The sequence below is a fragment of the Bradyrhizobium sp. T-1 genome, from assembly GCF_053592855.1.
Genome location: NZ_CM132115.1, coordinates 4,722,314 through 4,779,682, shown reverse-complemented (window position 1 = coordinate 4,779,682; position 57,369 = coordinate 4,722,314). Strand labels below are relative to the sequence as shown.

General features: G+C 63.9%; 52 protein-coding genes (3 of these 52 cut by a window edge). 23 read left to right on the top strand and 29 right to left on the bottom strand.

The window, feature by feature from the left end; translation table 11 throughout:
* Window positions 1-56 carry the end of a guanylate kinase gene (gmk, locus tag ACWAT4_RS23225; protein WP_212299376.1) on the top strand. The gene continues 604 nt to the left of window position 1, outside the view, so the window shows 56 of its 660 coding nt (coding positions 605-660); its start codon lies beyond the left edge, outside the window; its stop codon occupies window positions 54-56.
* Here gmk and ACWAT4_RS23220 read toward each other — a convergent pair.
* From ACWAT4_RS23220 to ACWAT4_RS23210, 3 genes are all read right to left on the bottom strand, one after another.
* Window positions 1-1,224, bottom strand: partial view of a hypothetical protein gene (locus tag ACWAT4_RS23220; protein WP_212427999.1) — the 5' portion only. It extends 12 nt beyond the left edge of the window; the window shows 1,224 of its 1,236 coding nt (coding positions 1-1,224); the start codon lies at window positions 1,222-1,224; its stop codon lies off the left edge, out of view. The genes gmk and ACWAT4_RS23220 overlap by 68 nt on opposite strands.
* A 152-nt stretch (window positions 1,225-1,376) precedes the next feature.
* Entirely contained in the window at window positions 1,377-1,883 is a 507-nt protein-coding gene (locus ACWAT4_RS23215) for a hypothetical protein (protein ID WP_212428000.1), read from the bottom strand.
* A 40-nt stretch (window positions 1,884-1,923) separates the two neighbouring features.
* Complete coding sequence (locus tag ACWAT4_RS23210) at window positions 1,924-3,267, bottom strand: caspase family protein (protein WP_212428001.1); 1,344 nt, start codon at window positions 3,265-3,267, stop codon at window positions 1,924-1,926.
* A 485-nt stretch (window positions 3,268-3,752) separates the two neighbouring features.
* On the opposite strand from ACWAT4_RS23210, the gene ACWAT4_RS23205 reads away from it, so the two are divergent.
* Complete coding sequence (locus ACWAT4_RS23205) at window positions 3,753-4,493, top strand: class I SAM-dependent methyltransferase (protein WP_449728149.1); 741 nt, start codon at window positions 3,753-3,755, stop codon at window positions 4,491-4,493.
* A gap of 158 nt (window positions 4,494-4,651) precedes the next feature.
* Window positions 4,652-6,097: a DUF535 family protein gene (locus ACWAT4_RS23200; RefSeq protein ID WP_449728148.1), complete on the top strand. Its 1,446-nt coding sequence runs from the start codon at window positions 4,652-4,654 to the stop codon at window positions 6,095-6,097.
* Here the strand turns inward: ACWAT4_RS23200 and ACWAT4_RS23195 are convergent.
* The 11 genes from ACWAT4_RS23195 to lptF form a co-directional block, all read right to left on the bottom strand.
* Entirely contained in the window at window positions 6,089-6,352 is a 264-nt protein-coding gene (locus ACWAT4_RS23195; RefSeq protein WP_449728147.1) for a hypothetical protein, read from the bottom strand. The two genes, ACWAT4_RS23200 and ACWAT4_RS23195, sit on opposite strands and share 9 nt — an antisense overlap.
* A 275-nt stretch (window positions 6,353-6,627) precedes the next feature.
* Window positions 6,628-6,819, bottom strand: a complete 192-nt coding sequence (locus ACWAT4_RS23190) for a hypothetical protein (protein ID WP_200299952.1) — start codon at window positions 6,817-6,819, stop codon at window positions 6,628-6,630.
* A gap of 206 nt (window positions 6,820-7,025) precedes the next feature.
* Entirely contained in the window at window positions 7,026-7,454 is a 429-nt protein-coding gene (locus tag ACWAT4_RS23185) for a hypothetical protein (RefSeq protein ID WP_449728146.1), read from the bottom strand.
* Between the two features lie 482 nt (window positions 7,455-7,936).
* The gene (locus ACWAT4_RS23180; protein WP_212299392.1) at window positions 7,937-8,164 is read right to left on the bottom strand and encodes a hypothetical protein; all 228 of its coding nucleotides are present in this window, start codon (window positions 8,162-8,164) and stop codon (window positions 7,937-7,939) included.
* Between the two features lie 74 nt (window positions 8,165-8,238).
* Window positions 8,239-9,297, bottom strand: a complete 1,059-nt coding sequence (locus tag ACWAT4_RS23175) for an alcohol dehydrogenase (protein WP_449728145.1) — start codon at window positions 9,295-9,297, stop codon at window positions 8,239-8,241.
* A 25-nt stretch (window positions 9,298-9,322) separates the two neighbouring features.
* Window positions 9,323-10,177, bottom strand: a complete 855-nt coding sequence (rsmA, locus tag ACWAT4_RS23170; RefSeq protein ID WP_212428005.1) for a 16S rRNA (adenine(1518)-N(6)/adenine(1519)-N(6))-dimethyltransferase RsmA — start codon at window positions 10,175-10,177, stop codon at window positions 9,323-9,325.
* Window positions 10,177-11,187, bottom strand: a complete 1,011-nt coding sequence (pdxA, locus tag ACWAT4_RS23165; protein ID WP_212428006.1) for a 4-hydroxythreonine-4-phosphate dehydrogenase PdxA — start codon at window positions 11,185-11,187, stop codon at window positions 10,177-10,179. The genes rsmA and pdxA overlap by 1 nt, the downstream gene beginning before the upstream one ends.
* A complete protein-coding gene (locus tag ACWAT4_RS23160; protein WP_212299400.1) occupies window positions 11,187-12,119 on the bottom strand; it encodes a peptidylprolyl isomerase family protein in 933 nt (310 codons plus the stop codon). The genes pdxA and ACWAT4_RS23160 overlap by 1 nt, the downstream gene beginning before the upstream one ends.
* A 42-nt stretch (window positions 12,120-12,161) precedes the next feature.
* The gene (locus tag ACWAT4_RS23155; RefSeq protein ID WP_212299402.1) at window positions 12,162-14,648 is read right to left on the bottom strand and encodes an LPS-assembly protein LptD; all 2,487 of its coding nucleotides are present in this window, start codon (window positions 14,646-14,648) and stop codon (window positions 12,162-12,164) included.
* Complete coding sequence (gene lptG / locus ACWAT4_RS23150) at window positions 14,648-15,745, bottom strand: LPS export ABC transporter permease LptG (protein WP_212299404.1); 1,098 nt, start codon at window positions 15,743-15,745, stop codon at window positions 14,648-14,650. The genes ACWAT4_RS23155 and lptG overlap by 1 nt, the downstream gene beginning before the upstream one ends.
* Window positions 15,742-16,911, bottom strand: coding sequence for an LPS export ABC transporter permease LptF (gene lptF, locus ACWAT4_RS23145; RefSeq protein WP_212299405.1), 1,170 nt, complete (start codon window positions 16,909-16,911; stop codon window positions 15,742-15,744). Before lptF ends, lptG begins: the two co-directional genes overlap by 4 nt.
* Window positions 16,912-17,253: 342 nt before the next feature.
* Between lptF and ACWAT4_RS23140 the strand changes: the two genes are divergently transcribed.
* From ACWAT4_RS23140 to ACWAT4_RS23130, 3 genes are all read left to right on the top strand, one after another.
* Window positions 17,254-18,753 carry a leucyl aminopeptidase gene (locus ACWAT4_RS23140; protein ID WP_212299407.1) on the top strand — a complete coding sequence of 500 codons (1,500 nt, stop codon included), beginning with the start codon at window positions 17,254-17,256 and terminating at the stop codon, window positions 18,751-18,753.
* Entirely contained in the window at window positions 18,750-19,202 is a 453-nt protein-coding gene (locus ACWAT4_RS23135) for a DNA polymerase III subunit chi (RefSeq protein ID WP_212299409.1), read from the top strand. Before ACWAT4_RS23140 ends, ACWAT4_RS23135 begins: the two co-directional genes overlap by 4 nt.
* Window positions 19,203-19,368: 166 nt before the next feature.
* Window positions 19,369-19,869, top strand: coding sequence for a hypothetical protein (locus tag ACWAT4_RS23130; protein WP_212299819.1), 501 nt, complete (start codon window positions 19,369-19,371; stop codon window positions 19,867-19,869).
* A 28-nt stretch (window positions 19,870-19,897) separates the two neighbouring features.
* Here the strand turns inward: ACWAT4_RS23130 and ACWAT4_RS23125 are convergent, their stop codons facing one another.
* Window positions 19,898-20,107, bottom strand: a complete 210-nt coding sequence (locus ACWAT4_RS23125) for a hypothetical protein (protein WP_249148754.1) — start codon at window positions 20,105-20,107, stop codon at window positions 19,898-19,900.
* Window positions 20,108-20,505: 398 nt separating this feature from the next.
* Between ACWAT4_RS23125 and ACWAT4_RS23120 the strand changes: the two genes are divergently transcribed.
* From ACWAT4_RS23120 to ACWAT4_RS23090, 7 genes are all read left to right on the top strand, one after another.
* Window positions 20,506-20,808: a DUF485 domain-containing protein gene (locus ACWAT4_RS23120; protein WP_212299412.1), complete on the top strand. Its 303-nt coding sequence runs from the start codon at window positions 20,506-20,508 to the stop codon at window positions 20,806-20,808.
* The gene (locus tag ACWAT4_RS23115; protein WP_212428012.1) at window positions 20,805-22,496 is read left to right on the top strand and encodes a cation acetate symporter; all 1,692 of its coding nucleotides are present in this window, start codon (window positions 20,805-20,807) and stop codon (window positions 22,494-22,496) included. The genes ACWAT4_RS23120 and ACWAT4_RS23115 overlap by 4 nt, the downstream gene beginning before the upstream one ends.
* 116 nt (window positions 22,497-22,612) lie before the next feature.
* The gene (locus ACWAT4_RS23110) at window positions 22,613-24,415 is read left to right on the top strand and encodes a putative nucleotidyltransferase substrate binding domain-containing protein (RefSeq protein ID WP_449728144.1); all 1,803 of its coding nucleotides are present in this window, start codon (window positions 22,613-22,615) and stop codon (window positions 24,413-24,415) included.
* A gap of 1 nt (window position 24,416) precedes the next feature.
* Window positions 24,417-25,088 (top strand): 3'-5' exonuclease, encoded by a 672-nt coding sequence (locus ACWAT4_RS23105; protein ID WP_212428014.1) that lies wholly within the window; start codon window positions 24,417-24,419, stop codon window positions 25,086-25,088.
* Window positions 25,089-25,406: 318 nt separating this feature from the next.
* Entirely contained in the window at window positions 25,407-28,256 is a 2,850-nt protein-coding gene (locus ACWAT4_RS23100; protein WP_449728143.1) for a beta strand repeat-containing protein, read from the top strand.
* Window positions 28,257-28,488: 232 nt separating this feature from the next.
* Window positions 28,489-30,621, top strand: coding sequence for a type I secretion system permease/ATPase (locus ACWAT4_RS23095; RefSeq protein WP_449728142.1), 2,133 nt, complete (start codon window positions 28,489-28,491; stop codon window positions 30,619-30,621).
* Window positions 30,608-32,062: an HlyD family type I secretion periplasmic adaptor subunit gene (locus ACWAT4_RS23090; protein ID WP_449728141.1), complete on the top strand. Its 1,455-nt coding sequence runs from the start codon at window positions 30,608-30,610 to the stop codon at window positions 32,060-32,062. Before ACWAT4_RS23095 ends, ACWAT4_RS23090 begins: the two co-directional genes overlap by 14 nt.
* A 105-nt stretch (window positions 32,063-32,167) precedes the next feature.
* On the opposite strand, the gene ACWAT4_RS23085 is transcribed toward ACWAT4_RS23090, so the two are convergent.
* From ACWAT4_RS23085 to ACWAT4_RS23075, 3 genes are all read right to left on the bottom strand, one after another.
* On the bottom strand, window positions 32,168-34,030 hold the full coding sequence (locus ACWAT4_RS23085) for an ABC-F family ATP-binding cassette domain-containing protein (protein WP_449728140.1): 1,863 nt from the start codon (window positions 34,028-34,030) through the stop codon (window positions 32,168-32,170).
* A gap of 45 nt (window positions 34,031-34,075) precedes the next feature.
* Entirely contained in the window at window positions 34,076-34,249 is a 174-nt protein-coding gene (locus ACWAT4_RS23080) for a hypothetical protein (protein WP_212299427.1), read from the bottom strand.
* 212 nt (window positions 34,250-34,461) lie between these two features.
* A complete protein-coding gene (locus ACWAT4_RS23075; RefSeq protein ID WP_212299428.1) occupies window positions 34,462-34,722 on the bottom strand; it encodes a sulfur globule protein precursor in 261 nt (86 codons plus the stop codon).
* 313 nt (window positions 34,723-35,035) lie between these two features.
* Between ACWAT4_RS23075 and ndk the strand changes: the two genes are divergently transcribed.
* A complete protein-coding gene (gene ndk / locus ACWAT4_RS23070) occupies window positions 35,036-35,458 on the top strand; it encodes a nucleoside-diphosphate kinase (protein ID WP_212027602.1) in 423 nt (140 codons plus the stop codon).
* Window positions 35,459-35,496: 38 nt separating this feature from the next.
* Window positions 35,497-36,360: a TerC family protein gene (locus ACWAT4_RS23065; protein ID WP_449728139.1), complete on the top strand. Its 864-nt coding sequence runs from the start codon at window positions 35,497-35,499 to the stop codon at window positions 36,358-36,360.
* Between the two features lie 8 nt (window positions 36,361-36,368).
* Here ACWAT4_RS23065 and ACWAT4_RS23060 read toward each other — a convergent pair whose 3' ends face one another.
* The 7 genes from ACWAT4_RS23060 to ACWAT4_RS23030 all read right to left on the bottom strand — a co-directional run bounded on the left by ACWAT4_RS23060 (window position 36,369) and on the right by ACWAT4_RS23030 (window position 46,171).
* A complete protein-coding gene (locus ACWAT4_RS23060; protein WP_212299430.1) occupies window positions 36,369-36,680 on the bottom strand; it encodes a DUF3240 family protein in 312 nt (103 codons plus the stop codon).
* Window positions 36,677-39,751: an efflux RND transporter permease subunit gene (locus ACWAT4_RS23055; protein WP_449728138.1), complete on the bottom strand. Its 3,075-nt coding sequence runs from the start codon at window positions 39,749-39,751 to the stop codon at window positions 36,677-36,679. Before ACWAT4_RS23055 ends, ACWAT4_RS23060 begins: the two co-directional genes overlap by 4 nt.
* A complete protein-coding gene (locus tag ACWAT4_RS23050; RefSeq protein ID WP_449728137.1) occupies window positions 39,752-40,885 on the bottom strand; it encodes an efflux RND transporter periplasmic adaptor subunit in 1,134 nt (377 codons plus the stop codon).
* A 104-nt stretch (window positions 40,886-40,989) separates the two neighbouring features.
* Window positions 40,990-42,492, bottom strand: coding sequence for an exopolyphosphatase (gene ppx, locus ACWAT4_RS23045; RefSeq protein ID WP_212299435.1), 1,503 nt, complete (start codon window positions 42,490-42,492; stop codon window positions 40,990-40,992).
* 15 nt (window positions 42,493-42,507) lie between these two features.
* Window positions 42,508-44,700 (bottom strand): RNA degradosome polyphosphate kinase, encoded by a 2,193-nt coding sequence (locus tag ACWAT4_RS23040; protein WP_212299820.1) that lies wholly within the window; start codon window positions 44,698-44,700, stop codon window positions 42,508-42,510.
* A gap of 139 nt (window positions 44,701-44,839) precedes the next feature.
* A complete protein-coding gene (locus ACWAT4_RS23035; protein ID WP_449728136.1) occupies window positions 44,840-45,517 on the bottom strand; it encodes a P-loop NTPase family protein in 678 nt (225 codons plus the stop codon).
* A gap of 111 nt (window positions 45,518-45,628) precedes the next feature.
* A complete protein-coding gene (locus tag ACWAT4_RS23030) occupies window positions 45,629-46,171 on the bottom strand; it encodes a CDP-alcohol phosphatidyltransferase family protein (protein ID WP_212299439.1) in 543 nt (180 codons plus the stop codon).
* Between the two features lie 154 nt (window positions 46,172-46,325).
* Between ACWAT4_RS23030 and purM the strand changes: the two genes are divergently transcribed.
* On the top strand, window positions 46,326-47,399 hold the full coding sequence (gene purM, locus ACWAT4_RS23025; protein WP_449728135.1) for a phosphoribosylformylglycinamidine cyclo-ligase: 1,074 nt from the start codon (window positions 46,326-46,328) through the stop codon (window positions 47,397-47,399).
* A complete protein-coding gene (purN, locus tag ACWAT4_RS23020) occupies window positions 47,399-48,052 on the top strand; it encodes a phosphoribosylglycinamide formyltransferase (protein ID WP_212299443.1) in 654 nt (217 codons plus the stop codon). Before purM ends, purN begins: the two co-directional genes overlap by 1 nt.
* A gap of 90 nt (window positions 48,053-48,142) precedes the next feature.
* On the opposite strand, the gene ACWAT4_RS23015 is transcribed toward purN, so the two are convergent.
* Complete coding sequence (locus tag ACWAT4_RS23015) at window positions 48,143-48,349, bottom strand: cold-shock protein (protein WP_008551638.1); 207 nt, start codon at window positions 48,347-48,349, stop codon at window positions 48,143-48,145.
* A 377-nt stretch (window positions 48,350-48,726) separates the two neighbouring features.
* On the opposite strand from ACWAT4_RS23015, the gene ACWAT4_RS23010 reads away from it, so the two are divergent.
* Window positions 48,727-49,917 (top strand): autotransporter outer membrane beta-barrel domain-containing protein, encoded by a 1,191-nt coding sequence (locus ACWAT4_RS23010; RefSeq protein ID WP_449728134.1) that lies wholly within the window; start codon window positions 48,727-48,729, stop codon window positions 49,915-49,917.
* Between the two features lie 18 nt (window positions 49,918-49,935).
* On the opposite strand, the gene ACWAT4_RS23005 is transcribed toward ACWAT4_RS23010, so the two are convergent.
* Window positions 49,936-50,976 carry a LysR family transcriptional regulator gene (locus ACWAT4_RS23005; RefSeq protein ID WP_212299446.1) on the bottom strand — a complete coding sequence of 347 codons (1,041 nt, stop codon included), beginning with the start codon at window positions 50,974-50,976 and terminating at the stop codon, window positions 49,936-49,938.
* Window positions 50,977-51,047: 71 nt separating this feature from the next.
* On the opposite strand from ACWAT4_RS23005, the gene ACWAT4_RS23000 reads away from it, so the two are divergent.
* From ACWAT4_RS23000 to ACWAT4_RS22980, 5 genes are all read left to right on the top strand, one after another.
* Window positions 51,048-51,665: a hypothetical protein gene (locus ACWAT4_RS23000; RefSeq protein WP_212428287.1), complete on the top strand. Its 618-nt coding sequence runs from the start codon at window positions 51,048-51,050 to the stop codon at window positions 51,663-51,665.
* Window positions 51,652-52,272, top strand: coding sequence for a GNAT family N-acetyltransferase (locus ACWAT4_RS22995; protein WP_212299454.1), 621 nt, complete (start codon window positions 51,652-51,654; stop codon window positions 52,270-52,272). The genes ACWAT4_RS23000 and ACWAT4_RS22995 overlap by 14 nt, the downstream gene beginning before the upstream one ends.
* A 25-nt stretch (window positions 52,273-52,297) precedes the next feature.
* Entirely contained in the window at window positions 52,298-52,858 is a 561-nt protein-coding gene (locus ACWAT4_RS22990; protein WP_449728133.1) for an isochorismatase family protein, read from the top strand.
* 35 nt (window positions 52,859-52,893) lie between these two features.
* Window positions 52,894-53,061 (top strand): hypothetical protein, encoded by a 168-nt coding sequence (locus ACWAT4_RS22985; RefSeq protein WP_212428289.1) that lies wholly within the window; start codon window positions 52,894-52,896, stop codon window positions 53,059-53,061.
* Window positions 53,062-53,218: 157 nt separating this feature from the next.
* Complete coding sequence (locus ACWAT4_RS22980; protein ID WP_449728132.1) at window positions 53,219-54,601, top strand: aspartate aminotransferase family protein; 1,383 nt, start codon at window positions 53,219-53,221, stop codon at window positions 54,599-54,601.
* Window positions 54,602-54,756: 155 nt separating this feature from the next.
* On the opposite strand, the gene rnd is transcribed toward ACWAT4_RS22980, so the two are convergent.
* Entirely contained in the window at window positions 54,757-55,926 is a 1,170-nt protein-coding gene (gene rnd, locus ACWAT4_RS22975) for a ribonuclease D (protein ID WP_449728131.1), read from the bottom strand.
* A gap of 411 nt (window positions 55,927-56,337) precedes the next feature.
* Window positions 56,338-57,369, bottom strand: the 3' portion of a protein-coding gene (locus tag ACWAT4_RS22970) for an ABC transporter substrate-binding protein (RefSeq protein WP_449728130.1). The gene runs 300 nt beyond the window's last position; only the last 1,032 of its 1,332 coding nucleotides appear in the window; its start codon lies beyond the right edge, outside the window; its stop codon occupies window positions 56,338-56,340.

Genomic DNA, 57,369 nt, shown 5'->3' with positions numbered 1-57,369 from the left:
GGCGGACCGGCCTCGTGAGCTTCGTGCGAGGGCTGCAAGGTCAGCTTCAAGGCTAAGCTCAAGGCTTGGCTGCGCCAGCCGCGGCCCTTCGACCGCCAGCCGTTCCAGCATCGCCGTGATGATGTCGATGTCCACGGCGTTTTCGTCGCGTGCATCGTCTTCATGCGCGTCCGCGTTGCGGACGGGCTCTTGATGCGCATCCACGTGACCGAAGGTATCTTCGTCGTCATGGCTCTCGGCCGCGAGCTGCGGTGCCGTCGCCTCGATTTCCAGTTCGCGGTCGAAATAGTCGATCTCGGTCTCGTCGGGCTCTACGGCCGCAACCTCGGCGGGACGACCTTGCGCAGCGATCCTTCCGATGGCGTCGCCGAATGCGGCGATCGGTCGGGCTTGCGGACGCACGGCGTCGAAGTCTACCGGACGCGGGCGTTCCACGCGTGGCGGTACTGCATTGAGCCACGGCGCGCGGCTGTCGTCGTGATCCTGCTGATGGTCCCAGTTCACGCGGCGATCGGCGGCCTGCACACGCCCACGCCCACCCGCGAAGCGATAGATCACGCTGGCGAGCAGGCCGGCGAGCGTCAGTGCGCCGCCGATGACGAGCAGCAGCATCTGCACCGACCCGGTCGGCTTGTCGGCCGCACTATCCGCCGCGGCGAGTGCCACCGGGGCAGGGGATGCGGACGGCTGTGCGCTTGGCTGCGCGTCGGCCGGTGCTGCAGCTGCAGAGACGGGCGCAGATTGCGGCGCGGGCGAAACGGCTGCCGGGGCGGCATCGGGCCAGCGCGTGGCGACAGCGGGCTGCGGCGCATTGCCATCCGTGGTGGCGCCCGGAGCTTGCGCAGTTGCGGCCGGTGCCGGCGGCGGTGCATTCGCTGCGGGGCTGGTTTGCGGTCCGACATATTCAGCACGCGCATCCTGTACCGATGGCGGTGCAGTCGGAGCCGCGTTCGTTGCGTCGGTCGCCTGCGCGCTCGGTGTGGCCTTGCCGCCTTCGGCACGCAGATACCAGCATTGCCGTTTGGTTCCGCGCTCGACGCGATAATGCCAATGCTGCCCCTGCGGCGTGGCATCCTTCGGCGAGGTCAGGCAGTCGCTCGCGGCATTCGCCGTGCTCGCGGCGCTGGGTGCGCTTGGGGCGTTCTGCGAAACAGCGGCCAGCGGTGCGCCGGCAATGACGCTGCCGACTAGCGCGGATATGAACTTTGCGGTGCGGTTGCCCATCCTGGTCTCCCGGTTACGCATGACGCAACTTGTTACCTTCCCTTTCTCGACAAAGAGTTAGGTGGCAATGAGCCGCAAATCCGGAGAGGATGTGGCCTGAATCGGGCCTGCGCGGCGTTCGTTCCGTCGCGATTTCAGGCTTTTTGCCGGCGCTATTGCTTGCTCGCGGTCCAGGTTCCCGAGCAGCCGTCGGAGCGGTGGAAGGTGCCGGAACCGCCGCGCCCGGACAGGCGGCCGGCACCGGTATAGGTGATGCCGCCTTCACCCTGTCCAAACGTGCGCACCGAGCCATTCGCGCTGACGGTTCCGCTGACGCCTTGGCCGATCACGCGGCCCGAGGTCACGACGGTCGCGCCGCTGGACGTGCCGCCACAGCCGACACTGGTGACGGCCCAGGCGCCGTCGAAGCTGCCGCCGCCACCAACACCACCGCCACGTCGCGACGACGAGCGTTGTTCGTCGGCGGCTGGCTTGCTCCGGCGCGCCGATGGCGCGGGTTCTGCGGAGCGGCCTGAAGAACTATCCTGGCGCGAGCCGGACAGCGATTTTTCGTCATTGCCGATCGAGCCGCCGGCGCTGCCGGATTGCGCGAAGGCCGATGGGGAGGCGAGAGCGAGCAGAAGCGCGGCGAGGGCAAAACGGCTTGCATTGTTCGACATGAGCCAGAAATCCATCATCATGAAAAAGACAGCGGCGAAATCAGCGGCCGGAGCCGTCGGCACAAACGCTTCCAACAATGCGGCAAGCTTTGCCAGCCTTGCCGCACTCGTCAAGCGCGGCGTCCTTCGCGCGCTGTACGCTGTCGCGCTGGACCAGCGACCAGGACTTGTCGGAGATCGCGAACGCGCCGCAGCTCTTGCCATAGAAGGAGAGTTCGATTGGACATTTGGCGCCTCCGCAATTGCCGCGCGCATCCGCCACCGCCGCGCGCCGCGAGGCATGATTCCACGAGATGCCCCATTTGCTGCTGTCGGGACCGTAGACGATTGAGCCCCACGGCTTGAGGTCCTCCATCTTGCGCATCCGCAGCAGCAGACCTTCGGTTGGCTCGCCCGTCGGCGCCATGGAAATCCGCTGTTGCAGCTTCGTGATCGCACGGGTCAGCCCGTCCGGCGTATCCGGATCGAAATTGAGTTCATAGAGCCGCTCGCTCAATTCGCTGAGCAGCGCGGCGTCGCGCAGCGGAACGCGGTCGGGATCGGCGCGCAGCCGGTCCGCCGGCAATGGATCGGGCTGCATCGCCGCGACCTGCGGCGGCGCTGTTTGGGTCGGCGGCACGAAGTAGAAGGTGCCGTCGATCGGCGAGGACGACACCCAGGGCTGCTGCGCACCTGACGTGGCGCGCTTCACCGCGAGGCCGACCTGGTTGAAGGTCTGGAACACGTCGAGGCCCGCGGTGCGGATCGTCGCGGCAAGCGCCTTGGTGTAGGGGCTGTGGCCGTCGCTGCCGTCCTGCGCGACGTTGCCGGGCTGCGTCGCGTAGGAGATCAGCGTGCCCTCGGGCGCGCGCATCTGCGCAAGGCCGCCCTCGGAGGAACGAAGGCCGCGTGAGCCAAAGGGGTTGTTGCGACAGGCATCGAGGATGACGAGGTTGAGCCGCGTGCCGGAGCCCTGCATCTGCCGCAGCACCAGGTTGACGTCGGTCATCTGGAAATCGACGTCGGCCTCGCGCGTCGGATTGGCACCGACCGGCACCAGGTAATTCGAGCCGGCGACCTGGACGCCGTGACCGGCATAATAGAACAGCGCGACGTCGGCGCCCTGCACCTGCCGGCCGAAGCTCTGTACCACGAGGTCCATCGCGCCCTTGTCGAGATCGAGCTGGGCGCGCCCGCCGACCAGCGTGAAGCCGAGCGAGCCAAGCGTCTCCGCCATCAGGCTCGCATCCTTGGAGGGATTGTCGAGCGGCGTGACGTTCTTGTAGGCGGAGTTGCCGACCACCAGGGCGATGCGCTTCTCGGCCGCTGCTGGTTGCGCGACGGTGAGCGTGGCCGCAACCAGTGCTGCCAGCATCAGGACGCGATTGAAAATCCTCGCGTGCATCAAAATTCCCCAAGACAACAATGCCAATCTACCAGCTGGCTGCGTGGGCGAAAAGCGGTGCGACGTTCTTGCCGGTGACATCAGAGGCGCATCGGGCCGGGAAGGGCGCATGGTTCACATTCCCGCGGCCGCTTTGCGAAGCGCCCTTTTTGGCAGGGTCGGGATGCCGCGATTGTGGGATAAATCCGAAATTCGATAAATTGGAATATTCTAATTGAGAGGTGACGAGGTGTTTTGCTGGCCCGACGGACCAAAGGTAATTCAATGCCTAGCCGTCATCCGCATCGCGCGAGCGCAGCCGATCGCGCCGGCGCCGGTAGTCTCGTCTGGACGGTGGCGCAATTGCTGGAACCTTACACCAACATGACATCGAGACATCTAAGTCGATAGAGATTAACTAGGGTTGTGGTTGGTCGCGCCGCCTATCTTGCCGCGATCGATCATCTGGGTCACTGTTCAGCATTCATGCCGACCCGAGATAATTGATGAATAAGCAAAGCCTCGTCGGTTCTTTGTCATTCCACCTACAGCGCGCGCTGGTGATCCGCTCGGAATTCGGACTGCGCGAGCTGATTGTGCGGCTGCTCAGGCGTCTTGGTCTTGGTGGACGCGAACTGGCGGCGTGGCGAAAGCAGAAGTTGGAAGCGGACGCCGAATTTGATCGGAAGTTCGGTACTGATACGGCAGGTGTGCAGAATCTCGCTGGTGAGCACGGCATTGTCGGCGAGAACGCAAAGCACGGTCTTGCGCACATCGCGTCCGATCCGCTCCAATTCAGGCAGATCATGGATGCTCTGAATTTGCCGATTTCCGACTATACCTTCGTCGACCTCGGATGCGGCAAAGGAAGAGCACTGCTGCTTGCCGCTCAATTCCCATTCAAGACGATCATCGGAGTCGATTTCGTGCCGTCGTTCGTCGCGGCCGCACGCAACAACGTTAACGCTGCTGCGTTACGCGGTCTGCGTGGTGACATCGAGGTCGTGGTGGGCGATGCCACGCAGTTTGTCCTCCCGTCCGGCGCGTTACTCATTTACCTCTACAACCCGTTCGGCTCACACGTGGTCGGGAAGGTCGCCCTTCACTTGCGGGAGTCGTACCGGGAGAATCGCCGCCCGCTTGTCGTGGTCTATGCGAACCCTGTGCACCTGATCGAATTTACGAGTTGCGGTTGGCAATTCATGACCGAGGGGAGCGGTTGGGTCGCGTTGACCTGTCAGTCCTGACACCAATTACCTCGTGCCTTTTGTGACGTTTGAAGCGTTGGCCATTTGAAGTTCTGCGTGCGGATTACGCGGTGCGGCTTTTTTCTCTCTTCTGGTTTTGTAAGGTTATGCTTTCTCACTATTTGTCGCGATTGGCCCGTGCAAGATTCGCAACGAGCTTGGCGCTCGCGTTTGCCTTGCTGAGGCACGCAAATCTCCTGTTGCCATGGATCTTTGCATCGCGAGCCAGTGGTTTCGGCCGCTATCTTCGCGCTCGCCCGGAGATCATCGAGATCGTCTATGGTCGTTTCATTGCGGCCAATTGGGATGCCGCGACGAAGACGCGTACTGCTCAAAGCCATGTCGAGACGGTCGCCGCGATCGGCGGGATCGCCGACGTTGAGCCTGAAGCGGTTGCCGATCTTATCGAGCTGCCATTTTCACCTGAATATCGGATCAGTCTCGATCAGCCACGGTGGCTTCTGCGGGACGGCCAACTTGCGCTCAGCATCTGGGAGCGAGATGACCGAATCTTCAGCGTAAGTTTCTCGTTGCGGACCGATGACGGAATACGGACGGCGTTTATCGGCGGCATCCAGGGGCGGCGCCAGGTCGAAGGTGAGGAGGACGTCCTCGAGCGTTACAGGCGCTTCACGAAGAACGCGCATGGCGCGCGCCCGCGCGACTTCACGCTGGAAGTCTTCAAGGTCTTTTGCAAGGTCGTCGGGGTCCATCGGATCCTTGCCGTTTCGCAGGACAATCATCCTCTTACGGGAGTGAGCGGAGGGTTTTCTCTCGCCTATGATGAAGTCTGGCAGGAGCGCGGTGGCACATATGATGGCGATGGCTTTTACGCGTTGCCAGTCGGCGTTTCGATGAAGTCCGAAGACGAGATTCCGGCGAAGAAAAGAAGCTTGTACAAGAAACGAGGCGCGATGTTCGCGGACATCGAGCAGCGGCTGTTCGAATGTCTTGCGACACGCCAGCCGGAGAAGCTGCGTCCGGCGGTCGGCGAGAGTCACGCCCAGGCCGAAACGGGTGGTCTGGATATGCTGTTGCGGATGCTTGCCTATGCAAGCGCCATCTTTGTCTTGGCTGCGACCAATCTCTTTGGAGGAACCTGGATCGGGTTCGCTGTGGGTCTAGCCTTCGTTCATGCCACTTACTGGATACTGAAGGGAAATATCCCCGAGTCGACCGCAAGGCGCATTCGGGCATTGGCCGCGTTGAGGCAGAGTCCCCTGGCTGTACGCATATTGGTGGCGATGGTTATCCTCTCCGTTGGATTCGCGTTGGATCTCGAGCTGGATTCAGGTCGCGCGCTCGGTAGAATATTCAAGCTCTACTTTATCCTGGTGTTCCTGAGTTCGCTTTGCCTTGGGACTCGTGTCACGCTGGTCGTATGCGCGGCATGTGTCGTTGGGCTCAATTATCTGCACCTGCCCCCGAGATTCAGTCTTGCGGTCGACGACTGGGACGATGCGCTGGACATGCTTGTGTTCAGTGCCATGGCCGCGATCGTCATCATCATTCCGCGACTCCTCTTGGTCTCGGTCGAATTGTCCGCAGTTCGGAGGAGGGGGGAATCGCCGCGCAACGCACCACAGCCGCAAGGCTCAAGATGATCGCGGCGGGGACCGAGAAGGCGCTGCGAGGGTCGATTTCCATACGCTCGCCAGCTTCAGCGTCAACAGTCCCAGCACGCCGCTGATCAATCCCACGATTGCGTAGGACTGCGCAAACACGCCGGTCTGGATGAAGACCTGGCACGCGATGGCGAAGCAGATGGCGGTGAGCAGCAGGCAGGCGCAGCCGGCAAGGGCCGCGAGATAGCGGATTGCGATTGCGACGGGTCTGGCGGGTGATGCGGGATCAGTCATGCGGGGAGACAATCATGCGGCGGACGGCGCGCTTCTCCGCCGTCACGCACGCGCAAGAGCGTCACTTGCTTGCGCAGCAATCGACCAGCAAGCGCCAGATGCGCTGGATCTCGACCGTCCTCTGAAGCTCGAGGACGTGGTTTTCGGTCGCGTGGGGGGATGTTGCTTCGGAGTGGAGTTCGCGCGGCGGGATCCAACGCTCGGAGATCGGATCGTACCATTTTCCCGGATTGACCAAGGTCGTGTCTCCTGTGTTCGATCCCCCTGGTATCTGGCTATCCCATGCGCCTGTTGCTGGTGTTTTGGGTGAGGTTGCCGTGCGCGGCCTGCTCACGGATGTTTTGTTTCTCGTCGTCGCGATGACCCTTTGTGGTGTCGACGGGAACTGTCGGCGCACTGCCGGCGCCCTTGTGGCTCTGGTTCTCGTCGGGAACTGGCTGAACCGTTTTTGTCAGCGGCTTCGTCATGCAATTCAGACTCCGTCGTTGCCTTGACGGGAGGCCAACGCACGGGACGCGCAGGGTGTTCCAAGCCGAAGTCTGATATGATCAGGCGCTCGTGCCTGGAGGCTTCCTGCTTGCGGGACGAGGATCCGTCAGCTGGCGTCACGCTGTCCCGGCACGGGGCTCTCTGCGAACCGTCTCGGGGGATCGTTCGTTACCCTCGCGCGCCGCTAGCCGCGCTTGCGGTACTTTCCGATCGTCTGCTTGATGCCGTCGATGGCTTCCAGCAGAAGCGGCGTCAGGGAGAACAGCGTCCCCATCGCAATGGCAATGATGGTGTGGCGCAGCGAGATCTTCTCATCCTCATCGAAGGCATAGGCACTCCGGTCGATCGGAACAGACGCGAGTCCGCTTGAAGCGCGCGCCTGATCCAGCTTCCGCGGCTTGCGTGGTGGAATCAAGATCACGACGAAGAGCACGTTGATCAGGAGCCAGATGCCGAGGATGGTGAGCACGGTCTGCATTGAAAAACCAAAGGCAAAGAAAAGAAATGTGCTGGCGATTTGCAGGACCATTGAACGGCGGTTCGCGCGCCAATGCAAGTTGTGCTTTCGATTAACGTAAGTTTCGGGGAAAGGACGACTATCGGTGTTCGGCACGGCTGGACGCGAAAAGTCGGGCGCATGCGGGTCCACCCTCGGAACTCAAACGATCGATGTCGGCCACCAATCCGACTGCTGATTCGCGGTCAACGCGTTAACGAGACGGCCGCGTCGCCATCGCCAGTATGAACCCATCGGCTCGATGCCATCGAGGCGTGCCCGGTAATTCGCATTAACGATTCCTTACGCGGGCGGCAGCCGCCGGCCTGGCACAGGCAGGTCAAGGGTCAAGATGACGCCGCGGTGGCTTGCGACGATGCGTCTTGAGGGTTTTAAGGCGCTGGGGCGCAGTCCGCGTTGCATGCTTGCCACGCCTCGAACTCTGTTCACGGCCGGAGAACTACGGAATTCTATACCGGAGCACGCGCTCAGGAGTGAACATAGGGCATGCGCGAGTCGCACCCGCTCTGCCCGACGGATCGCTGGCCTCCCACGTCACGCCGCCAGGCCGGCAGGTCCGAAGGCGTTGCCTGACGCCGCTAGCCGAGGCGGGCTTCGCGCGCGGCCGGCGGGCGGTTCGAGTTCCGGTATGCGTCGATCGCTTTGTTGGCGAGCATCAGCGGCCGGCGCTCGCCGGTCTTGAGCTGCGCCTCGATCGCATCGAGAAGAATGTTGGCGGACGCGTCAGGCGGGCCGAGCTCGCCGGTCTTCTCGAGGAAGCTCCAGGCGATGAAGAATGCGCTCTCGACGGTGCAGCGAATGGACATGCGCTGCCAACGCGATGCGGGCGCAGCCGTTCCGTGCGCGGCCGCGAGATGAGCCTCTCGCGGCCGGCTGAAACTCAGTTCTTCAGCACGATGCGGCCGACGACCTTGCCGGCGCGGAGCTCGTCGATCCACTTCTGGACATCGCCCATCGGCTCTTCACGCATCGGCGTCGGCTTGATCTTGCCGGCGCGGGCGAGCGCCATCAGCTCGTGGGCTTCCGCGAGCGTGCCGACCATGAAGCCTTCGACGGTGAGGCGCTTGTAGACCCATTGCACCATCGGCAGCGTGAACTGGCCGCCCATCAGGCCGGAGACCACGACCTTGCCGCCGCGCGCGGCGACCGCGACCGCAAAAGCCATCGACTTCTCGTTGCCGGCGAAATCGACGACCTCGTCGAAACCGCCGTCGGTCTCCTTCAGGATACGCTTGATCACGTCGGGCTCGGACGGATCGTAGGCGTTGGCCGCGCCGTTCTTCAGCGCGGTGTCGCGCGCGGCCGGCGACAGATCGGCAACCGTGATCGGCTGCTTGAACATCGCCTGCGCGAACGACAGGCCCATCATGCCGACGCCGCCGAGACCGACCAGCAGCAAGTTGCGCTGACGCGGACGGTCGATCAGGCGCTTGAGCGCACCGTAGGCGGTAACGCCGGAGCACATCAGGGTTGCGGCCTGGTTGACGGGCAGGGGATCGTAATCGAGCAGATATTTCGCGTCGGGCACCAGCACGTGGGTGGCGAAGCCGCCGTCGATGGAGACGCCGAGGAAACGCTGCTTGGCGCAAAGATTTTCGTCGCCGTTCTTGCAGTCGCGGCACTGGCCGCAGCCGATCCAGGGAAACACCGCCTTCTTGGTTCCGACGAGGCTCGCCGGCACGTCGGGCCCGACTTCGTCGACGACGCCGGCGATCTCGTGGCCGAGCGTGAACGGCAGCGACATGCCCCGCGTGGTGTCGAGCTTCTTGCCGCCGCCGAGATCGGCGTAGCCGTCCTGGATGTGCAGGTCGGAATGGCAGAGGCCGCAGCGCTCGATGCGCACCAGCACCTCACGTCCCTGCGGCTTCGGCGTATCGACGATGGTCTCGCACAAGGGCGCATCGAACTTGACCAGCGACTGCCGACGCATCAACGCCATTTTCTTTCCTCCGGAATATGAATTGTCAGGTTTCGCTGCGTATATCCGCCAATTCACGCGCCATGGCAACAAAGCCGGAGATCGGAATGGTCTCGGCGCGCCGCGTCGCATCGACGCCGGCCGCTTGCGCAAGCCGTGTGGGATCGACACCGAGCGATTTCAGGCTCTGCCGCAGCATTTTCCGGCGCTGGCCGAACGCGGCGGCTGCGACCTGTTCGAGCATCTTGCGATCGCAGGGCAGAGGCTCCGCGCGCGGCTTGAGGCGCACGACGGAGGAGGTGACTTTCGGCGGTGGCACGAAGGCGGATGGAGAAATGTCGAACAGGATCTTTGTCTCGCAGCGCCAGTTGGCGAGCACACCGAGCCGGCCATAAGCCTCCTCGTCCTCGCGCGCGACGATGCGCTCGCCGACCTCGCGCTGAAACATCAGCACCATCATGTCGTACCAGGGCGGCCAAGGCTCGGTGGTGAGCCAGTTGATCAGAAGCTGGGTCGCGATGTTGTAGGGCAGGTTCGCGACAATCTTGGCACGCTCGCCCGCGAGCAGCGGGCGCGGATCGAAGCTCATGGCATCGCCATGCACGATCTCGAGCCGGCCGGGATAGCGCGCGGAAATATCCTGCAGGGCGGGAATCGCGCGCTCGTCATGCTCGATCGCGATGACGCGTCTGGCGCCGAGCGCGAGCAGCGCGCGTGTCAACCCGCCCGGGCCCGGACCGATCTCGACGATGGTGCTCTCTTCGAGCGGCGCCGCCGCGCGCGCGATGCGTGCCGTGAGATTGAGATCGAGCAGAAAGTTCTGGCCCAGCGATTTGCGCGCCGACAGCGCGTGCTGGCGAATGACCTCGCGAAGCGGCGGGAGGTCGTCGATCGCGCTCATCAGGGCGTCGCAGCCGCCATGCGGCTCGCCAGCTTCAGCGCGGCAATCAGGCTCGCGGGGTTCGCTTTGCCGGTGCCGGCAATGTCGAAGGCGGTGCCGTGATCGGGCGAGGTGCGGATGAAGGGCAGGCCGAGCGTGACGTTGACGGCATCATCGAACGCCACGGTCTTGATCGGGATCAGCGCCTGATCGTGATACATGCAGACCGCGCAATCATAGGTGTCGCGCGCGGCCTCGTGGAACATGGTGTCGGCGGGCAGCGGGCCCCTGGCGTCGATGCCGTCGTTGCGCAACGCCTTGAGCGCCGGTGCGATCACGGTTTGCTCCTCATGGCCGAGCGAGCCGTCCTCGCCGGCATGGGGATTGAGCCCGGAGATCGCAATGCGGGGACGGGCAATGCCGAAGTGAGATCTGAGCTCGGTCGCGACGATGCGCACGGTTGAGACGATGAGGTCGCTGGTGAGCTGGGCGAGAGCATCCCGCAAGGATACGTGGATCGTCACAGGCACGACCGCGAGCCGTGGCGACCACAGCATCATCACAGGCTGCGGTACGTGGCCGTCCGTGCTTGCGAGCTCGGCCAGGAATTCGGTGTGACCGGGATGGCGGAAGCCGGCGCGATAGAGCACGCTCTTGGCGATCGGGTTGGTGACGACGGCGCTGGCACGGCCGGCGCGCACGTCGCTGACAGCCTGACGGATCGAGGCGAGTGCAGCCGGCGCGCTCGAAGCATCGGGCTTGCCCGGGGCGGCGGTGGCATGCTCGCCGGTCGCAACCACGGGCAGGGCGTCAGTGAAGGCGGCTGCGGCTTCGGCCGGGCTCACGGCCGCGATGCGGATATCAACGCCGAGGGCGCTGGCGCGCTGCGCGATCAATGCGTCGTCGCCGAGCAGGTAGAATGCGGGCAACCCGAGCTCGCGGCGCCTGAGCCACGCCGCGATGGTGATGTCGGGGCCGATGCCGGCCGGCTCTCCGAGCGTCAGTGCGAGGGGCTTTGCGGGAGCGGCCATCAGCGGTTGCGATATTCGATCATCGCCGCCTTGCGGAGCTCGTCGAGATAGGCCCTCTGGGTCTTCTCGTACTTCTCCGTATACATCTTCTCGCGGATCTCGCGCTTCTTCGGCGTATCGATCGTGGTCGGCTTGCGCGAGCACAGCACGACCATCTCGATGCCCGCCTTGGTCACCTCGGGGGCGGTGAGGTGGCCGATCGGCGTGTCGTCGAGCACCTTGCGGAGCGGTTCGGGCAGGTCGGTGGTGGTTTTGGTGACGCTCTCGCGGATGGTGGCGTTCGGCGTCGAGCGGAACAGCGAATTGGCTTCCTCGCAGCTTCCGATACGCGCGCGATATTGCTCGGCTTCCTTCATCCGCGTCTCCTGGAAGGCGGAGGACGAGCCACGCGGCACGATCAGCACGATCGGCTGCATCTTGTATTCGGTGCCCTCGATCTGGAGCTTCTCGTCCCCGCTTTCCCGCACCTTGTCGGCGACGTCCTTCTCGCCGATCAACAGCTTCTCCTTGAAGCGGCCGCGCACGAGGCTGGTCCAGACCATTTCGGACTTCATGCGGCTCTTGATGGTGTCGGGGCGCACGCCTTTGCTCTCGAGCGACTTGGTGAGCTGATCGGGCGAGATGCGCATGCGCTGCGCCATGCCTTCGTAGGACTGGTTGACATCGGAAGCAGTGGGGTCGACGCCGTATTTCTTGCCTTCCTTCAACTTGATCTTGTCGTCGATCAGCATGTTGATGACGTCCTGCCGGCTCGGGGTCTTCTGCGTCGTCAACTGTTCGAGCTTGGAGCGCTGCTCGACGTCGAAATCGGTGATGGGATCGCCGTTGACCATGACGACGATGTTCTGCGCCCGCGCTGGCGCGCCGGCGAGAGCCAGGACGGTACCGAGAACGAGAAGGAGGAGACGGAAAACAGGCAATGGGGTCGTCATGGTTGTCGCTCGCATGTCAGCCGAGCAGGGCACGCGATCGGGTCACGGCGTGTAGCTCGAACCGCTTGTCCCCGAGGAGTTTGCCAGCGTTCGCAGGCCGATCTGGAACATGAACGCGTGGCTCAGCACGGGCGGCGTGGTGCCCGCGGAATAGCTATACGAAGTTACATAGTTCGCCGCCAGCACGAAGCAATCGTCGACATAGCCGGCGCCGAGCACATACTGATTGATCTTGTTGGCCTCGAGGTCCCAGCGGGCCGAGCCCGTCACCACCCAATTGGTCGCAACCTTGATCGAGCCCGACGTCAGGATGCCCTCGCGGCGGGTCAGGTAGCCGAGTTCCGGCTGCGGCGCGTAATTGCCGTACATCACGGCGACCGACCAGCGATTGAAGTTGGCGCGGCCTTCGGCTTCGAAGCGCTGGACGTTCCAGGTCTGCTCATCCATGCGGGAGCGGACGCTGAACGTATAGGTGCTGTTCGGCGAGTAGGCGGCGCTCGCCACGTAATCCGAGCGCGGCTTGTCGAGGCCGGAATTGATGCCCGTATTGATGGAGTCCTGCACCGCGTAGGAGTTCATGCCGAACAGCTGGTAGGACTGGCCGAACAGCACCTTGACGGCGCCGCCCCTGTCGAACTGCGTGGTCGCCTGCACGCCGACATTGGCGCGGCCGCCGCCCTCGACGCGATCGTAGCCGGAGAACTTGTCGACGCTGAACAGGTTCGAGGCGTCGAACACCATGCTCTGCGCATCCTCATTCGGAAGCTTGCCGGCATAGGTTTCGTTCGGGCGGATGATGATCTGCGCGATCGGCTCGATGGTCGTCGAGCCCCAGGGCTGAACGTTGATGAAGGGATAGCGGTATTCGAGGCCCACGGTCGGCATCAGGCGGAACGCCTGAGTGTCGCCGACGGGCAGGTAGTTCGACACGCCCGGCTGGTTGGAGACGTCGGCGTTGATCGCGTCGGCGCGCAGGATCGCGAACGGCGTCCAGATCTCGCCGAACGGATCGGTGAAGGACTTGCGCCACTGCGCCTCCGCCGTCAGGCGGGTGTAGGTGCCGGGGAAGCCGCGCAGCAGGCACTGCGACGGCGTGCGCGCGAGCGGATCGGCCGAGGTCGTCGTGCACAGGCCGCTGGTGTTGGCCGTCGTCGTGATCGGATCGAATGCCGCATCGTTACGCGTCAAATTGACGAAGTTGGTCTTGTAGGAGACCTCGCCGCCGAAGACCGGATAGTTGAGCACGTTCGAGTAGTCGATCACGGGATAGACGACCGGAACCTGCTGCTGCTTGCCCGAGAAGCTCGTCCAGTACATCGTGCGCGCGTCGAAGAAGCTGCGATTGCCGACGCCGGTCAGATAGAGCTGCGACAGCGCATCCGTCGGCAGGTTCAGGAACGAGCCGAGCGGATCACGATAGGCCGACAGCCGGTAGTCCGACATGAAATAGTAGTCGGAGAGCAGAACGCCGTCCCAGCCCCAGACCCATTTGTCGTTCAGCGCGAACTGGCCCTTGGTCTCGACGCCGCCGCGGAACTGGCGGTCGCCCGGCTGGCCGGCGAAATTGCCGGGGTTGAGCTGGTCGATGCCGTAGACGCGAACCTGGTAGGCGCCGTCCATCAGGCGCTGGCGGAATTCGGCCTGGAACAGCACGCCCTGCTTGGAGGTGATGCGCGGGCTGAAGGTCGCGTCCATGTCGGGCGCGATCGCCCAGTAAAACGGGACTTCGACGCCGTAGCCGAACGCCGTGTAGGAGGTGAAGCCCGGCATCAGGAAGCCGGTCTTGCGCTTCACGGTCGGGTCGGGCGTCGAGAAGTAGGGCATGTAGGCGATCGGCACACCGAAGAACTCGAGCTGTGCCGTCTCGAAATACAGCATCTTCTCCTGCTGGTCGTGGATGATGCGAGCACCCTTGACCTGCCAGAGCGGGGGCTTCTTCGGGTCGTCCTTACACGGCGCGCAGGCCGTGTAGACGCCGTTCTCGAACACCGTGTAGTTGCCGCTTGAGCGGTCGGCGCGGGTCGCGGCCATGCGGGTCTGGTCGGCGGTGTCCACGCGCAGCGAATCGACGAAACCGTCGCGGTAGTCGTCGGAGAGATCCAGGATCTCGGCATAGGTGATCTTGCCGTCGGCATCCGTCATGCGGATGTTGCCTTCGGCATGCAGCCGCTTGGTCTTCTGATCGTAGATGACCCGGTCGGCCTCGACGCTGGTGCCGTTGTAGAACAGCTGGACGTTGCCGACCGCCGAGACGCGCGAATTGTTGTAGTCGTAATCGACCTCGGTCGCCTGCACGAGCATCTGCCCGTCATTGGCGGCCTTGGGCGGCGTCGGACGGGGCGGCCGCGGATTGTAGGTGAAGCTCTGGGCGGCGGCCGGCGCCACCGCGGCAAGATCCATCATGCCGGCGAGCGAGGTGACGGCGACGACGGCCAGCAGGAGCTTGCGGATGGACAAGCCGCCCCCGTTCGCGCGCACCAAGGTGCGCGGCGCCCAGCCAGGCATCTGTCCTCGGCGGACGGCCGTCACTATCCGTCCTCCAGATATAGCAAGGCCAAAAAGCCGGTGAGGCCGCCCACCACTACGGGCAACCACGCCGCAGCGATCGGATGCATCAACTCAGCCTTGCTCAAGTCTTCAGTCACTTTCGACAGAACGTAGAGCAGAAAGCCTGCGCCCACGCCACTCAAAACCATCTTCTGTACGCCGCCCATCCGGAAGAAGCGCAGCGACACGGAAGCCGCGAGCATCACCATGGCGGCGAGCAAAAACGGCTGTGCCAGCAGCTTGTAATACTGGAGTCGATATCCCGCTGTCGCGAACCCCGAGCTCTCTGACGAGCGGATGTAGCTCGGCAGTTGCCAAAAGGACACAGTCTCGGGTGTGGAAAAGCTGTTGCGAACCTGCGCTTCGGTCAGCGTCGTCGGAATCTCCAGGCTGGCCTGGTCGACCGGCGGGGAATCGAGCGAGAAGCGGCGCACGCCCTTGAACAGCCAATGGCCGGCCTCGAGTGTCGCCTCGCGCGCCTCGATCCGCTCCTTGAAGTGCTGCTCTGTGTCAAACCGGAACAGGGTGAGCCCCGTCAGCCGGACGCCCTGCTGCTCGCTGCGCGCCGCGTTGATGATGGTCTGGCCGTCGCTGGTGACCTGGTTGAGCCAGAAGCCCGAAGCGTCCTGAATGCCGCCGCCGGGCGCCGAGCCGAACAGCTCGGCTTCCATGCGCTTGGAGAGTTCGCGCAAGTTCGCCGACGTCGGATTGTAGGCGACGGTGGCGATCACCCCGATCAGCAGCGCGCTGCCGAGCGCCGGCGCGACGATCTGCCAGGCCGAGATGCCGGCGGCGCGCGCGACCACGAGCTCGAGCCGGCGGGAAAGGTCGAGATAGCAGACCATGGCGCCGATCAGCATGCAGAACGGCGTCAGCTTCTCCAGCAATTGCGGCACCCGGAACAGTGAGGTCTCGGCCACCATGATCGCGGAGGCGGACGCAAGCCCTGAAGTCTTGCGCACCATCTCGATGTAGTCGACCAGCACCAGCAGCAGGAAAATGCTCGCGAACACGCCGAGTGCGGCGACCACGAAGCGGCCGGCGAAATAGCGCCCGAGCGTGTTGGTCAGCATGCTCATGCGGCGGCCGGCCGTCCGAACAGCCGCGCGATGCGCGCGTTCGACCTGTTGATGGCTTCCATCAGGCCGGGCGGCGGCTCGACCACGATGCCGCCGATGATCATCCACAGCCCGGCGCCGATGGCCCCGAGAACCATCGCGTATTGCACCAGCACCGGGCCGGTCGATTTCACCGCCATCACCGAGCAGGCAAAGCCCGCCATGCGCAGGCCGAACACCGCGAGGATCGAGGAGCCGATCGAGAAATTGCGGCTCTGGCGGGTGGTGCGCGGCGCGCCGAGGAAGGCGAAGGTCAGCACGGCAAAGGCAAACGGATAGATCGGCGCCAGCAGGCTGTCATGCAGCGCCGAACGGAACTGCCCGGGAATCTGCTTGTAGACCGGATCGTCCTCGGACGGCGAGAACAGCTCCCACAGATAGCGCTCGCGGATGCCGAGGGTGACGTCGTGGCCTTGGTTGCCGAACTTCGACATGTCGAAACCGTAGCGGCCGAACGCCACCAGCGCAGGATCGCGCTTGCCGGCCTCGAAGCGCTGCAGATTGCCGTCCTTGAGCACCAGGAACGAGCCGTTCTCGTTCTTCACGACCTCGCCATGCTCGGCGACGATCGAGACGCGCTCGTTGGGATCGCGACGGTCGTCGATGAAGATGCCGTCGAGAATGCCGCCGGGCTTGCGCTCGCGAATGCGGATCGTGAGGTTCTTGTCGAGCTGGGCGAAGCGGCCGGGCTGCAGGATGTTGGTGAGCACGTCGGCGGTGATCTCTGCGTCCCATTGCTTGATCCGCCGCATGCCGTCGGGGGCGAGGTAGGCCGCGATGAAGGCGACCAGCAGCGCCACCACGCAGGTGGCGTAGAAGAACGGATAGAACAGCCGGAACGGCGAGAAGCCGGCGGCATTCATCACGATGATCTCGGAATCGGTCGCGAGCTTGTTCAGCGTGTGCGAGATCGCGATCATCAGCGCGATCGGCGAGATGATCAGCACCAGCGCCGGGATCACGAGGCTGGTGATGCCGAGGAAGGTCATGATGGTCTGACCCTGGCTCGTCATCAGGTCGATGCCGCGCAACGCCTGCGTAATCCAGATCACGCCGGTGAGGCTGACCAGGACGAGCGCAAACGACGCCAGCGTCGTGCGGAAAATATACCTGTCGATCGACCCCATGCGCTACCGCACGAATCCCACCAAAGCCCCAACGCGCGCACCGGAAGTTCTTCTGGCCAACCAATCCCCTGACGGGGATCCCCAAGGCCGGCCAATCACCTCTTCCGGAGGCTCACCTTCTCACTACCATCCCTTTGATCCGTCAACAAAATGGCTGACCCATGGCACCCTCAATATATGGTTAATATTTCCCTGGTTGTGACCTGTCGGCCACGGGCGGTGCTTGGCAGCGACCGCGCCTCTGGCCCATAGTGGGGGCAGACGAGTGAATCGCCGTTCAGCTCCGGCTTTCGGCCGGTTCCCCCATTTGGCAAAAAGCCCCACGTTTTCGAGGAGTTACCCATGTCCGATGCCATCAAGGTCGGCTTCGTCCCGTTGGCAAGTGCCGCCCGTGGCATCCTGGTCGTGTTTTGTGACGACGCTCTGAAGCTCGGTCCGGCGACGGCCAAGGCGCTCGGGGGAGCTGGCGAGATCGTGAAGCGGGCGGCGGCCGCCGCCTCATTCAAGGGCAAGAGCGGCGCCGCCCTGGACATCCTGGCCCCCGAGGGCCTGAAGGCCGAGCGCCTGATCGTGATCGGGACCGGCAAGGCATCCGGCCTGAAGGGCAACGATTTCCTCAAATTCGGCGGCCTGGCGGCCAGCAAGCTCAAGACGGGCACGGCCGCCATGACCATCCTGGCGGAACTGGCCACCGGCGCCATGACCAGCGAGCAGGCGGTTGCGATCGCCTCGGGCCTGCGCTTACGCGCCTACAAGTTCGACCGCTACAAGACCAAGAAGAAGGATGGCGAGGAGGGCGCCCTGCGCGCTGATGTTTCGCTCGCGGTCGGCGATGCGGCCGCTGCGAAAAAAGCCTTCGCTGCAGCCGCTGCGGTGGTCGACGGCGTCATCATCGCGCGCGATCTCGTCAACGAGCCGCCGAACGTGCTGTACCCCGAGGAGTTCGCGCGCCGCGCCGGCCAGCTCAGGAAACTCGGCGTCAAGATCGAGGTGCTCGACGTCAAGGCGATGCAGAAGCTCGGCATGGGCGCGCTGCTCGGCGTCGGCCAGGGCTCGGCGCGGCCGAGCCGCACCGTGATCATGCGCTGGAACGGCGGCAAGGCGGGCGAGGCGCCGGTGGCCTTTGTCGGTAAGGGCGTCTGCTTCGACACCGGCGGCATCTCGATCAAGCCGGCCGGCAGCATGGAGGACATGAAGGGCGACATGGGCGGAGCGGCCTGTGTCGTCGGCCTGATGCACGCGCTCGCAGCGCGCAAGGCCAAGGTGAATGTGGTCGGCGCCATCGGCCTCGTCGAGAACATGCCCGACGGCAATGCGCAGCGGCCGGGCGACATCGTTACCTCGATGTCGGGACAGACCATCGAGATCATCAACACCGATGCGGAAGGCCGCCTCGTGCTGGCCGACGTGCTCTGGTACGTGGCCAAGAAGACCAAGCCGAAATTCATGGTGGACCTGGCGACGCTGACGGGCGCGATCGTGGTCGCGCTCGGCACCGATCATGCCGGCATGTTCTCCAACAATGACGAGCTCGCCGAGCGCCTGCTCGCGGCCGGCATCGAGAGCGGTGAGAAGGTCTGGCGCCTGCCGCTCGGCCCCGAATACGACAAGCTGATCGATTCCCAGTTCGCCGACATGAAGAACACCGGCGGCCGTCACGGCGGCTCGATCACGGCGGCGCAGTTCCTGCAGCGCTTCGTCGACGGCACCCCCTGGGCCCATCTCGACATCGCCGGCACCGCGATGGGCGCGCCCAAGACCGACATCAACCAGAGCTGGGGATCGGGCTACGGCGTCCGCCTGCTGGATCGTCTGGTGGCCGATCATTACGAGCGCAAATGACGGAAGTGCTGTTTTACCATCTGCAAAACATGACGGTTGAGAACGTCTTGCCGCCGCTTCTCGAAAAATCGCTCGATCGCGGCTGGCGCGTCGTGGTGCAGTCGACCTCGCCGGAGCGCGCCGATGCACTCGATGCGCACCTATGGACCTATCGCGACGATTCCTTCCTGCCGCATGCGACATGGCGCGTGAACGATGTGGCCGACCAGCCGATCGTGCTGGCGATCGAGGCCGACAATCCGAACGGCGCCAATGTCCGTTTCCTTGTCGACAACGCCGCCTTGCCGCAGGATGCGGAGGGCTATGAGCGGATGGTGCTGCTGTTCAATGGCGATGACCCGGATGCGCTTGCTGCTGCCCGCAGCACCTGGACAGATTGCAAGACGCGCGGATTTGAGGTCACTTATTGGCAGGCCGACGAACGGGGTCGTTGGCAGCGGCGGAATTAGCGGCCGTTCCCAATTAATGATAATTTGGTCTTTCCCGGCCAAACTGGTTTCGGTCACCTTCGTGCCGCAAAGTGATGTTGGGACAATCGCTTAGGGCCTCTCCTTCATGCGGGGAATTTAGTTCATCGTGCGGCATCAAAAGCTTCCAAAGTCGCTCATAGTTGCGCTGGCCACTGTCGCGCCGCTGCTCGCGGGCTGCGCGGGCGGAACCGATCTGCTGGCGTCCGCCAAGGACGCCGAATGGTTCAACAAGCCGAGCCGCCTGTTCATCAAGAACATCTCGATCGAGTCGCCGCCGCTGACCCCCGACAAGCCGGTTGGCGCTGAAGATCTCGTCAGCGCCGACGGCGCATGCCCTGGCATGACGCCGCCGCCTGGACCTGCCGACGCCAATGCTTCGACGACGGCGCCTGCGCCCATGGGCGGCACGGTCGCGCTTGGCCACACCGAATGCGATGTGGTGCGCGGCATCGGCGCGCCCGCGAACGTCAATCTCTCCAGCGATGCGGCAGGACGGCGCGTTGCGGTGGTCACCTGGACCACGGGCCCGCGCGCGGGCATCTACACCTTCACCTCCGGACGCCTGTCCGCGATCGAGGGCTCGCCGGAGCCGCAACCGACGCCGAGAGCGGTGAAGCCGAAGGCGAAGAAGAAGGCGGCGACGTAACGCGTCGGCCGCCGTCCGCCCATCGAGATCATGGCGCGGCCTTGCGACCTTTGATCGCCGTGGCCAAGGCGTGAACCGTGATCGCTCCAGAGGTGCTTGCCGGCAGCGGCGCCTGCAGTCGGCGTTTGAGCTCCTTGCTCTGCGCTTCCGGCAGCTTTCCGACCACACCGGTTGGGCTGCTCACCGCCATCGACAGCCAGCAATCGTCGACGTCGGCGAATATCCGCTCGACCACCAACTCGCGGGTTTCGACATCGCTCAGACCGAGATCCGCCCGGAGCGCCTTGGGCTATCCCTTCATCATTCCCTTGTTTGCCTATCGCCTGGGTTGGAAATCGCTTGGGCTGAAAATGCCGATCGTTCTTGACCGTAGCGCCCGATCATCCGCAATGCGCTGACGCAAATTGCGTCCAACCAGACCCCAAATGCGCGCAAGCGACGCGGGCCATTTCGTCGACAGACGCGGATATTTCCAATTGACGCGCCGCCTGCAGACACATTCGCACGGGATCGACCGCGCTTGATCTGGATCATGTCGCTCGTGCGGCCGCCGGTGCAGGGTCGGACGGCTCCCCCGAGAGAAGGGGCTGCCGTCATGGCAAGAAATTTCAGAGGATCATCCAGGGGATCATTGACGTGAGCAACCTCGCAAAGATTGAACGCGATCCGAATTACCAGGAGCTGGTGCGCCGACGTTCGTCGCTGGGCTGGCTGCTGTCGGCGATCATGCTTTTCATCTATTTCGGCTTCATCCTGCTGGTGGCCTACGCTCCCAAGTTTCTGGGAATACCGCTGGGTGGCGGCGTGACGACGATCGGTATTCCGATCGGACTGTCCGTCATCGTGCTCGCCTTCGTGCTGACGGGCATCTACGTCCGTCAGGCCAATTCCAGCTACGACCTACTCATCCGCAAAATTGTCGAGGAGAACCGCTCGTGAAGAGATTCGCCTGGCTATCGGTAATTCTGCTCGCAAGCGTGCCCACCATCGCGCTCGCGGCCGGCGCCGTCGAGGGCGGCTCGAAGCAGGCGATCAACTGGTCGGCGATCGGCATGTTCGTCGGGTTTGTCGGCCTCACGCTCGCCATCACCTATTGGGCCGCCAAGCGGACCGCGTCGGCTGCAGATTTTTACTCGGCCGGCGGCGGCATCACGGGATTCCAGAACGGACTTGCGATCGCGGGCGACTACATGTCGGCGGCGTCGTTCCTCGGCATATCGGGTCTCGTCTACACCTCGGGCTACGACGGCCTGATCTACTCGGTCGGCTGGCTCGTGGGATGGCCGATCGTCACTTTTCTGATCGCCGAGCAGTTGCGCAATCTCGGAAAGTTCACCTTTGCCGACGTTACGTCGTTTCGGCTCGGGCAGACCGAGATCCGGATCCTGGCGGCATGCGGCTCGCTGGTGACTGTTGCATTCTACCTGATCGCGCAGATGGTCGGGGCCGGCAAGCTGATCCAGCTATTGTTCGGTCTCGATTACTGGATCGCAGTCGTCCTGGTCGGCGGCCTGATGATGATCTACGTGACGTTCGGTGGAATGAAAGCGACGACGTGGGTGCAGATCATCAAGGCGGTGCTGTTGCTCGCGGGTGCGACGTTCATGGCCGGAGCCGTCCTCTACAAGTTCGGGTTCAGCCCGGAAGCCCTGTTCACCAAGGCAACCGAAGTGCATCCCAAGAAGCTCGCGATCATGGAGCCCGGCTCTCTGATCTCCAACCCGCTCTCGGCTATCTCGCTCGGACTGGCGCTGATGTTCGGAACGGCGGGCCTGCCGCACATCCTGATGCGCTTCTTCACCGTGAAGGACGCCCAGGCTGCCCGCAAGTCGGTGTTCTACGCCACCGGTTTCATCGGCTACTTCTATATCCTGACCTTCATCATCGGCTTTGGCGCGATCACGCTGGTCTCGACCGACGCGATGTTCCTGGACGGCAGCATCCTCGAGAAGACCAAGAGCGGAATCGCGGCGATCAAGGGCGGCTCCAACATGGCGGCGATTCACCTCGCGAATGCGGTGGGCGGCAATCTGTTCCTTGGCTTCATTTCGGCTGTCGCCTTCGCCACGATCTTGGCCGTCGTCTCGGGGCTGGCTCTGGCGGGCGCATCATCCATCAGCCACGATCTCTATGGCATGGTGATCAAGGGCGGGAACGCCAATGAACAGGACGAGATCCGCGTGTCGAAGATTGCGACACTGGTGCTCGGCGTGCTCGCGATCTTCCTCGGCATCGTGTTCGAGAACCAGAACGTCGCCTTCATGGTCGGCCTTGCCTTCGCGATCGCGGCCTCCTGCAATTTCCCGGTGCTGGTGATGTCGATCTTCTGGAAGGGCCTGACGACGCGGGGAGCAGTGGTCGGCGGCTTCCTGGGTCTGGTCAGCGCGGTCGTCGGTGTGGTGCTCTCGCCGGCCGTCTGGGAGGTGACGCTTGGCTTCGCCAAGGGCTCGGCTCCGATCAAGCTGGACAATCCGGCGCTGTTCTCGATGGCCATTGCCTTTGCGGGGATCTGGCTGGTCTCGATCCTGGATCGCAGCAAGCGTGCCGCGGTCGATCGCGATGGCTTCGATGCGCAATATGTCCGCTCCCAGACTGGTATCGGAGCTGCTTCGGCGACGGCTCACTGAACGAGGGGCCGGGGATGTCGCTTCGGCACCGGCCGGGTCAGTTGGCCTCGCCGGTGCGACCCGTTTGATGGTCAATCGCCGGGTCCTCAGGTCGTCCGCGTCCTCGAAAGGCCGAAATGCCCAAGGCGTTCGATATCAGCAACCCGCCGTTCGATCGTCTGACGCCGAACGAGGCCGAGACGCTGCGGGCGGCGCTCGACATCGCCTACTTCAGCCCGGGAGAAGCGATCATCAGGCGGGACGCTGCGGCGGAGGCACTCTATGTCGTGATCAAGGGCATCGTCGAGGAGCGGAGCGAGGTCGACCTGCTCGCATTGCTCGGCCCCAAGGACACGTTCGACAGTCGCACGCTCGTTCACGATCATAACGGCCACCAGTTTTTCGCCCGCGACGAGACGCTCTGCTATGTCATACCCAGGAAGGTCGCCCTCGATCTGATCAAGGCCAATCCGCGCTTTGCCGCCTTCTTCTACCGCGAGATCTCCCAGAAGCTGGACGAGCTCGCCAACGACGAGGAGGCGCGGCGCTACGGCTCGTTGATGCACGCCAAGGTCGGCGAATTGTTCCTGCATCCGCCGGTATTTCTGGCGGCCAGCGACACGATCGAGACCGCTGGACACTTGATGCGCGACATCAATAGCAATGCGCTCTTTGTGCGGGACGGCGAGCGGGTCGGCATCGTCACCGGCATGAATCTGTCCAAGGCGGTGGTGCTAGGGCGCCAGTCCATCCAGACGGCGGTAGGCACGCTCGCGAATTACGACGTCGTTTCCCTGCGACGCGACGATTTCGTATCCTCGGCTCTCTTGCTGATGACCAAGCACAACAAGCGGCGGCTTGCCGTACGCGAGGATGAGGAATTCGTCGGGATTCTGGAGGAGATCGACCTGCTGGGATTTCTGGCAGGAAGCGCCCAGGTCACGGCCGGCCGCATCGATCGTGCCTCGAGCCGGCAGGACCTTGCCACCGCAGCGCGCGAGATCGAGACGCAAACGCGCGTGCTGCGGCGGCAAGGGGTCAAGGTGGAGGTCATTGCGGAGATCGTCTCCGATCTCAACCGCCGCCTGCTGTCGCGGTTGTTTGACATGGTCGCGCCGGCGAAGCTGCGCACCGGCAGCTGTCTGATCGTGATGGGAAGCGAGGGACGGGGGGAGCAGACCGTACGGACCGATCAGGACAACGGCCTCATCCTGGCCGGCCCGGTGCAGGGTGAGATCCTGGACGCGTTCCGTCACGACTTCTTCGACTCGCTTCAGAGCTTCGGCTTTCCACCGTGTCCTGGCGACATCATGGTGCGCAATCCGGCCTGGTCCAGGCCGCTCTCCGACTATCTCGCAGATCTGCGCCGCTGGATCGTGCTTCCCGACCAGGCCGGGCACATGAATGTGGCCATCATCTACGATGCGCAGGCGATCGCGGGCGATGAGCAACTCCTAGACGACGCCAAGACGGCGCTGATCGATATGACCCGGGGTGAGCAGGCGTTCATGGCCCACTTTGCGCGCGCGGTCGATGCGTTCGAAACGCCGATCGGCCTCTTCAACAATTTGATCACGTCCGAGGGCACGGGAGACGCGCTCGACCTCAAGAAAGGTGGCATCTTTCCGATCGTGCACGGCATTCGCAGCCTGGCGCTCGGACAGGGGCTGCGCGAGACCTCCACCGACAAGCGCATCTCCCGGCTCTGTGACCTCGGCGTGCTGCAAGCAGACTTTGGACGCGATCTGAAACAGGCCTTCCGGTTCCTGTTGATGCTTCGGCTCGACGGGCAACTGGCCGCCTCCGCCGGCGCATCGGGGACACTGGTGCGACCGGCGCACCTGTCCAGCATGGAACGCCACCTCCTGCGTGACGCACTCCAGGTGGTGAAGAAGTTTCGCGAGATCGTCGGTCATCACTTCAAGCTCGGCATGTTCTAGAATGCTGCCTCGCGCGATCAAGCGACTGTTGCACCAGGCCACCCTGAGTGACCAATCCTACCGTTTCATGTTCGGCCGCGCGCCTGACGACGAGTTCGTCGTCATCGATTGCGAGACTACGGGTCTCAACGTACGAACGGACGACGTCGTCGCGATTGCCGCGATCAAGATCCGCGGCAATCGAATTTTGACCAGCGCGCGTTTCGAAGCCATCGTCCATCCTGACAGAGAGCTCGGGGCGGAGGCGATCAGAGTTCACCACTTGCGCCGGTCCGATGTCGAAGCTGCGCCGATCGTCTGGAAGGTGTTGCCGGGCCTTCTGCACTTCATCGGGCCGCGCCCGTTGATCGGCTACTATGTCGACTTCGATGTCGCCATGCTGGACAAGTACATTCTGCCGCTGGTTGGAATTGAGCTGCCCAACGAACGCATCGAAGTGTCGCGGCTTTACTACGACCGCAAATACGGTGACGCGCCGCCAAATACCTCGGTCGATCTGTCATTCGCCGCGATTCTCCACGATCTCAGCATTCCGCCGCTAGGACAGCATGATGCCTTCAACGACGCATTGATGACGGCGATGATGTTCGTGCAGTTACGTGACCTGACCCGGCGCGGCGTGCGCATCCCGCGCCAACGTACCAGCCCGGTTTTCAATCCGACCGGGGCATGATCGAGGCCCGGTGCGGAGGAGCAGATTGCCCAACAATTGCAGATGGGAATGCACGCGAGCGAGCAATGGCACGACGTAAACGTTGATGTTAACTCCGGCATCGTTGCACCCGTCCAAGCTGCGCCACATAGCGCGTCCATCCCGAGTGTGTTCATCCCGCCGAAACGACAGCTCATGCGCTCGGAAGACCGGCCCGCAGGAAATCTGGAGGAAATCTCCAGAAAAATCACGCGCGTCTCAAGCTCCGCTTCAAGAATGTCTTGCCGGCGGCTGCTACGCATCGAGAGGAGGGGCTAGATCGATCGAAGGATTGTTTGGATGTCTATTACCTCGGTTTTTTCCCCGGTTACGGGGCAGCTCACGATTTTCGGCGACAGTGCCAATAACGGCCTCGTGATCGGACGCGACAGGTCCGGGCGCATCCTGATCAATAACGGGCACGTGAAGACGGCCGGCGGCACGCCCACCATCGCCAACACCAACGAGATCGACATCTTCGGTCAAAGCGGCGACGACACGATCACTGTCAATGAATGCCGCGGTGCGATGCCCGCGGTGCACATTTTCGGTGGTGACGGCAATGACAGGATCACGGGCGGCTCGGGTAACGACCTGCTGCTCGGGCAGGCCGGCGACGATGTGATCAAGGGAGGCGGCGGCAACGATCTGTTGTTCGGTGGCGCGGGCAACGACATCCTGGACGGTGGCAGCGGCAACAACCAATTGTTTGGCGAGGCCGGTAACGACCTCATGATCTGGAATCCCGGCGGCGGCAGCAACGTTGTCGAGGGCGGTGACGGCAACGATACGGCGCAGATCAACGGCAGCAACGCCTCGGAGATGTTCACGATCACCGCGAACGGCACGCGCGTGCGGTTCGACGAGACGGGTCCGGCACCATTTTCGCTCGACATCGGTACGACGGAGAACCTCGTGCTGCACGCCGGTGGTGGTGACGACGTCATTACGGCCGGAAACGGACTCGGCAGCCTGATCTCGCTGACGCTCGATGGCGGCGCCGGCAATGACCGGATCACCGGCGGTGACGGCAACGATCTTCTGATTGGCGGTGCCGGCGACGACGTCGTCAGTGGTGGACGTGGCAACGACGTCGCCCGGCTCGGCAGCGGCGATGACACCTTCATCTGGAATCCCGGCGACGGCAGCGACACGGTCGAAGGCGGATCGGGCAACGACAAGCTGCTGTTCAACGGTGACAACATCAACGAGACCATCGACATCTCGGCCAATGGCGGGAGAGTGCGCTTCACCCGCGACGTCGCTGACATCACGATGGACCTCAACAGCATTGAGCAGATCGAGTTCGATGCGCGCGGTGGCGCCGACAACATCACCGTCGGCGATCTCAGCGGCACCGGCGTCAAGGAGGTCCTCGTCGATCTCGGAGCCGTGCCCGGCGGGACGCAAGGCGATGGCGCGGCTGATACCGTGACCGTCAATGGAGCCAACGGCGATCAGCACATCCAGGTCACGTCCGCCGGCACCACCGTGACGGTGACGGGCCTGGCTGAGGTCGTGACGATCGCGAATGCAGAGACTGCCAATGACCACCTGGTGATCCAGGCGCTCGGCGGCAATGACGTCATCGACGCATCGCTGCTTGCCGCGGCGATCGGGCTGACCATCGACGGCGGCGCGGGAAACGACACCATCACCGGCAGCCAGGGCGCCGACACCCTGATCGGCGGTGACGGCAATGACAAGGTCACCGGCGGCCGCGGCAATGACGTCGCGCTCCTCGGTGCGGGGGACGATCTCTTCACCTGGAATCCCGGCGACGGCAGCGACACCGTCGAAGGCGGCACGGGAACGGATACGCTGGTGTTCAACGGCTCCAACGTGGCCGAGACCATGGCCATCTCCGCGAATGGAAGCCGTGCGCTTCTCACCCGCGACGTCGGCGCCATCACCATGGATCTCAACGGCGTCGAGCACGTGCAGATCGCCGCTGCCGGCGGCGCCGACAATATCACCGTCAACGATCTCACCGGCACCGGTGTCACGCAGGTCGCCGTCGACCTCAGTGCCGGCCCCGGCAGCACGAGCGGAGACGGTGCGGCGGATCGCGTGACGGTGAACGGCAGCGCCGGCGACGACAATATCAAGGTCGTGACCTCAGGCGGATCGATCGTGGTCGACGGCCTTGCCGCGCAGGTCACGATCGCGCATGCTGACGCCGGTGACGTGCTCGCCGTCAACGGCGGGCCCGGCAACGATGTCATCGATGCCTCCGCGATCAAGGCCGGACAATTGTTCAGCCTCAACATCAACGGCGGCGACGGCACCGATACCATCACCGGCAGCGCCGGAAATGACATCGTGGCCGGCGGACGCGGCAATGATTTCGCCAATCTCGGTGCGGGTGACGACACCTTCGTCTGGAATCCCGGCGACGGGAGCGACACCGTCGAGGGCGGCAAGGGCACCGACACGCTGGCGTTCAACGGCGCCAACATCAACGAGAACATCGGCATCTCGGCCAATGGCGGACGGGTGCTGTTCACCCGCGATGTTGCCAACATCGCGATGGACCTGAATGGGGTCGAGCATATCGACTTCAACGCCCTTGGTGGTGCCGACAATATCACGGTCAATGACCTCTCCGGTACCGGCGTGAACCAGGTCAATCTCGACCTCGGCGCCAATGACGGTGCTGCTGACACCGTGACCATCAACGGAACCGCCGGCAGCGACGTCATCACGGTGACGGAGCACGATGGCATCGTCACGGTGTCCGGCCTCGGCCAGGACATCAACATCACCGATGCGGGCGCGGGCGACAGGATCGTGATCAACGGCCTCGATGGCGACGATGTCATCACGGCTTCCGGCCTGCACGGCGGCATCCAGCTCGTCGCCAATGGCGGTAACGGCGACGACGTCCTGATCGGCAGTCCCGGCAACGATACGCTGACGGGCGGTACGGGTGATGACGTGTTGATCGGTGGCGGCGGCCTTGATGTCCTCGACGGCGGCAGCGGCAATAACGTCATCATCCAGGCCGGGGCGGCCGTGGCGGCTGCCATGCTGCTCAACCAGGCCATGGCAGCGAGCTTCGTTCCCGCAGGCGATGATCATGGCGCGATGCCGCTGGCCGATCCGCACGCGGCGCAGACCCAGACGCTCGCTCCGCCGCAGCACGCCTGACAGTAAGGCCTGACGGGATGAGCCTCGACTAGTGCGCCGACAAAGGTGCGTTCCCTCCCCCCCCTGTGGGGTAGGGCTAGGGAGAGGGGTAGCCCAGCACAAGGTGCCGATTGCTGATGATGCCGCAAGCAGACGTGCGACGGAAAGAATTCCCGTGTGGCACCCCCCTCCCTAACCCTCCCCCACAAGGGGGGAGGGAACGGAGAGAGCACTGGTGTGGAGGAAAACCCCCATGACAACGCAAACGGTCTCGACTGATACCGGGCTCGACGCGCTCTTGACCTTGCTTCACCTGCAAGGCGTGGCGGCCGACCGCGATCAGCTCAAACACCGGCTCGGTGCCGCAAGCTTTGGCGCAGCGGACATTGTCCGTTGCACCAGATCTCTCGGAATGAAGGCACGAACCTATCGCACGCAGTGGCGCCGTCTGCCGGAGTGCCCGTTGCCGGCGATCGCGATGCTGCGTGACGGCAGCTTCATGGTCATTGCCAAAGCCTCCGCCGACAAGGTGCTGGTGCAGTCGCCGGTGGCGCAGCGGCCGGTGTTCATGGCGCGCGACGAGCTCAGTGCGATCTGGGACGGCGGATTGATCCTGATGACCCGGCGCGCCGGACTGTCCGATCTCGGGCGCCGGTTCGACATCACCTGGTTCATCGGCGCGATCGCCAAATACCGTCGCCTGTTCGGCGAAGTGCTGGCCGCCTCGTTCTTCCTCCAGCTCTTTGCGCTGGTGTCGCCGCTGTTCTTCCAGGTCGTGATCGACAAGGTGCTGGTGCACCGCTCGCTGTCGACGCTCGACATTCTCGTCATCGGCCTCGTCGTGGTCTCGCTGTTCGACACCGTGCTCGGGATCCTGCGCAACTATCTGTTCGCGCATACGACCAACCGGATCGATGTCGAGCTGGGGGCGCGCCTGTTCAACCATTTGCTGGCGCTGCCGATGGCCTGGTTTCAGGCGAGGAGAGTCGGCGATTCCGTGGCGCGGGTTCGCGAGCTCGAGAACATTCGCAATTTCATCACCAGCTCGTCGCTGACGCTGGTCGTCGACCTTGTCTTCACCTCGGTCTTCCTGGCGGTGATGTTTGCCTATTCGCCGCTGATGACCTGCATCGTGCTCGGATCGTTCCCGTTCTACATCGCGATTTCGGCGGTGGCGACGCCGCTGTTCCGGCGCAGGCTGGAGGAGAAATTCCGCCGCGGCGCCGAGAACCAGGCTTTTCTGGTCGAAAGTGTCAGCGGCATCGAGACGCTGAAGGCGATGGCGGTCGAGCCGCAGATGCAGCGCCGCTGGGAAGAGCAGCTTGCCGGCTACGTTTCCGCGAGCTTTGGCGTCACCAGCCTCGGCAACACCGCAAGCCAGCTCGTGCAGTTCGTCAGCAAGGTCGTTACTGCCGCGGTCCTTTATGTCGGTGCGAGGCTCGTGATTGGCGAGGCCTTGACGGTCGGCGAACTCGTTGCTTTCAACATCTTTGCAGGACGCGTCTCTGCGCCGGTGCTGCGGCTGGCGCAGGTCTGGCAGGATTTTCACCAGGCACGGCTCTCGATCGCGCGGCTCGGCGATATCCTCAACAGCACCGCGGAGCCAGCTTACGCGGCGGGCCGCGCCGGGTTGCCCGCACTGCGGGGCAATATCCGCTTCGAGCATGTCGCGTTTCGCTACCGGCTCGACGGACCGGAAATCCTGCACGACGTTTCGTTCGATATTCCGGCCGGGCAGACCGTCGGCATCGTCGGCTCGTCGGGGTCGGGCAAGAGCACCTTCGCAAAACTGGTGCAGCGGCTCTACGTGCCGCAGGGCGGACGCGTGCTGATCGACGGCATGGATCTGGTGATGACCGATCCGGCCTGGCTGCGGCGGCAGATCGGCGTCGTGCTGCAGGAGAACATGCTGTTCAACCGTTCGGTGCGCGACAACATCGCATTGGCCGATCCGACCCTGCCGATGGACCGGATCATGGAGGCGGCAAAGCTTGCGGGCGCGCATGATTTCATTATCGAGCTGCCTGAGGGCTACGACACCGTCGTCGGCGAGCGCGGCTCGACGCTCTCGGGCGGGCAGCGCCAACGCATCGCCATCGCCCGCGCGCTGGTGACCAATCCCCGCATCCTGATCTTCGACGAGGCGACCAGCGCGCTTGATTATGAGAGCGAGCGGATCATCCACGACAACATGAAGGACATCGCGAAGGGCCGCACGGTCCTGATCATCGCGCATCGTCTGTCCACCGTCCGCGGCGCCGACCGCATCTTCACGCTGGAGCGCGGCCGTCTGGTCGAGGACGGCACGCATGAGGCGTTGATCAGGAACGGTGGCCGCTACGCCGTGCTGCATCGTCTCCAGGGAGGGATCTATGAGGTCGGCTAGCGCTGCGCAGGCTGCTCGTCCGGAGCAGACCATCGTTCCCTTCCGGAATGCCAAGGGCCGGCGCCCTGAGGAAATCGCTTTCCTGCCGGCGGCGCTGGAGATCACGGAAAGCCCGCCATCGCCGATCGGTCGCGCCATCGCGTTTGCGCTGATGGCGCTTGTCTGCGCGGCGCTCGCGTGGTCGGCCTTGGGCACGATCGACATTGTGGCGTCAGCGACCGGCAAGGTCGTGTCGAGCGGGCGCAGCAAGGTGGTGCAGCCGTTCGAGACCGGCGTGGTGCGCGCCATCCATGTACAGGATGGGCAGGCGGTCAAATCGGGCGATGTACTGATCGAGCTCGATCCGACCGTGAATGCCGCGGAGCGCGATCGCCTGCATGATGATCTCGTGGCCGAACGGCTCAACAGCGCGCGCCTCCGCGCGGCATTGAGTGCCGGCGACGATGGCTCTGTCGATCTTGTTCCGCCAGGGGAGGCCGATCCCTTGCTGGTCGCGACGCAGCGGCAGCTCCTGACCAACCAAGTCGGCGAGCACCGTGCCAAGCTCGCGGGCCTCGAGCGCCAGGAGGCGCAGAAGGACGCCGAGCATCAGACCATCGCGGCGACGATTCACAAGCTGGATGCATTGCTCCCGGTGACCCAGCAGCGCGTCGATATCCGCAAGACGCTGATGGAGAAGGAGATCGGCTCCAAGCTGACCTATTACGAGACCCTTCAGCTCCAGATCGAGCAGCAGGAGGAGCTCGGTGTCCAGCGCAGCCGCCTGAAAGAGGCCGAGTCCGCGGTCGCCGCGATCCGCGAGACCCGCATCCAGGCGGAGGCCGAATATCGCAAGAGCCTGTCCGATGAGCTCGCCAAGAGCGAGCAGAAGGCCAATGGCCTCGCGCGCGATCTGATCAAGGCGCAGCAGCGGACGAAGCTGCAGCAGCTGACGTCGCCTGTCGACGGCGTCGTGCAGCAGCTTGCGGTCCATACCGTCGGCGGCGTGGTCACCCCGGCGCAGTCGCTGCTCGTGATCGTGCCGACGGACACGCGGCTCGAGATCGAGGCGATGATCTCCAACCGCGACATCGGCTTCGTCGAGGCCGGGCAGGGCGCCGCCATCAAGATCGACACCTTCAACTTTACTCGCTACGGCCTCTTGGAAGGTCGGGTCGCGAGCGTTTCGCAGGATGCCATCATTCGCGACCGTCCGCCGGAGCGCGGAAGCGATCGCGCGCTGGGCACGCAGCACGACAGCAGCGAGCCCAACGGGCAGGAACTCGGCTACAGCGCCCGCATCTCGCTCGATCGCACCCAGATGCAGGTGGACGATCGTCTCGTCAGCCTGTCCCCGGGAATGGCGGTGACGGTGGAAATCCGGACCGGATCGCGCACCATCCTGAGCTATCTTTTGTCGCCGCTGCAGCGTTACCGGCACGAGATCATGCGGGAACGCTAGGGTGCGCCAATTAGTAAAATGTTTTCAATGACTTGATACAGGTCGATGAAGCTGCCCCGGCAACCACCCCGCTACTGTGCATGGGGTTGTTTTGCAGTTTTTGATCTAGCCCGCCGCCTCGTCGAACTGCGCGCTCGCCTCCAGCCATTGTTCTTCGGCGCGCGCCAGCGCATCGGCCGCATTGGCGCGCGCCTTCGACAGCTGCGCGGCCTGCTTGGGATCGCGGGTGAAGATGTCGGGCAGCGCCAGCGCCGTGTCGATCTTGGCGATGATGTCGGTGACGCGTGCGATCTCGCTCTCGGCTTCCGCGATCCGCTTCTTCAGCGAGCCGCGATTGTCCGACTTCGGGCGCGGCGGCTTCTCGCTTGCCGCGTTGCGCTCGCGCGGGGCGGGTTCGGCGTTGCGCGCGGACAGCACCATGCGGCGGTACTCGTCGAGGTCGCCGTCGTAGTTGGTCACGGTGCGGTCGGCGACGATCCAGAGCTGGTCGGCGCAGGCCTCGATCAGATAGCGGTCGTGCGAGACCATGATGATCGCGCCGGGGAATTCGTTGATGGCCTCGGCCAGCGCGGCGCGGCTGTCGATGTCGAGATGGTTGGTCGGCTCGTCCAGGATGATCATGTTGGGGCCGTAGAACGTCGCAAGCCCCAGCAGCAGCCGGGCCTTCTCGCCGCCCGAGAGTTTTCCGGCCTTGGTGTCGGCCGCCTTGCCGGAGAAGCCGATCGCGCCGGCGCGGGCCCGTACCTTGGCCTCGGGCGCGTCGCCCATCAGCTTGCGGACGTGGTCGTAGGCGGAGGCGTCCTCGTTCAGCTCGTCGAGCTGATGCTGCGCGAAATAGGCGATCGACAGCTTGTCGGCGCGCGTCACCTTGCCGGAGAAGGGGGCGAGACGCGCGGCGAGCAGTTTGACCAGCGTCGACTTGCCGTTGCCGTTGGCGCCGAGCAGCGCAATGCGGTCGTCATTGTCGATGCGCAGCGTCACGCGGCTCAGCACCGGGGTGGCGGGATCGTAGCCGACCGAAACATTGTCGACGGCGATGATCGGCGGCGACAGCAGCTTCTCCGGCGCCGGAAAGGTGATCTCGCGCACGTCCTCCGTCACCAGCGCCGTGATCGGCTTCAGCCGCTCCAGCATCTTGACGCGAGACTGCGCCTGGCGCGCTTTGGAGGCCTTGGCCTTGAAGCGGTCGACGAAGGATTGCAGGCGGGCGCGCTCGGCTTCCTGGCGCTTGACCGCCTTGGCGTCGAGCAGCTCGCGCGCGGCGCGCTGTTCCTCGAACGAGGAATAGGTGCCCTTGTAGAGCGTGAGCTTGCCGCGCTCCAGATGCAGGATCTGGTCGACCGAGCTTTCGAGCAGGTCGCGGTCGTGGCTGATCACGATCACCGTGCGCGGGTAATGCGCGAGGTGATCCTCGAGCCACAGCGTGCCTTCGAGGTCGAGATAGTTGGTGGGCTCGTCGAGCAGCAGGAGGTCGGGAGCTGCGAACAGGGTTGCAGCCAGTGCGACGCGCATGCGCCAGCCGCCGGAGAATTCGGCGCAGGGCCGCAGCTGATCCGTGGCGGAGAAGCCGAGGCCGGACAGGATTGCGGCGGCGCGGCTCGGGGCCGAATGCGCGTCGATGTCGACGAGCCGGGTCTGGATCTCGGCGATCCGGTGCGGATCGGTCGCGGTCTCTGCTTCAGTGAGCAGCGCGTCGCGCTCGAGGTCCGCCTTGAGCACGACCGAGATCAGGCTTTCCGGGCCGTTCGGCGCCTCCTGCGCCAGGCTGCCCACGCGCCAGCGCGGCGGCAGCGTCACCGAGCCGTGCTCGGCCGTAAGCTCACCGCGGATCACCTTGAACAGCGTCGATTTACCGGTGCCGTTGCGGCCGACCATGCCGACTCGCGAGCCGGGCGCGATCTGCACGGAGCTACTATCGATCAGAAGGCGCCCCGCAAGGCGGATGGAGAGGTCGGTGATGGAGAGCATGCGGCCTTGTCACCGCAAGGCGCGTCGAACGCAACCCCGTTTTTGTCAGTGCGAGTCGCGGTCGCGCCGCTTCAGCTCGTCGAGAAGCTGCTCGAGATGCGTCGGGAGCCGGGGTTCGGGGCGAAGGCTCTGCTGCAGCCGCTCGCCTACGGCATCACAGATCGAGCGGCTGGTGCGCCCGTCGATCTGTTCGCTGTCATTGGCAGAAAGGCCGGGCATCGCAGGGTTCCGTGTTTGCAAAGTAACGACACGGTACCAAGTCACAGGCCCCCAAAATGGTTTCGCGGGCCGTGGGCAATGCCCGGCATTCTAGTAAAAATTGTATGAATCCGTCGTGCCTGCCCAAAAGCAAGGCCCCGGCGGGGGGAACGCCGGGGCCTCTCTTGGAAGGTACCGCAGGGGGGAACGGCACCTCGGGAATTCATCTGGGCTTAGTAGCAGCGGTTGATCAGTCGCCAGCGGGGGCCCCAAGGGGTCGGAACCAGCCGGCGCACATAGCAGCCGCCATAGCCGTAAGCGACGGGAGCGGCATAGACGCGCGGTCCGCCCCAACCCCAGCCGCCGTGATGCCAACCGCCACCGCCGTGCCAGCCCCAGCCGCCGCCATGCCAGTGAGCGGAGGCGGAGGTGGGAGCCAGCGCGGCACCCAGCGCGACCGCGGCGACTGCAGCGAGCGAAAGTTTCCTCAACATGGTGATCTCCTCAAAACTGCCGGCGCGGGGCTATCGCGTCGATGGAAAGGCCGCCGAAACGGTCCGCCTCAGGGGGAAGGCTTCGGTTTCGATAGACCTGACGTTACGCCAGCGAGGCTGAACCAAACCCTGACGGAGCCTTCAGATTGGGTTCATCTGGGTGAAATCGTTGTAATCCATGTTGGAATTCCCGCCCTTAACCTGCGGCGAAGCGCCCTGTGAGGCCGTTCCGGCGGTCGCTTGCCGGATCGCAAAGGCGCCGATATAAGCCCCGCAACTCCGAACCACCCTTTTTCTCTTCAAGGACAAGATCATGGCCATCGAACGCACTTTCTCGATCATCAAGCCCGACGCGACCGCGCGTAACCTCACCGGCGCCGTGAACGCCGTGATCGAGAAGGCGGGCCTGCGCATCGTCGCGCAGAAGCGCATCCGCATGACCAAGGAACAGGCCGAGACGTTCTACGCCGTCCACAAGGCCCGCCCGTTCTTCGGCGAGCTCGTCGAGTTCATGACCTCGGGTCCGGTCGTGGTCCAGGTGCTGGAAGCCGAGGGCGCGATCGCCAAGTATCGCGACGCCATGGGCGCGACCGATCCGTCGAAGGCTGCCGAGGGCACTATCCGCAAGCTCTACGCCAAGTCGATCGGCGAGAACTCTGCCCACGGTTCGGACGCTCCGGAAACCGCCGCGATCGAGATCGCGCAGTTCTTCTCGGGCAACGAGATCGTCGGCTAAAGCCAATACGTTAAGTCGACGGGACGAAAGGATTCATTGTGAACTGGCTCTGGCAGATCTTCGATCCAGCAACGATCGGGGCATTCTTCACCCAGTTCCGCAATGAAATGGCCGAACCGACCTTCTGGATCGCGGTCGGCAAGATCATCTGGATCAACATCCTTTTGTCCGGTGACAACGCGCTGGTCATTGCGCTCGCCTGCCGCGGACTGAAGCCGCGGCACCGGCTGTGGGGCATGGTGCTCGGCGCTGGCGCTGCGGTGCTGCTGCGGATCATCTTCACCGGCATCGTCGCGAGCCTGATGGAGCTGCCGTACCTGAAGCTGGTCGGCGGCCTCGCGCTGATCGTGATTGCGGCAAAGCTGCTGGTGCCGGAAAACGAGGACGAGGACGACGTCGAGTCGGCCTCGTATCTGTGGCAGGCGGTGCAGATCGTCGTCGTTGCCGACATCATCATGAGCCTCGACAACGTCATTGCGGTCGCCGCGGCCGCCAATGGCAGCGCACCGCTTTTGGTCCTCGGCCTTGCCATCAGCGTGCCGCTGATCGTCGCCGGTGCGGCGCTCATCATGGCTTTGCTGTCGAAACTGCCGATCCTGGTTTGGGCCGGTGCGGCACTGCTCGGCTGGATCGCCGGCGAGGTGGTCGCGACCGATCCCGGCATCGCGCCGAAGCTGCACTCGCTATCCGAGGGACCGCTCGGCGTCTCGCTGGACAAAATACTCGGCGGCCTGCACATCCCGCCACAATTCGCCCATGGCGGGTCAGGTGGCGAGTATCTCTGCGCCGCGCTCGGTGTCGTGGTCGTGCTGCTGGTCGGCTGGATCTGGCGCCGGCGCAGCCTGCATGCGGCTGCGCTTGAGGCCTCCGAGCAGCACGCCAAGGCATCGGCTGAAGGCTAGCTCGTTGTTCAGTCGATGACGCCGAATTCCGTCACGGGCGTCGCCCAAAAGACGAGCTTGGTTCCGGCAAACGAAACCCGAAGACGGTCGAGCAGGCGGGTGGCATCATCCCGCACCAATATCACCTGCACCATGGCTTGATCGGCGTGGCCCTGGACGCGTTCGGCGGCCGTGCGCAGCCGGACTTCGCCGCCGTGGCCGGCCGCGTGCGAGGCCGTAAAGCCCGAGACAAGGTCGCTCTGTTCGGCGAGATAGTCGAACACCTCTTCACGGAGCTGACGCGGCACAATCAGGGTGAGGCAGACCTGCTGGTCGGTCATTTGGCCACCTTCGACGTGCCGCCGTAGCGGCGATACAGGATCGGCAGGAGGATCAGGGTCAGCACCGTGGAGGACAGCAGCCCTCCGATCACGACGACGGCAAGCGGTCGCTGGACTTCGGATCCCGGACCTGAGGCAAACAGCAGCGGGATCAAGCCAAGCGCCGTGATGCTTGCGGTCATCAGCACCGGCCGAAGCCTGCGCATTGCGCCTTCGACGACGATACGATGTTCGCTCAGGCCGTGGGCTCGCAGTTGGTTGAAGTAGGAGACCAGGACGACACCGTTGAGAACGGCAATCCCGAGCAGCGCGATGAATCCGACCGACGCCGGTACCGACAGGTACTCACCCGTGAAGACCAGCGCGAAGACGCCGCCGATCAGGGCGAAGGGAATGTTCACCAGCACGAGCAAGGCCTGCCGGATCGCTCCGAACGTCGTGAACAGCAGCACAAAAATCAGACCGATCGCCACGGGGACGACGACGGACAGGCGTGCGGAGGCACGTTGCTGGTTCTCGAACTGGCCGCCCCACGTCAGCCGATAGCCGTCCGGGAGCTGGAGTTCTGCCGTGACCTTCTGGCGGGCCGCTTCGACGAAGCCGACCATGTCACGGCCCCGGACGTTGGCTCGAACCACGCTCATGCGAGTGCCATCTTCGCGATCGATCTTGACCGGGCCGTCCACGCGTTGAATTCGGGCGACCTGCGACAGCGCAACGTGCTGCCCCGACGCGAGCGTCAGCGGAAGGCTCGAGAGCAGCGACGGCGCCTCCCTCGTCGCGTTGCTACCTCGGACGAGAATCGGTGTGCGGCGTCCCTCCTCGAGCGCGGTTCCGATCGTTCGCCCCTCGATTTGCGTGCGGAGCGAATTGGCAATGGCGTCGACCGTCAGGCCGAGACGTCCGGCCTCCATTCGATTGACGGAAACCGTATAATATTGAGCGCCTTCGTTGAGCGTGGTGTAGACGTCTTCGGCACCGTCGATGCCGGACAGGATGGCCGACAGCTTTGCCGCGATTTCGTTCAGCCTGGCGATCTCCGGGCCGAAGATCTTGACCGCGACGTCGCCACGTACGCCGCTGATCATCTCCTGCACACGCATGTCGATCGGCTGAGTAAAGCTAAGCGAGATGCCGGGAAAGCCGGAGAGAACCTCACGCAATTTCTGCAGCAGGGCCTCTCGATTGTCGGTCTGCCTCTCGGCGGCTGGCTTCAGCACGAGGAATGTGTCGGTCTGGTTCGGCCCCATGGGGTCCAGGCCGAGCTCGTCGGATCCGGTCCGTGCGACGATGCCGGCAATGTCAGGCACAGCCAGCAGCGCGGCCTGCAGCCTCCCGTTGATGGCAAGCGATTCGTCGAGATTGACGGAAGGAAGCGTTTCCACGCTGACGATGACGTCGCCTTCGTCCATGGTCGGCATGAAAGTCTTGCCGAGCTTCGCATAGGCCAAGCCCGCAGCGAGCAGGCCGATCAGGGCCGCAGCCATGACCTTGCGCTCGTTGCTCAAGGCCCAGTCCAGTGCCGGCGCGTAGACGCGCTGGGCCGCACGAACGATCAGAGGATCGCGATGTGACGCAGATTTGAGCAGGAAGGACGTCGCGACCGGAATCACGGTCAGCGCGAGCAACAGTGAGCCGGCGAGCGCGAAAATGATCGCCAGTGCGACGGGGATGAAGAGCTTCCCCTCCAGTCCCTGGAGCGTCAGCAGGGGGACGAACACGATGATGATGATCAGGACGCCCGAGGCCACCGGCTCAAGGACTTCGCAAACCGACCGGTAGACCAAATGGATCAGCGGAGCCCCCTTGCCTGGCTCGTGCTTGCCGAGGTTGCCGACGATGTTCTCGACCACAACGACCAGCGCGTCGATCAACATGCCGATCGCGATCGCAAGTCCGCCGAGGCTCATCAGGTTGGCCGACATTCCCGCCGCACGCATGACGATCAGCGCAATGACGATGGCGAGAGGCAGGCTGAGGGCGATCACCAGCGAGGCCCGCCAGTTGCCGAGGAAAAGCAGCAGAAGCACGATGACGAGGGCGGTGGCCTCGCCAAGAGCGCGCACAACGGTCCCGACGGCGCGGTCGACCAGGCGGCTGCGATCATAGAACACGTTGATTGAAACGCTCTTCGGCAGCGAGGGTTGCAGCTCCGCAAGGCGAGCCCGCACGTCGCGGACGAGCTGTCCCGCGTTGGCGCCGCGCAAACCGAGCACGAGCCCCTCGACCGTTTCGCCGCGGCCGTTCGACGTGACGGCACCATAGCGTGTCAGCGTTCCGACTTTGACGCTCGCGACGTCATTGACGAGGATCGGGACCCCCTCGCGCGTGTCCACGACGATGGCCTTGATGTCCTCGATCGAACGGATGCTGCCTTCGATCCGCACCAGGGCGCTGTCCTCGCCCTGGTTCACCCGACCGGCGCCGTCGTTGCGGCTGTTGGCCTCGATGGCCCGGCGAAACAGGTCGTAGGAAATGCCGCGGGCGGCAAGCGCGTCATTTCGCGGAACGATCTCGAAGGCTCGCACGTAGCCGCCCAGCGCGTTGACGTCCGCAACGCCGGAGACCGTGCGCAGGGCCGGTCGGATCACCCAGTCGAGCAGGGTTCGACGCTCGGCGAGTGAAAGCTCGGCGCTGTCGATCGTGAACATGAACATTTCGCCCAAAGGGCTCGTGATCGGGGCAAGACCGCCGCTGACTCCGTCAGGGAAATCGCGCGAGATATTGGACAGTCGTTCCGAAACCTGGTTGCGTGCCCAGTAGATGTCGGTCCCGTCCTCGAAATCGACGGTGATATCGGCCAGCGCATATTTCGTGGTTGAACGCAGGATCTTCTTGTTCGGCAATCCGAGCAGCTCGAGCTCGACGGGCACTGTGATGCGCTGCTCGACCTCTTCGGGGGTGAGGCCTGGCGCCTTCATGATGATCTTCACCTGAACCGGCGAGACGTCGGGAAACGCATCGATCGGCAGGCTGGGCAACAGGACAGCACCGGCGCCGATCAACAGCAGCACGCTCAGGACGACGAACAGCCGCTGCGAAAGCGCGAATGCGACCAGACGCCGGAGCATCTATTGCCCCAATCCCGAGAGAATGCCGCGGAGCGCCGAGATGCCGCCGATCGCGATCTCGTCGCGATCGGTGATCGGGCCGGATACCACGACATGGTCCTGGTCTTCGGCAAGAAGCGTGACCGGAACGAGCCGGAAACCGCCATCGAAGGCGACGAACACGGAGGTCTGCTCACCGCGCCGGACCAGCCCGGCATAGGGGATCTCCCAGGCGCTGTCGCCGGCGGAGAGAAAGCCGATGCGAGCTGCGGCGGTCTGGCCGGGATGCAGTTCGCCGTCGTTGGGGATCTCCGCACGGACCAGGATGGTCTGGGTGGCGGGATCTGTCGTCTCGGAGACCAGCACGACCTTGCCGGGCGTGGCATAACCCTCGATCTCGACTTTCGCCCCGGTGCGGATCGCTCGAATGCTGGCAGCGGGAACCGCAATTTCGGCCCATAACGGCGAGAGCCGCGCCAGCTTGACCAGCGGCGCGGATTGTTCGAGCCGCTGCCCCGGCGATACCGCGACGTCGACCACGGATGCGGTCTGCGGTGCGTTGACCGTGAGCGTGGCGCTGATCGCAGCTTCCTGGACTAGCCGCGAAATTGCCTCGTCGGACATTCCGCTCAGACGCAGCATCTGCCGACGTTCGGCGACCACGAGAGTGGCCTGGCGCGCCTCGGCCTGGCTCGCCTCGAGCACGCGTTGCGGGATCGCCTTGCCCTCGAACAGATCGATGTTGCGTTTGAGCTGTTGGCTTGCGAGCAGCTCCTGCGCGATCGCGTGCAGATAGTCGCGCTGCTGGGAGACGAAGTTTGGACTTTCCAGGACAACCAGCGGCTGGCCGGCCGAGATGCGGTCGCCGCGACCGACCGGGAGGCCGGCCACCATGCCGGCCACGGGCGCGCTGACCACCCACAATTGCAGCGTGGGGATCACGATCTGGACGGGGTAGGGCAGCGTCAGGTCGGTCCTGCTTGCGACCGGATGGGCGACGCGCACGCCAAGATTTCGCGCCTGCGGCTCGCTCAGCTTGAGCTCGTCCTGCGCTCCGAGCACCGGGGACGAAAAGCCGAGAGCGAGCGCGGACAGGATAAGCGCAGCCAATTTCCGACCGCGAATCGGGAGGCGAAGCCCATGTTGGAGTTGCATGGCAGAAGTGGTCCGAAACAACGTGAGGACACGTTAATCCGGCGGGACGCGGCCTCGTTGATTTGCATCAACCGACGTCAGCCTGCGACACAAGGCAGCGCTGTTCAGCGTCTGACGATCGAGCCGGACCGCCCGATCAGGCGGGCGAGCTGCTTGAAGCGGCTGCCGACGCGGTCGGCGACGAGGTCGCCGAGCCTGTGCTCGAACACCAGCATCAGGTTGCGCCCCTGGCTGCGGAAATGCGTTGCCGGCAACACGCCAGGGCGCGCAGCGGAGATCAGATGCGCGACGCGGAACGCCGCGCCGAGTAGGCGGGCGCGTTCGAGCTGCGCCGGCGTCAGCAGTTCCTGCATGGTCAGCGGCGGCTGGTTCTCTTCGCTCAAGCCCGCATAGCGATAGAACACCGACAGTCCGACGAAGGCGCGCTCGCGGTGATCGATCGCGCCGAAATTGGCGTTGACCACGAGGCTCAGCGTCTGCTCGCCGCGATGGTCGGGATGAACACGCCAACCGATGTCAGACAGCAGACAGGCGGTGTGGCGCAGGCGGCGGTCTTCCTCAGTCTCGCGCAGCTTCACGACGCGCGCCAGCCGATCGGTCCAGGCCATCAGCTCTCGCGCATGCTTCGCCGAGCGTGATAAGAGCTGGTTGAGCTCTTCGGCGGCGCAGATCAGGCCGTCCTTGTTGCGCTCGGACTCCGGCAGCTTCTCGTGCAACAGGCCCTCGCGCACGCCGAAGGTCGAGAACACGATGGTCTTCGGCTTTGCGACCCGGATGATGTGCTCGAGCACGAGCGCAGCATAGGTGAGGAGAGGGCGCCGGGCGTCGGCGACGACCTCGATGTCGGCGAGCATGTCGGCGGCGGCGAGGCGCCGCAGGCGGCGGGCAAAATCGAGCGCCTCGGTCGCTGGAATCGAATAGCCGTGCATCACCTGGAGCGGATAGCCGCTCTGGATAATGTGGATGCGCGCGAGCGCGCGCCACGTTCCTCCGACGGCATAGAAGGTGCGGCCGCGGCCGGCGGTGAGTTGTGGGACCTCGTCGATCGCCTCGCGCACGATGCGGTCGGCGCGCTTGAGGGATTTGTGGGCGAGGTCCTGCAGTGCGAGGCCGCCGAGCGGCAACGTTACGCCGCTGCGCACGCTGTTCCCGCGCACGTCGATCAGTTCCAGCGAGCCGCCGCCAAGATCGCCGACAATGCCGTCGGGCCGATGGATTCCCGAGATTACACCGAGAGCCGACAGTTTGGCTTCGCGCGGTCCAGACAGGATCTCGATCTTCACGGCGCAGATGCGCTCGGCCTTCGCAATGAAGTCGGGACCGTTGGAGGCGTCGCGGCAGGCGGCGGTCGCGATCGCGAACACGCGGCCGACCTGCATCACGCGGCACAGCGCGCGAAAACGCCTCAGCGACGTCAGCGCCTTGTCGACGGCGTCGGGCGCGAGCAGGCCCGTGCTCTGCACCTCGCGCCCGAGGCCGCAAAGCGTCTTCTCGTTGAAGATTGGAATCAGGCTCCGTGCCAGCGCCTCGTAGACGACGAGACGAACCGAATTGGAGCCGATGTCGATGACCGCGACGCTAGCGCCACGCTTGCGCGGCCGTTTCACGGCAAAGATCTCCGGTCAGGACTGATGGCGTTCGTTTCGGCGCGTGAGACGCCGCGGCGAAGATTCCTTGAGCGACTTTCCACGGCCAGACAGACTCGGATTTGTCATGAAGTAGTTGTGCACGTTGAAAGGCTCCTCGCCCTTCGCGGCCTTCATACGCGTTGAGGACCCGTCCGGCAACAATTGCCAGCTCTGCTCATTGTCCTTCAGGTTTGCGACCATGATCTGTTCGAGAACCTGCTGATGCACCGTAGGATTTTGCAGCGGACACAGCACCTCGACGCGGCGATCGAGGTTGCGCGGCATCATATCGGCCGACGAGATATACACAGCCGCTTTGGCGCTCGGCAGGCCCTGGCCCATGCCGAAGCAGTAGATTCGGCCGTGTTCCAGGAACCGACCGATGATCGACTTGACGCGGATGTTCTCCGACAGGCCGGGAATGCCGGGGCGGAGGCAGCAGATACCGCGCACCACGAGCTCGACCTGGACGCCGGCCTGTGACGCCTCGTAAAGCGCGTCAATGATATCGGGGTCGACAAGCGCATTCATCTTCATCCAGACCGCACCGGGCTTGCCGTGACGCGCGTGCTCGGTCTCACCCTGGATGTGCTCGATGATGCGCTTGCGCAGGGTCAGTGGCGACACCGCCATCTTTTCCAGATCGCTCGGTGCCGCGTAGCCCGTGATGAAGTTGAACACGCGCGCGGCGTCGCGGCCGATGGTCGGTTCCGAGGTGAAGTAGGAGAGGTCAGTATAGATGCGCGCGGTCACCGGGTGATAGTTGCCGGTGCCGGTATGGACGTAAGTGGTGAGGCTGCCGCCTTCGCGGCGTACCACCATTGACAGCTTCGCATGGGTCTTCAGTTCGAGGAAGCCATAGACGACCTGCACGCCGGCGCGTTCGAGATCGCGCGCCCAGCGGATGTTGGCCTCTTCGTCGAAGCGCGCCTTCAATTCAATCAGCGCGGTGACGGACTTGCCGGCTTCGGCGGCTTCGGCCAGCGTGCGCACGATCGGCGAGTTGTTGGAGGTGCGATAGAGCGTCTGCTTGATCGCGACGACATCAGGATCGCGCGCCGCCTGCTGCAGGAACTGCACCACCACGTCGAAGGATTCGTAGGGGTGATGGACGATCAGGTCCTTCTGGCGAATGGCGGCAAAGATGTCGCCGCCATGCTCGCGCACGCGCTCGGGATGGCGCGGCACGTAAGGGGTGAACTCGAGGTCGGGCCGGTCGAGCCGGGTGAGCTGCGAGAGCTCGTTCATGGCGAGCACGCCGTCGACCAGGAACACCTCGTCGTCGGCTGCCGACAGCGCGTGCTGCACGAAGCTGCGCAGCTCCTCGGGCATCTTGGCGTCGATCTCGAGCCGGATCACCGATCCGCGGCGACGGCGCTTCAGCGCGGTCTCGAACAGGCGGACGAGGTCTTCGGCCTCTTCCTCGATTTCGAGCTCGGAGTCGCGGATGATGCGGAAGGCGCCTTGGCCGTGGAGGCTGTAGCCGGGGAACAGGCGGTTGATGAAAAGGCCGGTGACCTGCTCCAGTGAGATCAGGCGCACTGCTTTGCCCTCCGTGGGCAGACGGATGAAGCGGTCGATCTTGCCGGGCATGCGGATCAGCGCGTTCATCGGCTTGCCGTCGGCCTCGCGCGTGAGCTGGAGCGCGATGGTAAAGCCGAGGCTCGGAATGAACGGGAATGGGTGGGCCGGATCGATCGCCAGTGGTGTCAGCAGCGGGAACACGTTGTTGAGGAAATAGTCCTCGAGCCAGGTCCGCTCCGCCTTCGTGACCTCCTTGCCGTCGACCAGCACAATGCCGACATCGGCCAGCGTGCCGCGCAGGTCGCGCCAGATTGCCTGCTGGTCACTGGCGAGCTGGGAGACGGTGCGATTGATCAGCGCGAGCTGCTCGGATGGGGTCAGGCCATCGGGGGCACGTTCGGCAATGCCCTCGCGCACCTGGGCCTTGATGCCGGCGACGCGGACCATGAAGAACTCGTCCAGGTTATTTGCCGAAATCGACAGGAATCGCACCCGCTCCAGCACCGGATGACTGGCGTTGACCGATTCCTCCAGGACGCGGCGGTTGAAATGCAGCCAGGACAGCTCGCGATTGATGAATCGCTCGGGGCTCGAGGCGATCGCCGGCAGACGCTCGGCCTCCGTGGCTTTCTCTTTCGTTTCAATAGCTTGCGCGGAGTCCATGAGAAGTCGGTCCATCAAAATTGCCCCAATTTGCGACTTATGCGCAAAAACCGGCCGGAGCATGTGTTAATGCGATGACGTTTCGATGACATTGACGTTCCGCCTTGGCACCGCGTCAAGCCGGTGCGCGGCGCGGCGGTCAGGCGTCCCGAAGCAGCTCGGCGGCAAGGGCCCGGGTGACGGGGCGGCCGAGCCGCAGGGCCTCGCCGTCGAGCAGCTCGACGGCCCGCCGGGCGGCGGCCGAGGATCGCTCGAGCCGGGTCGCAAGATAGCTCACCACGCTTTCGTCCACCGAGAGCTGGCGGTCGGCGCAGAATTTGACGATCAGGCCGCGGAAAAGCTGGTCATCCGGGGGCGCCAGCGAAATCACTGGAATCGTCCGAAGCCGGGACCGGAGGTCGCGGAGCTCGACCTCGACCGCCGCAGGTGCCTCACGTCCGGTGAAAAGCACATAGGCACCGTCCTCGCGGGCGAGGTTCATCAGATGGAAGAGGGCGCGCTCGTCAAAATTCCTGGCCTTGAGATCCTCGACCACCAGCGCGCCGGTGGCGAGGGCCCCCGGAACGCCGGCGGCGGTCAGCGCATTGGCCGTTGTCGAGCGGGCGCCGGCCTCCTCGGCCCAGATCGCGGCCAGATGGCTCTTGCCGGAGTCTTCGGGGCCGGCGAGCCACATGATCCGGTTCGGCCATTCCGGCCAGCCATCGATCAGAGCGAGAGCGGCGGCGTTGGCGGGGCCCTCGAGGAAATTGTCGCGGCTGAGGCTCTCCGCATGCGGAAGCGAAAACGCCAATTGTCGGGGATGAACGCGGCCTGCCACGCTTGCTTTGCTCCGTGCCGGCGTGCCGGCTTCGTCTGAAAAAGATGCGGGTTATTCGATCGGGAGTTGGCCTTTTGCGGGGCCGTGTCCCGGCTCTTGGCCTCGATCGTGCTACTTGGCCTCAATAGTACTCATGTGCCGCAGCCACTCGACGAGATAGAGCGACACGGAGGACAGCGTGAACACCGTGACGAGACCCATCAGCACTATATCATAAGGCGCAGGCCTGAAGCCGAAGGCGAGGGCGGCCAGCACCAGCGCCGCGTAGGCCACCTGCGCGGCGGTGTTGAGTTTCGATACCTTTGAGGGCCTCATCTCGACCGGCTTGTCGAACAGCCAGGATACGATCACGGCGGTGACGATCATGATGTCGCGCGATACCACCAGGATCACGATCCAACGCGGGATGTCGCCCCAGATGCCGAGCGACAGGTAAATGGAAACCAGGAGGGCTTTGTCGGCCAGCGGATCGAGCAGGGCGCCGAGCTCGCTCGTCATGTTGAAGCGCTTGGCCAGGAAGCCATCGACCGCGTCGCTGATGCCGGCGATCAGGAAGACGGCGAATGCCACCTCCATTTGGCTCGACACGATGGCCCAGACGATGATCGGGACCAGCATGATGCGGCCCAGGGTAATGATGTTCGGAATACTCACGCGGCGCTTCCCGGCACCCGACCTGTCCTCGAAATCCGGCCCCTTGGAGGCTGAACCCGTTGATATCTACATAGTATAGGGCAGCGCGCCATACGAGCCATTGCGTGTCCCCGGAATTCGACGTAACCAGCCGCAAACCCACTGGAAATCGGGCATGACCGACCGCAAAAACGGCCTTACCTACGCCGATTCAGGCGTCGATATCGACGCGGGCAACCGCCTGGTCGACCTGATCAAGCCGATGGTGCGCGCCACCGCACGGCCGGGCGCTGACGCCGAGATCGGCGGATTCGGCGGCCTGTTCGATCTCAAGGCGGCCGGCTTCAAGGATCCGGTCCTGGTCGCCGCCACCGATGGCGTTGGAACCAAGGTCAAGATCGCGATCGAGACCGGCCTGCATGGCGGGATCGGCATCGATCTCGTCGCCATGAGCGTCAACGATCTCGTGGTGCAGGGCGCCGAGCCGCTGTTTTTTCTCGACTATTTCGCCTGCGGCAAGCTGGACCCGGAGGCCACCGCAGCAATCGTTGCCGGTGTCGCCGAAGGCTGCCGCGAATCCGGTTGCGCCCTGATCGGCGGCGAGACTGCCGAGATGCCCGGCCTTTACAAGGATGGCGACTATGATCTCGGCGGCTTTGCCGTCGGCGCCGCCGAGCGTGGTACGCTGTTGCCGCGCAAGGACATTGCCGCCGGCGACGCCGTGATCGGTCTCGCCTCATCGGGCGTGCACTCCAACGGTTTCTCGCTGGTCCGCAAGATCGTGGAACAGTCCGGCCTCGGCTTCGAGGCACAGGCGCCGTTCGCGCCGGTCATGACGCTCGGCGGCGCGCTGCTGACGCCGACGCGGCTCTACGTCAAATCCTGTCTGCGCGCGATCCGTGAAACGGCTGCAGTGAAGGGTCTCGCCCACATCACCGGCGGCGGTTTTACCGACAACATCCCGCGCGTGCTGCCGAGCCATCTCGGTGTGGGCATCGACCTCGCGCGCCTGCCGGTGTTGCCGGTGTTCAAATGGCTGGCCGCGCAGGCCGGCATCGCCGAGCTGGAAATGCTGCGCACCTTCAACTGCGGTATCGGCATGATCGCGATCGTCGAGCCGGACAAGGTCGATGAAGTCATGCGGGTGCTCACCGACGCCGGTGAGACCGTGGCCCAACTCGGCACCGTGATCCCTGCCGAGGGCGAGCACCGCGTCGCCTACAACGGCCATCTCGACCTGGCATTGTGATGAAGCGCCGCGTCGCCATTCTGATCTCCGGTCGCGGCTCCAACATGTCCGCGCTGATCAAGGCAGCAAGCTCTGCGGATTTTCCGGCGGAGATTTCGCTCGTTGTCTCGAACAAGGCCGACGCGCTTGGCCTCGAACGGGCCAAGGCCGCTGGCGTGACGACGCAGGTGATCGAGAGCAAGCCGTTCGGAAAGGACCGGGCCGGTTTTGAGGCGGTGCTTCAGGCCGCCCTCGACCAGCACGGCATCGAGCTGATCTGTCTGGGCGGTTTCATGCGCCTGTTTACTGCCGAATTCACCAAGGCGTGGTACGGGCGGATGCTCAACATCCATCCGTCGCTGCTGCCGTCATTTCCAGGCCTCGACCCGCATGGCCAGGCCTTGCGCGCCGGGGTCAAACTGTCTGGTGCGACAGTGCATTTCGTGATCCCCGAGACTGATGCCGGCCCGATCGTGATGCAGGGCGCCGTGCCCGTCGGCGACCACGACACGGCGGAGACGCTGTCGGAGCGCATCCTCGAAGTCGAGCATCGCATCTATCCTGCGGCACTGAGCCTGCTGGCGACCGGCAAGGTCAAGATCGAGGGCGACGTCTGCAAGACCGCGGGCAGTGCGGCGTCGGAGAATTTCCTGATTGCGCCGGTGGTGCGCTGAAACGCGGCCTCCGTTTCGTCCCCTTAAGCAAAATCCCCCGGCAGAGCCGGGGGCAACGTCATGATCTCTCGTGTCGAGCTTCGAGAGAAATCAGGAGACCTTGAGGTTCTCCGCGGACGATTTGCCGCGGTTCTCCACGAGGTCGTATTCAACCACCTGGTTCTCGTTCAGGGTCGAGAGGCCAGCGCGCTCGACCGCGGAGATGTGGACGAACACGTCCTTGTCGCCGCCGTTCGGCTTGATGAACCCGTAGCCCTTGGTGGGGTTGAACCATTTGACGGTGCCCTTTTGTGGCATCGTTAGTCTCCTCCGCTAGATACTAAAAAGACGCGGCCGCTTTTCGCGTGCCACGTCACAAACGGGCTTCCGGAAGTCTGTTCGAGTCTTGAGTCTGTCGCGAAACGCACAGCCGAGCGGCCAATTCCGATTGTGTCCGATATTCCAACACGAAAACCGTGCGCTAGCAAGCCGCGCGCGAATTTCAAGACCGCACTGGAGATGTCCCGCGGCAATTTGCGACCTGTGGCCGCGGAACCACAATCAGGCGCAATCACCCCGACGATACCATGCCACCCGGTTGACCCCCCGTGGCAGTTCAGCACAAATCGCCGCACCTGCTCGCCGTTCGTGTTGTATTTTTGCGGGCCGCCATTTTTGCTTCGGGATGTTTCGTCATGTGCTGCACGCAGCAGCCTATTCGGATACGGCAGACGATCGGGTTGGACCGTGTCCGCCGGATCGTGACGGCGATTGCCATGGCTCTTGTCGTCGTCGCGATGATGTCGGCGACATCAGGCTTTGCGCAAACCCCGACGCCGGCCGCGTCTCCGACGCCCACGCCGACACCCACCCCCACGCCCACCCCCGCTCCGACACCCACGCCGTCGCCGACCCCGAGCGCGACCTCGACCAATTTCAACCAGTCGGCCGGCAACAGCGCGCTCAATCTCGGTTCTAACTTCCTGGAGCGGCTCGGCAACCAGGCCTCCGGCGGCATCAACCGCGGGGCGCGCACCAATCCCGGCGGCGGCGGCGCGTCGGAGGGCACGGAGGATCCGCGCTACCGCACTTGGTATGAGGGCTACGGCATTGCAGTCCGGACCGATGCGCAGGGCGATTTCGTTGGCGACAAGCGCAAGACGTTTGGCGGCGTTGCCGGATTCGGTGCGCGGATCGCCCCGGGCGTCAATCTCGGCTTCTCCGTCGACCAGAGCCATACCGACATCGACGTGCCGCTCGCGCTCCAGTCGGCGACGCTCGACCTCACCCAGATCGGCTTCAACGGCTCTCTCGACAAGGGACCGTGGACCTGGGCCTTTGCGCTGGTGCACGGTTTGGGCAAGGTCCGTTCCAGCCGAGACACCGGCTTGGGCCTCGCGATGGCGGGCTATCGCGCGACCGTCGATGGCGCGCTGACCGAGATCAGCTACTACTGGACCAAGGACCAGATGCGCATCGTGCCCAAGGGCGCGCTCGAATATGTGCGAGCCACCAGTGCGGCGTTCCAGGAGGCCGGTGGACTGGATCCACTCAACGTCGGCTCAAGCGCGCTTTCTCGCGCGCGCGTCATGATCGGCGCAGAGATCGGGCGCTACTTCATCTTCGACCGCAAGATCCTGGACCTCTCGGCCTACGGCAAGTTCGTCGACAATTTTCATCAGGATCTGGGATCGGTCCAGGTCAGCCTCGGCAGCCAGAGCATTATTGTCCCTGGCATCGGCGAGAGCCGTTACGGCATGGATGCCGGCGCCTCGGCGTCGCTCAGCCTGACCAACACGGCACGGCTCTATGTCAATTACGATGGCAAGTTCCGCAATGAACTGACGTCGTACCAGGGCACGGTCGGCTTCGAATATCGGTGGTGAAGGGCTGCTCCTTCCCACTCAAATCGGCGTTGCTGCAATGTATCCAGACAATCCGAAGCCTTCGCGCGCATCCGTCATCATCGGCACCAGCGTGTTGGGATGGATGAACTCGTCACGGAAGCAAGGATAGGTTTTTGGGTCGAAGATCTTCTTCAGCCAGTCGACCACGATCTTGTGGCGCTCGGAGGCGCGGAATTCCTTGTGATAGGTCAGCCAGAGGTCGGCGTGGTGGCTGACGCCGAGATCGACGGCGACGAGCGGCGCGCCGAGCGCAATCGACACTGACGGCAGGAAACCGATGCCCGCGCCACGCTCCACCGCATAGAGTGCGCCGACTGAGGAGTTGGTCTTGATCCCGACGATGCCCTCCAGCGATTTCAGCCCGAGCACGCGGGCATAGGCGCCGTCGTCGACCTGCGGCGCGCTCTGCTTGATGATGCGGTGGCTCGACAATTGGGCGAGCGTCGTCGGCACGCCGTAGAGGTCAGCATAGCCTTTGGAGACGAAGGGATAGATGTGCAGCCGGCCGAGCTTGGCGACGATGAGATCGGGATTGGTCGGCGGTTCGAGCTGGATTGCGATGTCCGACTCCAGTCGCGCGACGTCGGCCTGCTCCATCGCGCAACGCAGATCGACGGTGATCTTGCGATAGGTCTTCTGGAAATCGATCAGCCGCGGCAGGATCCAGAAATTGCCGGGGCCTTCTGTCACGGCGACGCGCACCGTACCCGACGTATCGTTCGATGAACGTGAGGCTCGGCGGAAGACATTGAAGGCGTGACGCTCCATATGCGCGACGTCGGCAATCATCGCGGTGCCTTCGTCGCTGAGCGTGAGCCCGCTCTGGTCGCGCAGGAAAAGCTTGCAGCCGATGCTCTCTTCGAGCCGGTCGATCCGGCGCATCAACGTGGTGGAGGTGAGCCCAAGCTCTTCTGAAGCATTTCGGAAACTTTTAAACTTTGCGCAGGCTAAAAACAGTTTCAAATCGTCCCAGGACGCATTTAGCGCTTCTTCATGGTGCTGCATTATTGCAGCACCCCGGTGCAATACTTGCTGCATACTCCTGATCTCCAGCCGCTAAGCTTTTCTTCATAGCGGCGTACAAAACCCCTGAACGATAGAGGGACGACATGAGTATGGAAAGGGGCTCGTTTGCCGCAAGGCATGATTTCGACGCCTTGCCGCTGAGTCCCGAGGTGGACGTCCGTCGCGCGCAATTTTCCGAAATAGCAGCGCTCTCGGAGATGGCGCGCCGGCTGGTTCCCGGTGTGCAGATCGGGGCGACAGAGCTCGCGACATATTTCGCTTTCGATCCCCAGAGCATCCTGACTTTCACCCGGAAAGGCAATCTTCTGGGCGGCATGGCCTTCCTGTTTCTCAACGATCACGGGCATGATGCACTGTTGCTCGACGATATCTGTCTGACTGCGCCCGAGACGCGTTATCTCGCTTCCGCGAATGATGACGTCGCAGCCATCTATATCTGGGCGATCGCGGCTACCGGCCGCGGCATCGCCGGTCTTGGCAAGGCGGCTGCTCATCTTCGGCAGGTAAGATTTCGTGGTGCCGATTGCTATGCGCAGCCGTCAACCGTGGCCGGACGCGAGATCATGAGGGCGACCGGCTTCGAGCCTATTTCGAGCTTCCAGCCCGACCTCTGGTGTTACGAGCGTCCCTGGCATCGACAGCCGACGCCCATGCCGGGTGCGTTCATCCAAGCAAGGAGTTTTGCAGATGCACGGCACTAGAATTCCTCTCGCCAAGCCTGACTCCCGCGCCATCACCATCCGTCTTGCGCGCACTCCGAGCGACCTCATGCTGATCACGGCCATTCGCTCTGCGGTCTATCTCGCCGAGCAGGATTGTCCGTTTGACGAGGAGTTCGACGGCAACGACATGGTTGCCGCGCACTTCATCGGCTATATCGGCAACGAGCCAGCGGGCTGCCTGCGGGTGCGCTTCTTCGGCGATTTCGCCAAGGTCGAGCGGCTTGCGGTGCGTCACCAATATCGGCGCTCGCGTCTCTCGTTCAAGCTGGTGCAGGCGAGCATCGACTTCGTGAAGCGCAAGGGGTTCCGCAAGATCTACGGTCAGGCTCAGGACCGGTTGGTGGATTTCTGGGCTCATTTCGGCGCCAAGCCACTTGGCCACAATCGCAAGATTACCTTCTCGGATTTCGCCTATACGGAGATGCTGCTGGAGATCGAGCCAGGACCGGACGCCATCACGCTGGACAGCGATCCCTATGTGATCATCCGCCCTGAGGGGGACTGGGACCGGCCGGGCGTGCTCGATGCCTCGGCGGGGCGGGCGGTGACTTCGCCGCTACGGGACCTCGCGCTCGCCGACCGCTGAAACTGGTGCAGGTCTGCGCAACACGATGCCGATCTCCCACGAGGATCCGCTGGTTCTGGTCTGTGCGGATCTCCAGGTCGAATACCTGACCCAGGGGGACCGCCACGTCATTCTCGATGCCGACGCTTCGATCGTCCGCTGCCTGGAGCTGCTGACGCTGTGGCGCAGCAAGCTCCTGCCGGTGATGCATTTGAAGCGCATTGCGCAACCGGCGTGGTTCAATCCGTCATCCAGGCTGACCGATTGGATCGCGCAGGCGCGTCCCTGGCCGGGTGAGATGACGTTCGAGCATCCGCTGCCCTCGGCGTACAGCTCGTCGCGTTTCGTGGAACACATGTCCAGCATTCGCAATGTGCGCTGCGTGGTAGCAGGTGTTTCCCTCGACGAGACCATCCTGGCCACTGTCGTGGAGGGATTTCACCGCAGCCATCGCTACCAGGTGGTCGCCGATGCCGTGGCCTGCGGGCAGACGGGAACGAGCGAGGCGGCTGTCTACAAACAGTCGGTAGTGAATGTGATCGGCAACTTTGCTACATTCCAGTCCAGCGCCGAACTGATTAGAACCAGTGGCGCCATCGCGATCTGAGAGAGACGCGATCGGCGGATGGATGGGGTGGGACATTGTCTCGGGAGGACGAGCTGAGGGAGCTGGCGAGCGATCTGTCGCGTGCCGTCGAGGCGGCGCGCCGGGTCGGTCTGCCCACGACCGTCTATCTGCTGTCGATGGCGCTGGTCGAGGTGAGGGAAGCCGCGGCCGACAATGATGGGAACGACGACAGCGCTGCTTGAGCACCGACTTGTGTGCGGCTTTGTGCATCGCTGCTGAGCGCTTGCTGCTGACGAATTGGCGTTGCAAGTTCCGTCCCGCCGCAATAGCCAAGTAACTGATGGTCGAGCGATGGCGTTGGCCGTGCCGACGACGTGATGACTTAAGGGATCCCTGCAAATGTCCATGCTGCCCAATTCGCAAGAAGCCCGGGATGTGGCCTATCAGCTCCACGCCTACACCAATGCGCGCGCCCATCAGCAGGCAGGTCCCCTGGTGATCGAGCGCGGCGAGGGGCCCTACGTGTTCGATGCGTCGGGCAAGCGCTATTTCGAGGCGATGGCTGGCTTGTGGAGCGTCGGGCTCGGTTTCAACGAGAAGCGGCTGGTCGAAGCGGCGTACAAGCAGATGCAGGCGCTGCCGTTCTATCACACGTTCTCGGCCAAATCGCACGGGCCTTCGATCGATCTCGCCGAGAAGCTGGTGGCGCTTGCGCCGGTGCCGATGAGCAAGGTGTTCTTCACCAACTCGGGTTCGGAAGCGAACGATACGGTCCTGAAACTGATCGCCTATCGATCGAATTCGCTCGGCCAGCCGCAGCGCAAGAAGATCATCAGCCGCATGCGCGCTTATCACGGCGTCACCATCGCCTCGGCGAGTCTCACGGGCCTGCCGAACAATCACCGCTCGTTCGACCTGCCGCTGCCGAACATCCTGCACACGGGCTCGCCGCATTTCTACAAGGACGGCGCCCCCGGCGAGAGCGAGGAAGCCTTTGCGACGCGCCGGGCCGAGGAGCTCGATGCGCTGATCCAGAAGGAGGGACCGGACACCATCGCGGCCTTTTTCGGCGAGCCGGTGATGGGGGCGGGCGGCGTCGTCGTGCCGCCGGCGACCTATTGGGACAAGATCCAGGCGGTGTTGAAGAAGTACGACATCCTGCTGGTCGCCGACGAAGTGATCTGCGGTTTCGGCCGCACCGGCAAGATGTTCGGCTGTGAGACCTACGGCATCAAACCCGATGCGATCGTGGTCTCCAAGCAGATCACCTCGAGCTATTTCCCGCTGTCAGCCATCATCATGAACGATCGCATGTTCGAGCCAATCGCGGATGAGAGCAACAAGATCGGCGTGCTTGGCCACGGCTTCACCGCCGGCGGTCATCCGGTCGGCTCGGCGATTGCACTGGAAAACCTCAAGATCATCGAGGAGCGCGGCCTGGTCGCGCATGCCGCCGAGCTCGGCGGCTACATGCAGGGCAAGCTGCGCGAGCTTACCAGCCACCCGTTGGTCGGCGAAGTCCGCGGCGTCGGCATGATCGCAGCGATCGAGCTCGTGCTCGACAAGGGCCGCAAGACGGCAGCCGCGACGCCCGGAGCCGTCGGCGGCATGGCGAGCCGCATGCTGCAGGAGCGCGGCGTGATCTCGCGCAACATGCTCGACGCCATCGCCATCTGTCCGCCATTGATTACCACCAAGGCCCAGATCGATGAGCTGGTGGCGGCGATCACCGGCGTGCTGAATGACATGAAGCCGGAAGTCGCGAAGCTACCGCAGGCGTAGAGTCTCTTCCGTCCGGGCGTTCGATCTTTCACCGTCACACTGAGGTGCTCGCCTCTTCGGCGAGCCTCGAAGGGCGACGGCCCGACTGGCCGTAGCGGACGGCGCTCATCCTTCGAGGCTCCGCGCGCGGTGCTTCGCACCGCACGCCTCGCACCTCAGGATGAAGGTTTAACCGCCTCTACTCGCTGAACCCCGATCACGCGGCCCTTCTCGATCGCCAGCGCGAGCTCGCCGCGCTTCAGCTTCAGCGCGTTGTCGCCGAACAGCTCGCGGCGCCAGCCGCGCAGCGCCGGCACGTCGGCCTCGTCGTCAGCTGCGATCTCCTCGAGGTCATCGACGGTCGCGATCACCTTGCTCGCGACCGCATGGCGTTCGGCCGTCATGCGCAACAGCACCTTCAACAGCTCGACGGTCGCGGCGCCATTGGAATTGTTGCGCGGCTTTTCCAGCTTCGGCAGGGTGGAGAAATCCCGCGCCAGCCCGCGCTCGACCGCTGCGACGATGTCCGCGCCCCATTTGGACTTCTCAAAACCCTTTGGTACCGAGCGCAGATGGGCGAGCTTTTCCAGCGTGTTCGGCGCGTGGGTGGCGATGTCGCTGATGGCCTCGTCGCGCAGCACACGGCCGCGAGGCACGTCGCGGCTCTGCGCTTCCTGCTCGCGCCAGGCAGCGACCTCCATTAACACGGCAAGGTCCTTCGGCTTGCGCACGCGCGTCTTCAACCGCTCCCAGGCACGCTCGGGGTGGAAGTCGTAGGTCTTGGGCGAGGTCAGGACCTCCATCTCGATGGAGACCCATTCGCTGCGCCGGCGCTTCTTGAGGTCGGCGTCGAGCGTGGCGAAGACGTCGCGCAAGTGCGTGACGTCGGACACCGCGTAGTGCATCTGCTCCTTGGTCAGCGGCCGGCGCGACCAGTCGGTAAAGCGGTGGGTCTTGTCCGGGCGATGGCCGGCGACCTTCTCGACCAGCGCATCGTATGCGATACTGTCGCCATAGCCGAGCACCATGGCCGCGACCTGGGTGTCGAACACGGGATGCGGGATGATGTTGGCCTGGTGCCAGATGATTTCGATGTCCTGGCGGGCGGCGTGAAACACCTTCAGCACGCCCTCGTTGGCCATCAGTTCGAAGAACGGCTTGAGGTCGATGCCCTCGGCCAGGGTGTCGATGACGATCGCTTCCTCGGCGCTGGCCATCTGCACCACGCACAACAGCGGGTAATAGGTGGTCTCGCGCAGGAACTCGGTATCGACGGTAATGACGGGGTGCTTGGCCAGCCGGCTGCAGGCAGCCGCGAGGTCAGCGGTGGTGGTAATCAAATCCATGAACGGCCCATGACACTTGGTATCAGCCGTTCTGCCGAAAGCGCTGTGATGTCAAGGGGCTCTAAGCGAATTCGAGCCTTGCATTGGGGCCGGAATCGATTTTTCCGACGAAATTCCTACTCGTAGCGGACCCGGTGCGAGGATTTGCGGGCGCAAGGCAGCGCCACAACGACCAGGCACATGCCAACCAGCGCCAACCCCAGGAACTCGAAAACCAGCAAATCCACGGCGGAAATCTCCAGAAACACCGTTAGATTTGTCGGCTGTGCGTTGAGGGTCTGTTAATTCAAATGGTTACCGGCGGCGCCGGCAGCCGGATGGTGGACGGGGGGTTAATGGCGGTAACCGTCCAAAACGAATTCGGCGCCCCGCATGGCGGAGCGCCGTGTTCGTCTGCCGTTGCTCTTGCCTCTACGGCAGCTTCAGGGAGGTCTCGGCGTTGAACGGCTTGAGCGTCTCGTCGGCGGCCTTCTGGGCGGCGACGAGGGCTTCCTTCGGCTGCTTCTTGCCGTTGAGGACCAGCATCACCTCGTCCTCGAGGTTCTTGCGCACTGGCACGGTCTTGTAGGTCGCGAACCACGGCTTTGCGACGTCGAGCTGCTCGACGGCGGTCTTGGCGTCCGGGTTCTTGTTGAGGAAGTCGACCATGTCGGGCGTCTTGTAGGCGGCCATGTTGGGCGCGAAGTAACCCGTAGCGCGGCTCCACCAGGCGCTCTTCTCGGGCGAGGTCATCCACTTGATCAGTGTCCAGGCGGCCTTCTGCTTGTCGGCCTCCACGCCCGCCGGAATGATCAGCGAGGCGCCGCCGATCGGCACGGCGTTGCGGACGTTGCGCGGGATGAAGGCGACCTTGTAGTTGAACTTGGCGTTCTCGCGCACATAGGTCAGCGAGCCCGTCGACAGCATCATCATCGCGGCATTGCCGGAGATGAAGGAGGTGCTGACGGCAGGACCGGGCGTGGCGCCGGGCGGGTGGACCTTGTGCTTGCTCACGAGGTCGCTCCACCAGGTCAGCGCGCCGAGCATCGAGGGCGTGTCGTAATAGACCTCGCCGCCGAACTCCTCATTATAATAGCGCCCGCCGTTGCTCATGGTGAGCGTTTCCATCATCCAGCCGCAATAGTCATAGGCGCAGGGGATCGCGATGCCCCATTGGGTGACCTTGTCGCCCTCGCGCTTGGTCAGCTTCTTGGCCCAGTCGGTGAGCTCGGCCCAGGTCTGCGGCGGCTTGCTCGGATCGAGGCCGGCTTCCTTGGCCTTGTCGGCGTTGATGTAGAGCAGCGGCGTCGAATTGTGGAAGGGCACGCCGTAGATCGAGCGGTTGATCACCGCGTTGCCCTGCAGCGCCGGGAAGAACTGGCCGAGGAACTGGTCCTTGGTGCTGCCGTCGGCGGCGATGAGGCTGTCGAGATTGGTGAGCTCGTTCTCGATCTGCATGTCGAG

What these genes read in the sequence shown, in the direction of transcription:
- ACWAT4_RS23100 (WP_449728143.1), top strand. Translation starts at nt 25,407, where the DNA reads ATGTCTATTACCTCGGTTTTTTCCCCGGTTACGGGGCAGCTCACGATT.
- ACWAT4_RS23060 (WP_212299430.1), bottom strand. Translation starts at nt 36,680, where the DNA reads ATGACCGACCAGCAGGTCTGCCTCACCCTGATTGTGCCGCGTCAGCTC.
- ACWAT4_RS23175 (WP_449728145.1), bottom strand. Translation starts at nt 9,297, where the DNA reads ATGGCGTTGATGCGTCGGCAGTCGCTGGTCAAGTTCGATGCGCCCTTG.
- ACWAT4_RS23015 (WP_008551638.1), bottom strand. Translation starts at nt 48,349, where the DNA reads ATGCCACAAAAGGGCACCGTCAAATGGTTCAACCCCACCAAGGGCTAC.
- rnd (WP_449728131.1), bottom strand. Translation starts at nt 55,926, where the DNA reads ATGGATTTGATTACCACCACCGCTGACCTCGCGGCTGCCTGCAGCCGG.
- ndk (WP_212027602.1), top strand. Translation starts at nt 35,036, where the DNA reads ATGGCCATCGAACGCACTTTCTCGATCATCAAGCCCGACGCGACCGCG.
- ACWAT4_RS23010 (WP_449728134.1), top strand. Translation starts at nt 48,727, where the DNA reads ATGTGCTGCACGCAGCAGCCTATTCGGATACGGCAGACGATCGGGTTG.
- ACWAT4_RS23085 (WP_449728140.1), bottom strand. Translation starts at nt 34,030, where the DNA reads ATGCTCTCCATCACCGACCTCTCCATCCGCCTTGCGGGGCGCCTTCTG.
- ACWAT4_RS23195 (WP_449728147.1), bottom strand. Translation starts at nt 6,352, where the DNA reads ATGACTGATCCCGCATCACCCGCCAGACCCGTCGCAATCGCAATCCGC.
- ACWAT4_RS23210 (WP_212428001.1), bottom strand. Translation starts at nt 3,267, where the DNA reads ATGCACGCGAGGATTTTCAATCGCGTCCTGATGCTGGCAGCACTGGTT.
- ACWAT4_RS22980 (WP_449728132.1), top strand. Translation starts at nt 53,219, where the DNA reads ATGTCCATGCTGCCCAATTCGCAAGAAGCCCGGGATGTGGCCTATCAG.
- purM (WP_449728135.1), top strand. Translation starts at nt 46,326, where the DNA reads ATGACCGACCGCAAAAACGGCCTTACCTACGCCGATTCAGGCGTCGAT.
- ACWAT4_RS23050 (WP_449728137.1), bottom strand. Translation starts at nt 40,885, where the DNA reads ATGCAACTCCAACATGGGCTTCGCCTCCCGATTCGCGGTCGGAAATTG.
- ACWAT4_RS23005 (WP_212299446.1), bottom strand. Translation starts at nt 50,976, where the DNA reads ATGCAGCAAGTATTGCACCGGGGTGCTGCAATAATGCAGCACCATGAA.
- purN (WP_212299443.1), top strand. Translation starts at nt 47,399, where the DNA reads ATGAAGCGCCGCGTCGCCATTCTGATCTCCGGTCGCGGCTCCAACATG.
- ACWAT4_RS23000 (WP_212428287.1), top strand. Translation starts at nt 51,048, where the DNA reads ATGAGTATGGAAAGGGGCTCGTTTGCCGCAAGGCATGATTTCGACGCC.
- ACWAT4_RS23190 (WP_200299952.1), bottom strand. Translation starts at nt 6,819, where the DNA reads ATGACGAAGCCGCTGACAAAAACGGTTCAGCCAGTTCCCGACGAGAAC.
- ACWAT4_RS23160 (WP_212299400.1), bottom strand. Translation starts at nt 12,119, where the DNA reads ATGACGACCCCATTGCCTGTTTTCCGTCTCCTCCTTCTCGTTCTCGGT.
- ACWAT4_RS23135 (WP_212299409.1), top strand. Translation starts at nt 18,750, where the DNA reads ATGACGGAAGTGCTGTTTTACCATCTGCAAAACATGACGGTTGAGAAC.
- ACWAT4_RS22990 (WP_449728133.1), top strand. Translation starts at nt 52,298, where the DNA reads ATGCCGATCTCCCACGAGGATCCGCTGGTTCTGGTCTGTGCGGATCTC.
- ACWAT4_RS23180 (WP_212299392.1), bottom strand. Translation starts at nt 8,164, where the DNA reads ATGTCCATTCGCTGCACCGTCGAGAGCGCATTCTTCATCGCCTGGAGC.
- lptG (WP_212299404.1), bottom strand. Translation starts at nt 15,745, where the DNA reads ATGAGCATGCTGACCAACACGCTCGGGCGCTATTTCGCCGGCCGCTTC.
- ACWAT4_RS23080 (WP_212299427.1), bottom strand. Translation starts at nt 34,249, where the DNA reads ATGCCCGGCCTTTCTGCCAATGACAGCGAACAGATCGACGGGCGCACC.
- ACWAT4_RS23140 (WP_212299407.1), top strand. Translation starts at nt 17,254, where the DNA reads ATGTCCGATGCCATCAAGGTCGGCTTCGTCCCGTTGGCAAGTGCCGCC.
- lptF (WP_212299405.1), bottom strand. Translation starts at nt 16,911, where the DNA reads ATGGGGTCGATCGACAGGTATATTTTCCGCACGACGCTGGCGTCGTTT.
- rsmA (WP_212428005.1), bottom strand. Translation starts at nt 10,177, where the DNA reads ATGAGCGCGATCGACGACCTCCCGCCGCTTCGCGAGGTCATTCGCCAG.
- ACWAT4_RS23215 (WP_212428000.1), bottom strand. Translation starts at nt 1,883, where the DNA reads ATGTCGAACAATGCAAGCCGTTTTGCCCTCGCCGCGCTTCTGCTCGCT.
- ACWAT4_RS23105 (WP_212428014.1), top strand. Translation starts at nt 24,417, where the DNA reads ATGCTGCCTCGCGCGATCAAGCGACTGTTGCACCAGGCCACCCTGAGT.
- ACWAT4_RS23090 (WP_449728141.1), top strand. Translation starts at nt 30,608, where the DNA reads ATGAGGTCGGCTAGCGCTGCGCAGGCTGCTCGTCCGGAGCAGACCATC.
- ACWAT4_RS22995 (WP_212299454.1), top strand. Translation starts at nt 51,652, where the DNA reads ATGCACGGCACTAGAATTCCTCTCGCCAAGCCTGACTCCCGCGCCATC.
- ACWAT4_RS23095 (WP_449728142.1), top strand. Translation starts at nt 28,489, where the DNA reads ATGACAACGCAAACGGTCTCGACTGATACCGGGCTCGACGCGCTCTTG.
- pdxA (WP_212428006.1), bottom strand. Translation starts at nt 11,187, where the DNA reads ATGGCCGCTCCCGCAAAGCCCCTCGCACTGACGCTCGGAGAGCCGGCC.
- ACWAT4_RS23040 (WP_212299820.1), bottom strand. Translation starts at nt 44,700, where the DNA reads ATGGACTCCGCGCAAGCTATTGAAACGAAAGAGAAAGCCACGGAGGCC.
- ACWAT4_RS23055 (WP_449728138.1), bottom strand. Translation starts at nt 39,751, where the DNA reads ATGCTCCGGCGTCTGGTCGCATTCGCGCTTTCGCAGCGGCTGTTCGTC.
- ACWAT4_RS23075 (WP_212299428.1), bottom strand. Translation starts at nt 34,722, where the DNA reads ATGTTGAGGAAACTTTCGCTCGCTGCAGTCGCCGCGGTCGCGCTGGGT.
- ACWAT4_RS23110 (WP_449728144.1), top strand. Translation starts at nt 22,613, where the DNA reads ATGCCCAAGGCGTTCGATATCAGCAACCCGCCGTTCGATCGTCTGACG.
- ACWAT4_RS23205 (WP_449728149.1), top strand. Translation starts at nt 3,753, where the DNA reads ATGAATAAGCAAAGCCTCGTCGGTTCTTTGTCATTCCACCTACAGCGC.